This is a genomic window from Zobellia sp. OII3 (assembly GCF_002211465.1).
Taxonomy (GTDB): domain Bacteria; phylum Bacteroidota; class Bacteroidia; order Flavobacteriales; family Flavobacteriaceae; genus Zobellia; species Zobellia galactanivorans.
On sequence record NZ_MWRZ01000003.1, the window covers coordinates 345076 to 402746 of the forward strand.

General features: G+C 42.9%; 47 protein-coding genes, 2 tRNA genes and 1 pseudogene (2 of these 50 only partly in view). 31 read left to right on the forward strand and 19 right to left on the reverse strand.

The features are described from left to right. From B4Q04_RS12265 to B4Q04_RS12295, 7 genes are all read left to right on the forward strand, one after another. A protein-coding gene (locus B4Q04_RS12265) for a response regulator (protein WP_088696974.1) crosses the window boundary here: on the forward strand, window positions 1–84 show its final stretch. Its footprint begins 318 nt before the window's first position; the window shows 84 of its 402 coding nt (coding positions 319–402); its start codon lies beyond the left edge, outside the window; its stop codon occupies window positions 82–84. 76 nt (window positions 85–160) lie between these two features. Further along, window positions 161–703 (forward strand): heme NO-binding domain-containing protein, encoded by a 543-nt coding sequence (locus tag B4Q04_RS12270; RefSeq protein WP_046287938.1) that lies wholly within the window; start codon window positions 161–163, stop codon window positions 701–703. Continuing rightward, window positions 696–2687: a PAS domain-containing sensor histidine kinase gene (locus B4Q04_RS12275; protein ID WP_088696975.1), complete on the forward strand. Its 1992-nt coding sequence runs from the start codon at window positions 696–698 to the stop codon at window positions 2685–2687. The genes B4Q04_RS12270 and B4Q04_RS12275 overlap by 8 nt, the downstream gene beginning before the upstream one ends. Window position 2688: 1 nt before the next feature. Next, complete coding sequence (locus B4Q04_RS12280) at window positions 2689–3822, forward strand: FIST signal transduction protein (RefSeq protein ID WP_088696976.1); 1134 nt, start codon at window positions 2689–2691, stop codon at window positions 3820–3822. Continuing rightward, the gene (locus B4Q04_RS12285) at window positions 3822–4880 is read left to right on the forward strand and encodes a sensor histidine kinase (RefSeq protein ID WP_088696977.1); all 1059 of its coding nucleotides are present in this window, start codon (window positions 3822–3824) and stop codon (window positions 4878–4880) included. The genes B4Q04_RS12280 and B4Q04_RS12285 overlap by 1 nt, the downstream gene beginning before the upstream one ends. 4 nt (window positions 4881–4884) lie before the next feature. Next, the gene (locus tag B4Q04_RS12290; RefSeq protein ID WP_013994323.1) at window positions 4885–5202 is read left to right on the forward strand and encodes an Hpt domain-containing protein; all 318 of its coding nucleotides are present in this window, start codon (window positions 4885–4887) and stop codon (window positions 5200–5202) included. A 2-nt stretch (window positions 5203–5204) separates the two neighbouring features. Next, complete coding sequence (locus B4Q04_RS12295) at window positions 5205–5930, forward strand: LytR/AlgR family response regulator transcription factor (RefSeq protein ID WP_013994324.1); 726 nt, start codon at window positions 5205–5207, stop codon at window positions 5928–5930. Between the two features lie 392 nt (window positions 5931–6322). Here the strand turns inward: B4Q04_RS12295 and B4Q04_RS12300 are convergent, their stop codons facing one another. The 4 genes from B4Q04_RS12300 to B4Q04_RS12315 all read right to left on the reverse strand — a co-directional run bounded on the left by B4Q04_RS12300 (window position 6323) and on the right by B4Q04_RS12315 (window position 14474). Beyond that, complete coding sequence (locus B4Q04_RS12300; protein ID WP_088696978.1) at window positions 6323–8383, reverse strand: tetratricopeptide repeat protein; 2061 nt, start codon at window positions 8381–8383, stop codon at window positions 6323–6325. Window positions 8384–8635: 252 nt separating this feature from the next. Beyond that, window positions 8636–10165: a glycoside hydrolase family 2 TIM barrel-domain containing protein gene (locus B4Q04_RS12305; RefSeq protein ID WP_088696979.1), complete on the reverse strand. Its 1530-nt coding sequence runs from the start codon at window positions 10163–10165 to the stop codon at window positions 8636–8638. Next, window positions 10162–11391 (reverse strand): hypothetical protein, encoded by a 1230-nt coding sequence (locus tag B4Q04_RS12310; RefSeq protein WP_088696980.1) that lies wholly within the window; start codon window positions 11389–11391, stop codon window positions 10162–10164. Before B4Q04_RS12310 ends, B4Q04_RS12305 begins: the two co-directional genes overlap by 4 nt. Beyond that, a complete protein-coding gene (locus B4Q04_RS12315) occupies window positions 11388–14474 on the reverse strand; it encodes a membrane protein (RefSeq protein WP_013994328.1) in 3087 nt (1028 codons plus the stop codon). The genes B4Q04_RS12310 and B4Q04_RS12315 overlap by 4 nt, the downstream gene beginning before the upstream one ends. Window positions 14475–15035: 561 nt before the next feature. On the opposite strand from B4Q04_RS12315, the gene B4Q04_RS12320 reads away from it, so the two are divergent. The 7 genes and pseudogenes from B4Q04_RS12320 to B4Q04_RS12350 all read left to right on the forward strand — a co-directional run bounded on the left by B4Q04_RS12320 (window position 15036) and on the right by B4Q04_RS12350 (window position 21180). Further along, on the forward strand, window positions 15036–16304 hold the full coding sequence (locus tag B4Q04_RS12320) for an oligosaccharide flippase family protein (protein ID WP_088696981.1): 1269 nt from the start codon (window positions 15036–15038) through the stop codon (window positions 16302–16304). 67 nt (window positions 16305–16371) lie between these two features. After that, entirely contained in the window at window positions 16372–17610 is a 1239-nt protein-coding gene (locus tag B4Q04_RS12325) for a glycosyltransferase (RefSeq protein ID WP_088696982.1), read from the forward strand. A 38-nt stretch (window positions 17611–17648) separates the two neighbouring features. Beyond that, entirely contained in the window at window positions 17649–18788 is a 1140-nt protein-coding gene (locus tag B4Q04_RS12330) for a response regulator (protein ID WP_013994331.1), read from the forward strand. A gap of 131 nt (window positions 18789–18919) precedes the next feature. Then, window positions 18920–19504: a TetR/AcrR family transcriptional regulator gene (locus B4Q04_RS12335; RefSeq protein ID WP_316932898.1), complete on the forward strand. Its 585-nt coding sequence runs from the start codon at window positions 18920–18922 to the stop codon at window positions 19502–19504. 66 nt (window positions 19505–19570) lie between these two features. Then, complete coding sequence (locus B4Q04_RS12340; RefSeq protein WP_088696983.1) at window positions 19571–20134, forward strand: carboxymuconolactone decarboxylase family protein; 564 nt, start codon at window positions 19571–19573, stop codon at window positions 20132–20134. Window positions 20135–20300: 166 nt separating this feature from the next. Next, window positions 20301–20456, forward strand: a pseudogene (locus tag B4Q04_RS12345) (EthD family reductase); the annotation flags it as partial. Window positions 20457–20532: 76 nt separating this feature from the next. Then, window positions 20533–21180, forward strand: a complete 648-nt coding sequence (locus B4Q04_RS12350; RefSeq protein WP_088696985.1) for a DsbA family oxidoreductase — start codon at window positions 20533–20535, stop codon at window positions 21178–21180. Between the two features lie 263 nt (window positions 21181–21443). Here B4Q04_RS12350 and B4Q04_RS12355 read toward each other — a convergent pair whose 3' ends face one another. The 3 genes from B4Q04_RS12355 to B4Q04_RS12365 are packed head-to-tail and all read right to left on the reverse strand — an operon-like array spanning window position 21444 to window position 27778. Then, window positions 21444–23246 (reverse strand): RagB/SusD family nutrient uptake outer membrane protein, encoded by a 1803-nt coding sequence (locus tag B4Q04_RS12355; RefSeq protein ID WP_088696986.1) that lies wholly within the window; start codon window positions 23244–23246, stop codon window positions 21444–21446. 19 nt (window positions 23247–23265) lie between these two features. Beyond that, window positions 23266–26502, reverse strand: a complete 3237-nt coding sequence (locus B4Q04_RS12360) for a SusC/RagA family TonB-linked outer membrane protein (protein ID WP_088696987.1) — start codon at window positions 26500–26502, stop codon at window positions 23266–23268. A 22-nt stretch (window positions 26503–26524) separates the two neighbouring features. Then, complete coding sequence (locus B4Q04_RS12365) at window positions 26525–27778, reverse strand: alkaline phosphatase family protein (protein ID WP_088696988.1); 1254 nt, start codon at window positions 27776–27778, stop codon at window positions 26525–26527. Between the two features lie 166 nt (window positions 27779–27944). Between B4Q04_RS12365 and B4Q04_RS12370 the strand changes: the two genes are divergently transcribed. From B4Q04_RS12370 to B4Q04_RS12430, 12 genes are all read left to right on the forward strand, one after another. Further along, window positions 27945–28550 (forward strand): TetR family transcriptional regulator, encoded by a 606-nt coding sequence (locus tag B4Q04_RS12370; protein WP_088696989.1) that lies wholly within the window; start codon window positions 27945–27947, stop codon window positions 28548–28550. After that, window positions 28547–28780, forward strand: coding sequence for a CBU_0592 family membrane protein (locus B4Q04_RS23170; RefSeq protein ID WP_088696990.1), 234 nt, complete (start codon window positions 28547–28549; stop codon window positions 28778–28780). Before B4Q04_RS12370 ends, B4Q04_RS23170 begins: the two co-directional genes overlap by 4 nt. A gap of 742 nt (window positions 28781–29522) precedes the next feature. Continuing rightward, on the forward strand, window positions 29523–30158 hold the full coding sequence (locus tag B4Q04_RS12380) for a GntR family transcriptional regulator (RefSeq protein ID WP_088696991.1): 636 nt from the start codon (window positions 29523–29525) through the stop codon (window positions 30156–30158). Beyond that, complete coding sequence (locus B4Q04_RS12385) at window positions 30151–31410, forward strand: MFS transporter (RefSeq protein WP_088696992.1); 1260 nt, start codon at window positions 30151–30153, stop codon at window positions 31408–31410. The genes B4Q04_RS12380 and B4Q04_RS12385 overlap by 8 nt, the downstream gene beginning before the upstream one ends. A gap of 25 nt (window positions 31411–31435) precedes the next feature. Next, window positions 31436–31996, forward strand: a complete 561-nt coding sequence (locus tag B4Q04_RS12390; protein ID WP_088696993.1) for a D-lyxose/D-mannose family sugar isomerase — start codon at window positions 31436–31438, stop codon at window positions 31994–31996. Between the two features lie 26 nt (window positions 31997–32022). Further along, entirely contained in the window at window positions 32023–32982 is a 960-nt protein-coding gene (locus B4Q04_RS12395) for a sugar phosphate isomerase/epimerase family protein (RefSeq protein WP_088696994.1), read from the forward strand. Window positions 32983–32985: 3 nt separating this feature from the next. After that, window positions 32986–33411 carry a GlcG/HbpS family heme-binding protein gene (locus B4Q04_RS12400; protein ID WP_088696995.1) on the forward strand — a complete coding sequence of 142 codons (426 nt, stop codon included), beginning with the start codon at window positions 32986–32988 and terminating at the stop codon, window positions 33409–33411. Window positions 33412–33421: 10 nt separating this feature from the next. Continuing rightward, the gene (locus tag B4Q04_RS12405) at window positions 33422–34543 is read left to right on the forward strand and encodes a glycoside hydrolase family 5 protein (protein ID WP_236631015.1); all 1122 of its coding nucleotides are present in this window, start codon (window positions 33422–33424) and stop codon (window positions 34541–34543) included. Between the two features lie 10 nt (window positions 34544–34553). Continuing rightward, complete coding sequence (locus B4Q04_RS22460) at window positions 34554–37379, forward strand: DUF5060 domain-containing protein (protein ID WP_123772369.1); 2826 nt, start codon at window positions 34554–34556, stop codon at window positions 37377–37379. A gap of 126 nt (window positions 37380–37505) precedes the next feature. Then, window positions 37506–40733 (forward strand): SusC/RagA family TonB-linked outer membrane protein, encoded by a 3228-nt coding sequence (locus tag B4Q04_RS12420; protein ID WP_201723395.1) that lies wholly within the window; start codon window positions 37506–37508, stop codon window positions 40731–40733. Window positions 40734–40778: 45 nt separating this feature from the next. Continuing rightward, window positions 40779–42305 (forward strand): SusD/RagB family nutrient-binding outer membrane lipoprotein, encoded by a 1527-nt coding sequence (locus B4Q04_RS12425; RefSeq protein ID WP_088696996.1) that lies wholly within the window; start codon window positions 40779–40781, stop codon window positions 42303–42305. A gap of 192 nt (window positions 42306–42497) precedes the next feature. After that, window positions 42498–43841: a GntP family permease gene (locus B4Q04_RS12430; protein ID WP_088696997.1), complete on the forward strand. Its 1344-nt coding sequence runs from the start codon at window positions 42498–42500 to the stop codon at window positions 43839–43841. 67 nt (window positions 43842–43908) lie between these two features. Here B4Q04_RS12430 and B4Q04_RS12435 read toward each other — a convergent pair whose 3' ends face one another. The 5 genes from B4Q04_RS12435 to B4Q04_RS12460 all read right to left on the reverse strand — a co-directional run bounded on the left by B4Q04_RS12435 (window position 43909) and on the right by B4Q04_RS12460 (window position 50056). Next, window positions 43909–45174, reverse strand: a complete 1266-nt coding sequence (locus tag B4Q04_RS12435; protein ID WP_088696998.1) for a mechanosensitive ion channel family protein — start codon at window positions 45172–45174, stop codon at window positions 43909–43911. Between the two features lie 157 nt (window positions 45175–45331). Then, the gene (locus B4Q04_RS12440; RefSeq protein WP_088696999.1) at window positions 45332–46180 is read right to left on the reverse strand and encodes a universal stress protein; all 849 of its coding nucleotides are present in this window, start codon (window positions 46178–46180) and stop codon (window positions 45332–45334) included. Window positions 46181–46331: 151 nt separating this feature from the next. Then, window positions 46332–46724 (reverse strand): hypothetical protein, encoded by a 393-nt coding sequence (locus B4Q04_RS12445; protein ID WP_013994340.1) that lies wholly within the window; start codon window positions 46722–46724, stop codon window positions 46332–46334. 1173 nt (window positions 46725–47897) lie between these two features. Next, window positions 47898–49097 carry a glycine C-acetyltransferase gene (gene kbl / locus B4Q04_RS12455; protein WP_088697000.1) on the reverse strand — a complete coding sequence of 400 codons (1200 nt, stop codon included), beginning with the start codon at window positions 49095–49097 and terminating at the stop codon, window positions 47898–47900. Further along, window positions 49082–50056, reverse strand: coding sequence for an NAD-dependent epimerase/dehydratase family protein (locus B4Q04_RS12460; RefSeq protein WP_013994349.1), 975 nt, complete (start codon window positions 50054–50056; stop codon window positions 49082–49084). The genes kbl and B4Q04_RS12460 overlap by 16 nt, the downstream gene beginning before the upstream one ends. Window positions 50057–50221: 165 nt before the next feature. Here B4Q04_RS12460 and B4Q04_RS12465 point away from each other — a divergent pair, with 165 nt between their 5' ends. Both B4Q04_RS12465 and B4Q04_RS12470 read left to right on the forward strand, forming a co-directional pair. Next, complete coding sequence (locus B4Q04_RS12465; protein WP_013994350.1) at window positions 50222–50683, forward strand: Lrp/AsnC family transcriptional regulator; 462 nt, start codon at window positions 50222–50224, stop codon at window positions 50681–50683. Between the two features lie 75 nt (window positions 50684–50758). Beyond that, complete coding sequence (locus B4Q04_RS12470) at window positions 50759–50974, forward strand: transposase (RefSeq protein WP_262508236.1); 216 nt, start codon at window positions 50759–50761, stop codon at window positions 50972–50974. Between the two features lie 111 nt (window positions 50975–51085). Here B4Q04_RS12470 and B4Q04_RS12475 read toward each other — a convergent pair. Both B4Q04_RS12475 and B4Q04_RS12480 read right to left on the reverse strand, forming a co-directional pair. After that, window positions 51086–51161, reverse strand: a tRNA-Lys gene (locus B4Q04_RS12475). 96 nt (window positions 51162–51257) lie between these two features. After that, window positions 51258–51333, reverse strand: a tRNA-Lys gene (locus B4Q04_RS12480). A gap of 138 nt (window positions 51334–51471) precedes the next feature. Between B4Q04_RS12480 and B4Q04_RS12485 the strand changes: the two genes are divergently transcribed. After that, window positions 51472–51987, forward strand: coding sequence for a shikimate kinase (locus tag B4Q04_RS12485; RefSeq protein ID WP_046287947.1), 516 nt, complete (start codon window positions 51472–51474; stop codon window positions 51985–51987). On the opposite strand, the gene B4Q04_RS12490 is transcribed toward B4Q04_RS12485, so the two are convergent. Then, the gene (locus tag B4Q04_RS12490) at window positions 51979–52476 is read right to left on the reverse strand and encodes a phosphoribosyltransferase family protein (protein WP_013994352.1); all 498 of its coding nucleotides are present in this window, start codon (window positions 52474–52476) and stop codon (window positions 51979–51981) included. The two genes, B4Q04_RS12485 and B4Q04_RS12490, sit on opposite strands and share 9 nt — an antisense overlap. 53 nt (window positions 52477–52529) lie before the next feature. Next, window positions 52530–52931 (reverse strand): RNA-binding S4 domain-containing protein, encoded by a 402-nt coding sequence (locus tag B4Q04_RS12495; RefSeq protein ID WP_013994353.1) that lies wholly within the window; start codon window positions 52929–52931, stop codon window positions 52530–52532. 83 nt (window positions 52932–53014) lie between these two features. Here B4Q04_RS12495 and B4Q04_RS12500 point away from each other — a divergent pair, with 83 nt between their 5' ends. Beyond that, complete coding sequence (locus tag B4Q04_RS12500; protein ID WP_088697002.1) at window positions 53015–53926, forward strand: FKBP-type peptidyl-prolyl cis-trans isomerase; 912 nt, start codon at window positions 53015–53017, stop codon at window positions 53924–53926. Between the two features lie 91 nt (window positions 53927–54017). On the opposite strand, the gene B4Q04_RS12505 is transcribed toward B4Q04_RS12500, so the two are convergent. From B4Q04_RS12505 to B4Q04_RS12515, 3 genes are all read right to left on the reverse strand, one after another. Further along, entirely contained in the window at window positions 54018–54611 is a 594-nt protein-coding gene (locus tag B4Q04_RS12505) for a porin family protein (RefSeq protein ID WP_088697003.1), read from the reverse strand. A 47-nt stretch (window positions 54612–54658) separates the two neighbouring features. Next, entirely contained in the window at window positions 54659–55612 is a 954-nt protein-coding gene (locus B4Q04_RS12510) for a transketolase family protein (protein WP_013994356.1), read from the reverse strand. 61 nt (window positions 55613–55673) lie between these two features. After that, window positions 55674–56549 carry a transketolase gene (locus B4Q04_RS12515; RefSeq protein ID WP_262508235.1) on the reverse strand — a complete coding sequence of 292 codons (876 nt, stop codon included), beginning with the start codon at window positions 56547–56549 and terminating at the stop codon, window positions 55674–55676. Between the two features lie 261 nt (window positions 56550–56810). On the opposite strand from B4Q04_RS12515, the gene tgt reads away from it, so the two are divergent. Further along, window positions 56811–57671, forward strand: partial view of a tRNA guanosine(34) transglycosylase Tgt gene (tgt, locus tag B4Q04_RS12520; protein ID WP_046287948.1) — the 5' portion only. It continues 270 nt past the right edge of the window; 861 of the gene's 1131 nt are visible here — the first part of the coding sequence; its start codon is at window positions 56811–56813; its stop codon lies beyond the right edge, outside the window.

Consider the following 57671-nt stretch of genomic DNA (forward strand, 5'->3'; position numbering starts at 1 on the left):
AAACCCCTAAAATACGAGGAGTACCAATCGAAATTACATAAGGTGCTTGAATACTGGGACATCAACCAATTGGTCAAAGGGTAACAAATATTAGGATTTCACAACAAAAATTCTTTATCGTATACTACTTTTCCTACTTTTAATGAGTAAATTTAAAGGTATGAAAGGTATAGTCTTTACAGAGTTCTTGGAAATGGTCGAGTCTAAATTCGGCCTAGAGACTCTCGATAACATAATTGAAAATGGTCATTTGCCCTCAGAGGGTGTTTATACGTCTGTGGGGACTTATGATTTCAATGAGATGGTAACTCTTATTACCAACCTCAGCGAAGAGACGAAGATTCCCGTCGGTGATCTGATTTATGCCTTTGGACTTTACCTTTTTTCTGGGCTGGCCAATTCGCATCCTGAAGTAATCAAAAATTACAACACGCCCTTGGGGCTTCTTTATTGTATAGAAGACCATATACATGTGCATGTAAAAAAGCTCTACCCCGATGCCGAACTTCCTACCTTTAAAATCCTTGATAAAACCGACAATAAAATATCAATGGTATATTCTTCATCTAGGGGACTATACCGCTTGGCGCACGGTTTAATAGAAAAAGCTTTTGAACATTTTGGAAGTACGGCCACCATTACCTACGACCTGTTGAAGGAAGACGGAACCGAGGTCAAATTTGATATTGTTCAAAATGGATAGTAGTAAAGAAGTAGAACTTCTCAAAAGGGCCTTAGAACGGCAAAAGAAGGCCCGACAGCAGGCCGAAAAAATCCTTGAACAAAAATCAACCGACCTCTATGAAACCGCCCAACGGTTAAAGGAGGCCAATGGCAAGCTTGAAAATCTCCTAAGTGAAAAGGTATCTGAGTTAGACGGTGTCTTCGTGAATATCATAGATCCCTATGTGGTTATGGATCTCGAGGCCAACGTTATTAAGATGAACCCTTCCGCCAAAGAATTTTTAGGATACGACAATGCCAAGGAAGCAGTCAACCTGAACAGTCTTGTGCATAGGGATTATATACAATACACGGCCGAATCGTTTAAATATCTTTTAGAAGTAGGCACACTTAAAAACTATCGATCTAAAATTTACGTCAAGAACGGTGATGAAAAATGGATAGAGATTAACAGCAGCCTAATTTACAATACAAAGCAAGAACCTGTAGGGGCCCAAGGAATCATAAGGGATATTACCCAAGAAATGGAAATCAAGGAGCTACTAGGGCAACAAAGAAAGCAGCTTGATATCATTGTCGAGAACTCTCCTTTGGGCATAGCCTTGAGTGTTGAGGGAAAGATCATAAAATCGAACACTACTTTTACCGAGCTTTTGGGGTATACCGAAGGAGAGCTTAAAAACATGGAACTCCATACATTTTCTAAAGATGTCGAAGGGATGCATTCCAAGGAAATTGCCTCGCAAATGGAGGAAGGTAAAATCGACAAGGCCACCAGTATTAAACGATACATGAAAAAAGGTGGAGGCTGTATCTTAGGAAAGACCTCGGTCAGTGCGGTAAGGGATGCCAAAGGAAAGCTCAAGTACATTTTGGCCATGATCGAAGATATCACTAGGGAACGTGAAGCCGAAGAACGCTTGAACAGCGAACGAAAGAAGTATGCCAATATCATCGCCAATATGAACCTTGGCCTGGTCGAAGTAGACAATAATGACATCATACAATTGGTGAACCAAAGCTTCTGTACCATGAGCGGGTTTCACGAAAAAGAGCTTTTGGGTAAAAAGGGAAGTGACATACTGCGTGTGCAGAACAAAAGTGTCTTACAGGCGGAAAACGAAAAACGGATTGAGGGCGAATCCGATTCATATGAGCTAGAGGTCATTGATAAAAATGGCAAAAAGAAGCATTGGTTGGTCAGTGGGGCACCGCGCTATGATCACAACAATAAGATGATTGGTTCGGTAGGCGTACATTTAGATATAACCAAGCAAAAATTGTTAGAGCAACAGAAAGAACAACTGGTAAAGGAACTTGAGCAAAGCAATCTAGGTTTACAGGAATATGCGCATATTGTTTCCCATGATTTAAAATCGCCCTTACGGAGTATAAGTGCCTTGGCCACTTGGATCCAAGAGGATTATAGGGATGTTCTTGATGAGGCAGGACAACAAAACCTGACCCTAATGCAAGAGAAAGTAACATCAATGGATAAATTGATACACGGTATTCTCGAGTATTCTACGGCAAATAACTCTGCGCTCGACAACTCTAAGGTAGACCTGAACGAAGTTATCGAAAGCATAAAGGAAAGTATCTATATCCCCGAACATGTGGCCCTTGTTGTTCCTGAAGTACTACCTACCATTATTGCAGACCGTACCAAAATCCACCAATTGTTCCAAAATATACTCTCCAATGCCGTAGTGCATATTGAAAAGGAAAAAGGACTAGTGGAAGTGTTGTTCAATGAAAATAAAACCCACTGGCAGTTTTCCGTAAAAGATAACGGCGTGGGCATCCCTAAGGAATACCACAAGAAAATATTTGAGATTTTCCAATCTATAGGTGCCAATGAGCGATCAACGGGCATCGGGCTATCCATCGTGAAAAAAATTATCGATCGCTATGAAGGTGAAGTCTGGGTAGAAAGTGAAAAAGGTATGGGTACCGAATTTCACTTTACCATTAAAAAAGAATTAACCGACTTAAAAAGCTAACATGAAAATACAACAGGCCGTTAAACAGGCAAATCGCCCTTTTGAGTTTCAATTCGGGAAAGACCAGCAATTGAAAAAGCCTTTGGTATTGGTCTTCGGCAATCGCTTTGCCCTAGAAAACGAAGCTATGTTCGAGGAGGTGCGCACGCTTTTTCCGGAAGGACATCTTGTGTTTGGAAGTACGTCCGGTGAAATTGTAGGCGAATCGGTGTTGGAAGGTACGGTAACAGTGACGGCCATTGCGTTTGAAAAAAGTCATTTTTTGGTAAAATCGAAGAATGTAAAGGACATTACCGACGATTATACATTGGGAAAATCGCTGTTTGATGAATTTCCCAAGGAAGGATTAAAACATGTGTTCTTGGTTTCGGAAGGCAGTACGGTAAACGGTAGTGCCCTCATCAATGGTTTTCAAAGTGATGCCCTGAACAAAACCAGCCTCTCGGGAGGTTTATGTGGTGATGATGACCGCTTTGAAAGAACTTTGGCCTCTTACAACGAAAAACCGAAAGAGGGGGAAGTAGTAGCTATTGGTTTTTATGGGGAATCGCTTGAGATCTCTAGTGCCAATTATGGCGGATGGACTCCCTTTGGTCCAGAGCGTATTATTACCAAATCTAAAAACAACGTACTCTATGAGTTGGACGGTCAGCCAGCCCTAGACCTGTATAAAAGATATTTGGGTGAGAAGGCAAAAGAATTGCCGACCTCGGCGCTGCTCTTTCCTTTGAGTGTACGGGTCAACGAAAGTGATAACCCCATTGTACGTACCATATTGACCATAGACGAAGAAATGAATACCATGACATTGGCTGGCGATGTGCCCGAAGGATCAAGGGTCCAGTTGATGATGTCTACGGTCGACGATATAGCCGAAGCGGCTAATATAGCCGCTCAATATGCTATGAACGATAGAAAAACGGCTCCTGAACTGGCCATTCTTGTCAGCTGTGTCGGCAGGAAGTTGGTCATGGACCAAAGAACGGAAGAAGAAGTGGAAGAGGTGATTTCGGTCATTGGCGACAAAGCCGCTGTTACCGGATTCTACTCCTATGGTGAGATGGCTCCCTTTGCAGGGGAAGAGTCCTGTAAATTACATAATCAGACCATGACCTTAACCTTGTTCAGCGAATAATGCACTCACTCCTACAAAGACAACTAAGAAAAAAATTGCCCGAGCATCTTGCAAAAGACGCCCAGTTGCAAGATTTTCTGGCTGCCGTAGAAAGGTCATATGAAAATTATGACGAGAAGTTGAGTATGATACAAAGGGCGACCACCATCAGTTCGGAAGAATTGTTCGAAGCAAATAGGGAATTGACCAAAGAAGCGGCCAGACAACAAAAAATCTTGGAATCACTTGAAGATGCCATAGCGAGCCTTAATGTCCATTTTGGTGATGAAGAACAGACCTTAGGGTTGCGGAAAACGGAATTCGATGCCGAGAAACTGGCGAAACATATTAGCCATCTCGCGATAGAGATTGCCCAGATTACCGAAGAAAAAACCCTTTTGCTCAATGATGTAGAGGCCCAGAACGAATCGCTCAATAATTATGTTCAAATGGTTTCGCACGATCTTAAATCGCCCATACGTAACGTCAGTGCCCTATTGAGTTGGGTGCTTGATACCGATAAGGAAAACTTAAGCCAAGAAAGTATCGGTAATATAGAGCTTGCATCGAAGAATTTGATCAAAATGGATAATTTGATCAATGGTATTCTGACCCATGCCACCATCGGTAAAAATATGGAATCGAAGAGCAATGTAGATGTCAATGCGTTATTAAGGGAGGTTGAAAGTAATATATCTATACCAGAAAACGTTAGCCTTAGATATAAACGTAATTTTCCCACGATATATATAGAGAAAAACCTATTGGAGAAGGTGTTTACCTATCTGATAGAAAATGCAATTGCGGCCACGGAACATCGCGATCGAGGATTGGTGCAAATCGATTTTTTAGATAATGACGCATACTATGAATTTGCGATCGCCGATAACGGAATAGGAATTCCCGAGAAGCACCAGTCGTCTATATTCGAGATGTTTAAGAAGCTTGATAACAACGATAGTTCGGCAGGGGTCGGTCTGGCATTGGCACAAAAAATAGTAAGACTCTATGAAGGTGAGATTGCTGTGGAATCAAAAGAAGACAAAGGGACAACTTTTTCCTTTACCCTAAAAAAGTGATAGTATGGAACAGCCAAACCTAAAGTATATAAAAGAATTGTCGGGTGACGATGTCGAATTTGAAGAGAAATTTATATCCATCCTGAAAGATGAGTTTCCTGTGGAAATGGCCACCTATAGAGACCATATAGATAGCAATGAAACCCACAAGGCGGCCGATATCGTTCACAAGTTGAAACATAAGTTCAACATCCTTAGTATGGAGGAAGCCTATCGCTTTGCCGTCGTATTCGAAGAACAATTACGCACAGGAAAGACGGAAATGGATTCAGATTTTAATTGTACTTTAGTTAAAATAGAAGATTTTTTAAAAACGATTTAAGCATGAACTGCATTATCATAGACGATGAAGCAACGGCACGGGCAATAGTGGCGCGCCATTGCTCGTTGGTTTCTGACCTCAATGTCGTCGAAGAATTTGATAATGCCATAGATGCCATAAAATTCCTGAACCGTCAAGCCGTCGATGTTATTTTCTTGGATATACACATGCCCGGTTTCTCTGGGGTCGATTTTGTTCAAACTTTAAAGAATCCGCCTAAAATAGTCTTGATTACTTCAGATACCGAATTTGCTATCGAAGCCTATGAGTATGAGGCCATAGTCGATTATTTGGTAAAGCCCCTTACCCTTGAACGCTTCGTGAAATCTATGGGCAAGATTAAAAATGCCACCCGTAAAACGACAGATAGGCCAGATCAGGGTTCAGAGGAAAAAAAACATACGCATCTAGATAAGGCTGAAGACTTGTACGTCAATATCGATAAACGCTTGATAAAGCTTCACTTTAACGAGATATTGGTCATCCGGGCCAATGGTGACTATATCGATGTAACTACTGAAAACAAAGAATACCGCGTACATACTACCTTAAAAAAAATAAAGGAGAAACTCCCCGATCAGATCTTTCTTCAAATTCATAGATCTTATGTCATCAATATTTCGAAAATCATCGATATTGAAGACAATAGTGTGTTGATAAAGAAGATGGTAATTCCCATTAGTCGATCAAATCGTCCCGAACTTATGCGACGATTGAACCTGGTTTAAGTCCTTTCTACAATTTTGTACCGTTCATCTATAGGTTCTCGTCACTCATCGTAAGGGCTTTCTTATTTAGAAAGAACTGATGTAAATTTGTAGGGAACATTAAAGCCATCTACCTATGAAAGCAAATCTCTTATACATCTTAAGCAACAAAGGGGCCGCTATACGTCTGATAGGTGTGCTTGCGTCGGTTATCATCGGTATCGTTTTGGCCGTGATGAGTATCTGGAATTAGTAGGAATATAATGTGTAAGGCGTAATGGACTTATGTAAACCTTCCAAAAAAAGAACCATAGTCGGGGCGAAAGCCCTTTGAAGCCTTCCCATATGAATTTTGGGTTTATGGGAATGTGTTTTTTGTCTCAAGACAATCTTAGCGGATTGTCTTTTTTTTGTTATTGGACTATGCGTTTGTAAAACAGGGGCTTTTTGGTAATCAGCCATTTTAGCTTTAATCCGATTTCGGTAAACTCGAATCCTGCCGCGGTAGCCGATGCTATGTTACTGTACTTTCCGTATAAATTACCGCTAAAACGCTTCGAAAATTTATGTGTTATACCAGCTTCGGCCCGAAATATTACGGTATTGGGGTCATCTTCTACCTGCTGTAGGCCCGTTGCCGCACTCATCATATATTGTGTGTTCTTGGCTATATCGCCCCGCAGATCGGCAAATACCTCTACCGCTTGGTATTTTTCAGGACTAAAATAAATGGTAGGCAATTGTTCCGCAAAAGAGAGGTACTGGTAGTTCAGCCCGACCTTAAGGGCCGGTTTGCGCAACACGTTATAGTACAGGGAGGTGAACAAAAGGTTGCGGGTGTTATTGTCACTTTGTGTGGTATGTATAGCTTGGGTATACCAGCCCAGATTAAAGTTGGTACCCAGGTTGTAGTTTAGGCCCAGATGGTTCATGATGATTTCACGTTCGATCAGGTCGGCGTTAAAGTTCTGGATCTCGCGCTTATACCCCAGTTCAAGGTTTTGCAGCTTGAAAGGTTGCAATAAGAGCTTTACATCGATTACGGGTTGGGTGTAGTCCTCTGTGTCAAAGCTGGACTTGTTCAGGCCTGCTACGGCCTTAAAAGTGGTTTTTGGAAGGAATTTGTAATCGAAACCGGCGGAAAGTACATGTGAACTTGCCTTGTTGTCGGTTATTGTATTTTCCGTAGTCCTGTAATTATAGGATAGGTTGGTGCTAAACTTGGTTGATAAGGGAACGGTGGCCGTAGTATTGGTGGATATGGCAACGTTCTTACCGTTGTCAAAAGTGTAGGCCAAGTGTTCGTCTATCGTAGGGGTAAAGCTTATGTTTAACTTGTCGATAAAACCTATGGCATCTTTTTGGTCCTTGAAAATCTTTAGGGTTCCAAAGGCCGCTTGGTACGCGGGAACGATGCGGTCTGCTGCAAAAAGCGCATTGGCCTTTCCTAGATTGCCATCAAAGGAGGCACTGTCATTTTTTAAAATGGCATCGTAATTGGCGACACTCTTTTTCGGTGAGCCGGTATATAGGCCGTGCATGGCCTTGAGTGCATATAACCAGTTTTTATCGGCATACTTGGTTTCCAAGGTAGTGATTTCGGTTTTGGCCAGATTGTATTTTCGGTTCCATATCAGGGCTTGAACATAGCGGTCGTAGGTCTTTTCCATTAAGGCTTCATCGCCCAATGTCTTGGCTTTTTTCTTTGCCGTTGTGGCAACTACCAAGGCCTGTTTGTCGTTCTCGCCTATATGCTCGGCAAGGGCAATGCCGTTAAGCGCTGTAATCGAGTCTTTTGATGAGGTGGCAAGGCGTTGGTAGGTGGCTTTGGCCTGGTCCACTTCCTTGGTAATCAAATAGAGGTTGGCAAGATTGAGCAAAGCGTCTTTGTCTTCGGGAAAATCGATAAAAATTTCCTTTAATAGGCTTTCTCCCTTCTTGTAGTTTTGGGCATTGACATAGGCATTGGCATACCCCAAACGCATATATTTTCGCGAAGTTTTGGCACTGGGGTTGCCAGGCTGGATCACTAGGGCCTTTTCTACCCATTCCAAGGCTTCTTTATATTTCTTTAGGTTACTTAGCGTATTGGCATACCCTAGTACGGCGCCAAAATTCTCTGGGTAGGCTTCTACGAGTTCGGCATAAAGGGGTTCTGCCTTTTCGAATTTTTTATCCCAGAGAAAAGATTCGTTATAATTTATCTGTATTTCAAAATCACCAGGGTATTCTTTTAAGAGGTCGGCGAACAGTTCCGTGGCCTTTTCGGGCTCGCCACTTAGGCCTACGGCACGACCATAACAGATCAATGCGGTTTTGTTCTTTGGGTCATCGGAAAGATAACCTTCAAAGAAAGTCTCCGCTTGCTCAAAACTGCCGTTTTCCAACAAGGTGAAACCCGGTTGAAGCGGATTTTGGGCCATTCCGTAAAAAGAAAGGAACAGGAATAAACAGAGCGTATATAGTTTTAACATTAAAGTAAGTTTTTTACCACAAGGGTATAACGGTTATAAATTTTATTTATTGGTGCTTTTATCATAAATGTTGTGATAGTTGTTTTAAGCCGTTTGAAATGAGAAAAGTATCTCATTTATAGGTGTTTAGTCGGTGTTTTTAACGCCTTTTCTCTTTTGGGAAAACTTCATTTTATTAGGTGGGAACCCTTGCGAAATTCCTCGGATCACACAAGCATTTTACCCGAAAAGTAAAAGCGAAATAGCGCTTTGTTATTCTAGCCCCTTATTTATAAAGATGTCATACACCGGTTTTTTTCTTCCCTGTGAATCGAGTAGGCCAAAATGGCGTTGCTGTACTTTTCGCCAAGGCAGGCGGCCTACTACGGAAGTGGGAATGTTCTTGAAATCGTAGAGTGTCCATATCATATGCGATAGCTTCTCTTTTTCCACGACCTTTTGAATGGTTTCTATATAGGCTTTTTGCTTTTCATCGGAACCGGAAAACGCGTTCCAGATACCGTCGTAGGAAGAATATCCATATTCTTGTAACAACAGCGGTTTATCGGTGACCTTGTTTTTTAGAATAGTAAAGGCGGCTTCAAATTCCGAAGCACCACGGTAATAGTGAAACGAGACAAGCTCAAGTTGATCCTTAAGGTGAACGGCGGCTTCCGGACTTGCCCATCCTATGGTAATGGCCCGCTCAGGGTCTATTGAACGAATACGTTCTACGGTCTGTTCCAACCAGGCCAACACCCGTTCTTTGCCCCGTGATTCAAAATCAAGGTCGGGTTCGTTCTTGACGTCCCAAGCAATAATGGCCTTGTGGTCTTTTAGGGATTCTACCACTTGCTCCACATGGCGGTTGGTCATCGTCCAATCGTTGATGCTGTAATTCCCATAAAAATCAAAGAGGGTAGGCATGATGTCCAATCCGCTTTTTTCGGCCATATCAAGGGTCAGTTTTACTTTTTGTATTTTTTCTTGATCCACATGTTCTTTCCCGAAAGATTCGTACGGAATGAAAATACGTAGGCTATTGATGCCCATTTTGGCCATGAGCTTAAAGTCATGTTCAATTATTGAGATGTCGAATTTATCCCCGAACATATCCCAAGGGGTGTTTTGAGGGTAGTAGTTAATTCCCTTAAAATGAAAATTTTTAAGGTTTTGCACCTTCGGGATGGTCTGTTTTTCCGTTTTGGGCAAGGTGTTTTCTACCAAATGGCGCACCCTCCAAAAGCCATCTTCCAAGAGCAGCATTACCTTGTAATCGGACAATAGTTTTCGTTTGGCGACCAAGGTTTCGTTTTGGTAGACTTCTTCATAGGCCGAGACGTTCTTATCGGTGAAGACCACAAGCTTACCATCGGTACTGTAAAATTCCAATTTGGGGTGATGTTCAAGTGTGGTGGTCTGTAGGGTAACCTTATTTTTTAGGTTGAGCTCGGTAATCTTAAAAAGTTCGGTACGCATACTATCGGTATAGTAGTCGGCCACGCCATAGGGAAGGTTGTTGGCATAGGCGGCGTTACGCACCTGCCAGGCACTTAGGTAATCGCGTTCTATTTCGCCCAAGGTTTGTGTTTCCATAGGACGGCCTTCGTTTTGGGCAATTTCCCATTGCACTTTAGGCAGGTAGGAGGCGGATATTTCCTCGTGCAGGTGCAACATTGATGTACGATCCGCACCGGTGTTCAAATAGGTCAATGCGCTAGTGACCCCGAATAGGATGAGGGCGTTAAGGGCCAAAAACGTGACCAGTAGGAAAATACGATATAGGTTTCGGTTCATTTTCATTTTAGTGCTACTGATTTTGTCTTGGTTATACCCGCTGTTTTGATCAATAATAGATAGGTGTCGTTCGGGTAGAAATCCCGAGAGAGTTCAAATTGACCTTTGCCTTGCATCGATGAGGTTCTGAGTAGGTCTAAAATGTTGCCTTTATTGTCTTTGACGGTCAACGAAATGGGCATGCCGTCAGGTACCAATTGGTTCATAAAACTTTTTAGCGGCCCCACGGAGATGCTTCTATGGTCTTCGGAGAACCGTAGGTTGTAATCGGTTACCGAAGCCTTGAAGTCAACTTTTATAAGCTTGCTTTTGGCCGCACCCGTTACAAAGGCTTCTATAGACCATGAGGCTTGGTGTTCTGGGTGTAAAAGCCGTGCTTGGGCCATGCCGTTTAGAGTGGTACCCTGTGCTTTTAGTTTGGCCCCTTTCTCATCGGTAATGATAAAGGATACCAAGGTGCCATCACTTACTATATTTCCGTAAGTGTCCTTAAGAATGCTGCTTTTAAAGGTGATGACCTGGTTGCCATCGGCATATTCGTGGTTTCGCTCATAGGAAGTGGTGAAATCTATAGGGTTTGCAGGGTATACGATGGTGGTGAATTCCTTGGAGTCGGTTTCGTTACAAGCTGCGGAAATCAGCATACGTCCCGATTTTGTCGGAGGCCGTACCTTTGACCATGCCATGAGGTTCTTGGTAAATAATTCGCTTTCGGATTGACGGTCTTGGAATTGGATTTTGCTAAAAACCGATGTGCTGTCGTTTAGCGGATTGTCATAAATGTCGGTCGGCACCATAACGAACATGGCGTAATCCTCAGGGCCTGCAGTAAGGCTTCTTGGGCCTAAGTACGATTCTAGGAACGTGCCTTTCCTCGGGTTGATATGGATGTTGACCGTGCCGTTCATTTTCTCTTCGGAATCGGAGAACAACGACCAATAACAGGGGCCCGATTTTTCATGGAAGTTCTTGGGAATGGAAAATTGAAGGATGCCATCGCTAAACGAAGGGCTAAGGATGGTGGTACCTATGGCATTTCTGATCGCAAGGACGGCATTTGATTTTCCGGAAGTTTTAAAGTCTAGCGAGAAGGCTTCCCCCGCGGTAAAAATTTGTTTTTCGCTGAGCAGCTCAAAGGTGGCATTCGACTTTTCTGTTTTCTCGGGATGTTTGGAACATCCGAAGAAAAGCGTCGAAATAAGAACACAGATATGTAGAAGATGCCTTGTCATTTCGGATTGCCTATATAACTGTTCAACTCAAATTTTAAGAATTCAAAACCGTCTCCCGAATAGGGTTGTAGTTGGTCTTGACTATGGGATATGTTTCTGTCGGGAAACACCTTTTTTCCGATTTCGGAATTGGGACTGCCGTTTACAAAGCAGTTTGTAAGACTGCTGTTTATGATTTTAATATCCGATAAAGACGCTACTTTGTATTCAAAGAAGCGTTTCCTTTGAATGCGCACCCCATCGGTCAAGAATTTGTGTTCGACCCAAATGAGTTCTTGGTTTTTATCGTAATACGAAATTAAAAGCTGGGGAATGGTCACCTCTTGAATGCCCGAGTTAAAAAGGGTACCGCTTATTTTATCATCTTCAAAAACCAGCTCTTGCAGGCTTACTTGTTTATAGAGATCGGTGTTGGCCACATTTCCCGCACATTGCAGGTTGAACTTTGTGGGTTGTTCATCGAAGGTCATTGGGGTAAACTGGTCTGGGTCAAAGGTAGGGGGCAAGGTGTCTTTGGTAGATGACCAGGCAATACCTTCAAAGTCTATTCTAAAGGTAGTGGTCTCCTTGGGCATCAATTTATGCTTGGCTACATCTTTCGCGTTATAAGTGGCCAGTTCTTTGTTCTGGTCATTGTACAGCGTACCCTTTATAACCACATCCGCAGGAACATGGTCTACGTTCTGAAGCTCGCCGATAATGCTGTAGCTCCCTTGGTATTGTACAAGCCGGGCCTTTAGCACTTCAAGAACGGGTTGTTTTAGAACGTCTTCATGATGGGTCTGCTGGGTAGTGATCTTTCGTCGACCGTGGTTGAAAAAAGTGGTGTTGTTCGAAGTGAACAATTGGTCGGGCGGTAGGTCGTTGTCTAGGGATGAAGGCTCGATATACCATTTTCCTTTCTTTTTGATAAGGCTGTGGTAGTAGTCTTTGTGAATGCTCTCAAGGGGAGTGATCCATCTTGTGGCCGCCTTTACCCGGGCACTGGTGTCATTTTGCCGTAAAAATTCGATGCCTAAGGAATCGAGTTTGGCGTAGGAACTGAGAATGCCATCGGTGACGGAAACCTCAAGCATATACTGGGCAATGGTTTTATCGCTATCGGGATTCAAAAATGAATAGGCCTTGTTGAATTCCTTGAAGTCAAGAGCGTCATAGTAGGCTTCGACCACGTTTGAGGGGGCTACCTGATCTACGTTTTTGATGTAGAAAAGATAAGTGCCATAGCCCAATACGATCAGTAGTATGAAGGCCCAGATATGATTGATGACAATCAATCGTTTTGGGAAGTTGTTGTGGTCGATGGCGTATTTTACGAACTCGCCCTGTGGTAGGGGCTTTAGTTTTAATGCCCTGACCCATATCCATTGAATGTTGATGACAAAGGCCAGTAAGACCGTAAGAATGGGAATGATGCCCCACATGAGCTTTAGGGCCACATGTACGTCTTCTTTGGGCATAATGGTAGGGAATGGCGGTACGTTCAGTTTTTCCCAAACCATAATACCGTTTTCCAATTGTTGTAGGCGTTGCCATCCGCAGAAGTAGAGAATGGGGTCGTAGAATTTGTCGTTTGAGAAGATGTATTTCAGATTGTATTTTTCCGGTACGGTCAAGAATTGTTGTAAAGAGCCGATGCCCTCAACGCCTCTAAATTTTGAATTTTCAAGGCGTTCAATGGCCCTGGTCGTCAGTTCGGGCAGCCGCCGTGCGGAGTGGTAATTGCCGTCTACCGTCATGGCCTGGGTCTGGGCCGAAAGCCACGCCATTTGATCGCCGAAGCCCAAAGGTAGGTAGCGCCAGTGGTCGTGCGAATCTTGGCTTAAAAAATTGACAATGGGCTGCATCTTTATTTTCTGCGGCTGTGATGGCCTAAAATAGCCTAGGCTCATGGTAAAGATGACCATGAAAAGCATACCGCCCACAATAAGGCCTCCCAAAATACGATGGTATACACGGCCCCAATTTTCCTGAATACGGTCTTTTAGGTCGCCTTCTACCATCCGGTAGGCGAACTCGCCAAAAAGCGGTAGCGCCATAATGGTGGCCCAGAGCGTAAAGCGGTCTAGGGTCAATATATTAAAAGCCGTTTCGCCGAGCAGTTTCAGGGGAAGGGGGGTGGTTCCTCCGGTTCCCAAAAGGGTCAACATTGAAAACGATAATCCGAAAAAGATATAGCGTCGGCTATAATAACGGTAAAAAAGAAAGGGCAGGATAAATGTGAGAATCCCCCATGGAATAACGAAGAATACGAGTCCCGATGAGGTTACCTCAAGAAAATTGTCCCTTGAACCATGCGGAATGGGTACTTGGGTAATGGGGTTTTTCTTTGAATTGATCCAGTAGGGCAAAATACAGGTAACGATAAGGAACAAAGAGGAAAAACCGAAAATGACAATGCGCCAGAACAGCTTTTTAAATTGTTTAAAAAAGACCCCGAAACGTACTTCCCTAAAGCTGTTGACCTGGTCTCTGGCCGAGTCCATTACCGCCATTCCCAGTAAGGGAAAGATAAAGAAAATCATACCAAAAATGGGCGTCACATGATGAGAGGTTACCGTTACGGCAATCAAAGAAAGGCTGGTGGCCAGGTACCTCGATTTTCCGGTTTTTACCCAGAGGTATATTTCGGGCAAGGAATGTAAAAGGATAGATAGGCCTATGATACTGGGCAATTGCCCGAAAATATGAAGGGTTTCAACAAAAGTCGATGAAAAGACCGCCAACAAGGCGGTATACCCGGCTATTTTCCGGTCTCCGGTCATCAATAGACCAAAACGATAGGCCCCCGTTATAAACAGGACAATGCCGATAAGGGCTACGCTGAACATTCCAAATTTGAGTCCGCCTATATGGGAAAGAATACCAATGGATTGATGTACCAATGGGGGGTAGGCCTGCACGGTAAAACCAGTGTACCATCGATAGTCCCACGGCTCAAACCAACTATTGGCATAATGGTCCGCAAAAAACAGATGGATCAGGGCATCATAAGTTGTCTCAAGAGTGAAGAAAATGCTAGACCCGTGAAAGGCAATACCTATGACCAGTGCTAAGATCAATAATACATTGGTACGTTGCATTGAGGTTATTTGTCAGAAAATATAACAAAGTAAAGGTATTAATATTGTATTTCATCGATGGTATTGCTGGTCTAAGGCAATACGCCATTCGTCTACAGTTAAGTGTAAATCAGCAATTTCGAGTCTGAAAAGATGCCGATGGGAGGATAAATTTGTCAATGTGTACGAGTAAACGGCCTATCGGAATCCAACCATATTAAAGCAGGTGAATTTCGGGTGATGGTCTTGAAAAGCTTCTTCTGTAAAATTGGTGGAAGATGCTGTGTATACGCCCTAAGACAAGATAAAAGCATCGTGGATAGGGTAAATTAAGAATCGTTTTTATTGATTTTGTCTATGAAATGCAAAATAATTCTATGAAACGCTACATTTTATCGATTATAAGTTAAATCTTACAATATTTCTATAAAACGGCGTTTACGTACTATGCTAAGATTACCCTAAATGGGGTTAGCTAATTATTTGAAAAACAGAATGTTCATCTGACGTAAAAGAAATCAGTCATATGGAAAAGTAGAAATACAAGGGGTAAGACCTTGTATAAAATCTAATAATAGAACCATGACCGCCATCAAACTAATGTTGAAGAAAGTATCCCAAGAACAGTTGTTCATGGGGAGCGTTCTTTTGGTAAACGGCGGCAACTACCTATACAATTTGCTATTGGGGCGCCTATTGGGCCCTGCCGCTTTTTCGGAAGCTGCACTTTTGGTAACCTTATTATTGGTCTTGTCCTTTATGGGAATGACTTTTCAGTTGGCTACCGCAAAATTTGCGGTTATTTTTTCGGGCCGTGAATGGGATGTATTTAAAAACATCAGTTACCGTCAGGCCAGTATCGTAGGTCTGGTCATTGGGGTCCTCATTCTTGTTTTTTCAAAACAACTGCAATCGCTTTTTAATACCGATAGCCATTGGATGTTTGTCATCTTCGGCCTAGGTATACCTATTTATTTTTTTATGAGTGTCAATAGGGGGGCTTATCAAGGTAGACAAGAGTTTGCCAAATTGTCCATTACCTATCAGACCGAAATGTGGAGCCGATTGCTACTAACCATGATTTTGCTCTTTTTATTGGATATTGAGCCTGGAACATTGGTAGCCTTGGGTATCTTTTTGTCTTTTTTGTTCGGACTTTTTCCTTCCGACAGTACATCCATATCCTTTAAGGAATCTAGAAAGTTGAGTCCCGATAATGCAAAGCGGGTCTCACAGTTTATCTGGTTGACCGCTTGTTACGAGTTTACCCAGATTATCATAAACAATAGTGACGTATTGCTGGTAAAGCATTACTTCGAACCTATGGAGGCGGGGCTATATGCTTCATTGGCCCTAATAGGTAGGGTAGTGTATTTTGTGGCTTGGATGTTCGTGATGTTATTGTTGCCCGTAGTCGTGCAGAAACAGAAAGATGGAGAACCTACAGCGCCCATATTATTTAAATATGTATCGTATATAGGACTATTGTCGGCCGGTATCGTGGTGGTCTGTTACTTTTTTCCGGAATTGATCATTACCCTAATGTTCGGGGATTCCTATATCGCTATGTCTAGTTTGTTATGGCAGTACGCCCTGGCCACATCGCTGTTTGCCATATCGAATATTTTCGCCTATTACTTTTTGTCCCTAGACCACTATGTACCCGTAATCCTTTCTGGGATATTAGGGCTTTCGCAGATTTTATTGGTAGTGCTCTATCATGAGAGCCTTGATCGTGTGGTACATATGCAGCTTATTGCCATGTCGGTACTATTGCTGGTTCAGTTGCTGTATTTCGCCCATAAGGAATTGGGCCGGAACGGCACGCCCGAAAAAGCTAGGGAAGAATAAATTAAGAAACAAAAATGAGGGGATAAGCTCCCTTTATGAAATCGCCTTGAATTTTAAGTCATATACTATGAAATTAGCCATTGTAACCGCATATCCGCCCAGTAAAGTAACATTGACCGAATACGGATATTATCTTGTAAAACACTTTAGGTTGCAAGAAGAGGTCACCGAAATTATTTTAATGACCGATAGAACGGATGACCCAAAAGACCTTTCCTTTGAGGGCGAGGGTTGTAAGATTACCGTTGAAGCGTGTTGGGATTTTAATAGCTATACCAATTTATGGCGGGTCAACAAGGCGATTAAAACCCATAGTCCCGATGCCGTACTTTTTAACCTGCAATTTTTGAAGTTCGGGGACAAAAAGATACCGGCAGCCTTAGGGTTGATGTTGCCTTATATGAGCAAGTTAAAGGGTATACCCACTATTTCCTTACTGCATAATATTTTGGAACAAGTAGATTTGGACAGTGCGGGCTTTACCAAAAGCAAGTTGCTTCAGAAGATATACGGTTTTATCGGTACTACTTTGACGAAGTTCGTTCTGGCTTCCGATATATTGGCGGTGACTATCAGCAAATATGTAACTATTCTAGAGGAAAAATACAAGGCCAAGAACATTGCCTTGATTCCCCATGGATCTTTCGAAACCCCACCGGAACCTGATTTTAGCTTGCCCCCCGGGCCCAAGCAGGTAATGGCTTTTGGCAAGTTCGGTACCTATAAAAAGGTCGAGGTGCTGATTGAGGCCATAGAGGTCATTCGAAATAGAAGTAATGAAGACATTGAAATCGTAATCGCCGGAACGGATAGTCCGAATACGCCGGGATATCTCAAAAAAATGGAGGAAGTCTACAGTCATGTTCCCCAAATACGTTTTACGGGCTACGTTGCCGAAGAAGATGTGCCGGTTATTTTTGGCGAAAGCGCCGTTGTGGTCTTTCCTTATACCTCTACCACTGGTAGTTCGGGCGTATTGCACCAAGCCGGAAGTTATGGTAAAGCCGTGGCCTTACCTGATTTGGGCGACTTGAGCGTACTGGTCCAGGAAGAAGGGTATAGAGGGGAATTCTTTTTACCTGAAAACAAAATATCCCTAGCGGATGCAATAGAAAAAATACTTACCGATGAGGCCTATAGAACCGAACTGGCCCGGGCGAATTACGAAGCGGCATGCTCACTACCAATGAGTGCTATCGCCAAAATGTATTTAGATTATTTCAAGGCCATTCAAGTGCAAAAAACGAAAGGGCAGATAATAGACGTAAACGCCATCGGATTAACTCACGAAAAAACAAAAGCATAAACAAAAACAGGTCCCACACCTTTATAAAGTATACCATCATGAAAATATTAACCATTGACGACCAACAGCTGATTTTGCTTTCGGTTGAAAGGCGATTGTTAGAATTAGGATATGAAGTTAAAACGGCCAGTTCTGGCGCGCAGGGAATTGAAGTCTATAACGACTTTCACCCTGATCTGGTTTTAGTGGATATAAATATGCCGGGTATGTCCGGACTTAAAGTAGTTGAGCATATACGGGTAAACGAAAAATCAGATATCCCGATTTTGATTATGTCGGGCAATACTGATGAAAAAATCATTGTTGATGGTTTTGATTTAGGTATCAATGACTATATGAAAAAACCTGTGAGCTTAGATGAAATGGCTGCACGGATAAAGAGAATTATAGGTGCGCCCGACGTTCAAAAACAAGCTGTTAATAGTGATAATGCCCGAATGCTTCAAAAGAATTGTGTGGGTGTAGTTATTCCTTGTTACAATGAAGAAGACCGTTTGTCAGGGCCAGAATTCAAAGCTTTTGCGCAGGAGAATTTAGGATATCATTTATGTTTTGTAAATGACGGAAGTACGGATAAAACCCTAGAAGTGTTACATGAACTTCGTAAAGGGAACGAGTCCAATATAAGTATATATAATTGTGAGAAGAACGGAGGTAAGGCGGAAGCGGTGCGCCAGGGTATCTTACATATGATTAAAGATGAGCAATTAGATTATTTGGGATATTTAGATGCCGATCTTTCTACGGATTTTAGAGATTTTGACGATTTGGTTAAGACCATTGAAACTTCACAATTTAAGATCGTCAGCGGTTCCCGCATCAGTAGGATGGGGGCGAACATTACTAAGGAATCGGCCAGAAAGGTCATAAGTATGACCATTAACCTGATCATACAGACCATTTTGGGTATGCCGTTTAAGGATACCCAATGTGGGGCCAAGATTATGGACCGTGAGATAGCCTCTACTATGTTCAATAAAAAGTTCATTACCAAATGGCTTTTTGATGTGGAGATATTTATGCGCATGAGAAAGCACTACGGAAAGGAAGAGGCCAAACGTATCATTTGTGAACAGCCGCTCAAAAGGTGGATCCATGCCGATGGTTCTAAATTATCTATGAAAGACTCGGTTAAAATTGTTGGTCAATTGGCCAAGATCGCGGTTTCCTATCGATAGGCCCCTATTGCCTTGTTAAAGACAGCTCAAAAGTTGTATTCATACATATGAATCGGCCTTTGAGCTGTTTTTTGTACTTCAAAGCCAAAGTATTCTTAATTGTTTGGTCGAATCAAAGCAACTGCTTAGTTTTGTCGTCTAGTTTAGAACCATTGGCCAGAAAAAAGCAATATAACGAAGAAGAGGTGATAGAAAAGGCCACGGCCCTTTTCTGGAAGAATGGCTATGAGGCCACTACCGTACGTATGCTGGAAAAGGAAATGGGGATTAACCAGTTTTCCATTTATTCTAGTTTTGGCAATAAACAGGGCGTATTCTTAGAAAGTATTAACGCCTACAAAAAAAGAATACGCTGCATAACCGAAAAGCTGGCCCAGTCCAATAACGGTAAGGAAGGTATCAAGCAATACTTCTATGATTTTTTAGAGTTTGCAAAAGAAGACGGTAAAAACAAAGGCTGCCTTGTGACCAATACGGTCAATGAGATCAAGGCCGATGCAGACCCCTTAATAATGGAGCAGTTGATGGAATTTGCCAACAGTATCAAGCAGTTGTTTATTGATAACCTCTTACAAGAGGAAGGAAAAACCGGGGAAGAAGCAAAGAGGCAATCAAATTATTTGATGAATAGTTTGTTGGGTTTGTCAGTTTCGTCAAAAGTTTTCGACCAAAGCCAACTCAAGGACACCATTGAAATTACGTTTTTGAACCTATAAAATTTTTTACACCTAAACTAAGCGTTTGCTTAGAAATAAATTGGATAATAAATAAAAATTGAAACTATGAGCACATTAACAAATCACACCCTAGAAACAGCACCCGAAGAAAGCAAGCCATTATTGGAAAATTCCATTAAGGCGTTTGGTAATATTCCAAACCTTCATGCGGTATTGGCTGGGGCACCCGGTCTTTTAAAGGCTTACCAATCTTTACATGAGCTTTTTGTAAACTCATCTTTTGATAATGATGAGCTTACCGTGGTATGGCAAACGATTAATGTAGAGCATGCTTGTCACTATTGTGTGCCGGCGCATACCGCCATCGCAAAAATGATGAAGGTAGATGATGCCATTACCGAAGCCTTGAGAAATGGTACTGAATTACCATCTGAAAAACTACAGGTTCTTCACGAAACGACACTTAAGATTGTTCGTAACAGGGGACATATTGAAAATGAAGACGTACAGGCGTTTTACGCTGCCGGTTACGAAGAGCGACAATTGCTTGAGATCATCTTGGGCCTTTCCCAAAAAGTGATCAGTAACTATGTAAACCATATTGCAGAAACTCCGGTTGATACAGCTTTTCAAAAATTTGCTTGGAAAAAAGAAGAGAAGATTGCCTAATGTTGTTTGTTAACGAAGCTTGATGGCAATGTTTAAGCCTTTCACTTTATGTGGAAGGCTTATTCTTCCCTTTAAAAACATAAGCTTGAAAACGTTTAGGATAAAAATATAGGATTATGGGTATTTCAATCGAGAATAAAGTCGCTTTGGTAACAGCGGCACCTCGGGCGATAATGCGCCCTACAAGGCGATAGCCAATCTACTATATGATTCCTTGGTGTCATTTCAAGAATCGTTTGGGGCCAATGCGCAAAAGCTATTGGCAGATCTTCCTAATTTTACGAACGTGCATCCGCAAGTTCAAATTAGTAAGGTTTTATAGAGAGGATCGTCTTAGGTAGGGAATCTACCTTAATTTCAAGGGCGATTCCCTATTTTTTAATGATATAACATAGATTATGGCAGAAAAGATAAAGATAGATTTGGTTTCAGATGTAGTTTGTCCTTGGTGTGTAATAGGTTACAAACGCTTGGAAAGGGCCATTTCTGAAATGGGTATTGAAGACAAGATCGAGTTGGAATGGCAACCCTTCGAACTGAATCCGCATATGCCGCCTGAAGGGCAAAATGTACAAGAGCACCTTACCGAAAAGTACGGTTCCTCACTTGAAGATCAAAAATTGTCTCAAGAGCGAATGACGGAATTTGGCGAAGAGCTAGGCTTTACCTTCGACTATTTTGATGATATGAGAATGGCCAATACCCGTGATGCACACGTTTTACTCGAATATGCACATGAAAAGGGCAAGCAGACCGAATTGAAAATGCGATTGGTTACGGCATTTTTTAGTGAAAGAAAAGATGTGTCAAAGCGAGCGGTCTTGGCAGAAGAGCTAAAGGCCGTTGGTTTAAATGCAGAAGAGGCCATGGCCCGACTGGATGATGATAATGCACGTTATGAAGTCACTTCCAAAGAGCAATATTGGCAGGGACTGGGCGTATCTTCGGTACCTACTTTTGTGTTCGATAAAAAGAGCGCACTGACGGGGGCACAGCCGGTAGAGGTTTTTAAACAAGTTTTGACCGAGATGATACAAGAGGCCTAAACTTAAATAGTTGCGGATAGGGACGGGAGAGCGAGTGTCAAGGACGGTTTTGTTCAAGAGTTCGGATTGCAATAAAAGCTTTTTTGTATGCGTGTTCCTTTGATACCGTTTTGTGAAATGTCAAAAACGTACCCATGTCCTGTCTTGCAAATACGAGAAAAATGACATTAGTAAAAAGCCCCTGATTCAGGGGCTTCTAATGGCTAAAAAAACATGGTGTGTTTACCTCTTTCTAGAAAGGATATAATTAATTGAGAGCGGTATTACTTCCAATCAAACACCTGTTCTAGGTTTGGATTAAGGGCCATATCGGGCGCCGGAATAGGTCGATAATAATGTTTGGGCTCTTGAAAAATACCGCGCTCGGGTGTGGCTATTACGTGCCCACTTGTTCCGTTCGTCAAGTACACATCGGCACTTATACTCCCTATGTTTCCGGTGGTATAATAAATTAGGGTGGCCCCCAAGGAATTGGTTTCCTTGGGTTCGGGCGCCAATTCCGAATCACTTAATAGTACAATATCTTCTATTCCGTCTCCGGTAAGATCAAATTTGCCTAGAGAGGGGAAGTACATGCCTACAGGTTCTTCTTCCATAGCTTTACCGGCTGCCCAACGGTTTAGGTCATCCAGTCTTCTTCCTTCCAATGCCAATTCTACCCGACGTTCTCTTCTTATCTCTAAGAGTAAGGGGTTTGAAACCTGTGGGTACTTTTCCGCTTGGTAGGGGTCTAAACTGGCGGACATGGTTAAATGGGGCATTCCTGCACGATCGCGCAAAACGTTTATCGAGATGTCTAAATCCGATTGGGAAAGGGTGCCTAGTTCGGCCCTCGCTTCTGCATAGGTCAATAGAACTTCCGCATAGCGTAGTACGGGGATATCTACTCCAGATCGCACATCATTGGATGCGTTATTAAGGAAACCCTTGATCTGATGATAGCCTGTGAAATTCTTTTTTAACTCCTGTACATAGTTTGTGTTTCCTGGGCTGTAGGTAGATGTGTAAAACAACTCCCAGCCAGGGAATGCGAAGGTTTGTGAAAGTCTAGGGTCTCTTTTTTCAAATTCTTCAACAAACATCATGGTGTCGGTATTCGGCTGTTCGCTAAAATAGGCACCATCGTCCATCAAGTAGGATACGACCAGATCACGGGCAGGCCCTCCTTCGTAACTTCCGAACATATATTGGGGGTCACTGGCGTTCTTTAAGTCCCTTTCGAAATAATTGGCCAATATAATTTCAGGGTTTCCGGTCAAATCCTGACTTTCGAACAAGGTATGATAGTCGCTATTGGGATTTCCTGTATTATAGATGGAAAAACCACCATTATCCATAATTTCCTTGGAAACCTTATGGGCCAACTGTAGATAATCGTTTGCGGTAGCTTCCAATCCCAATTCGCCATGGTACTTTCTAAAGGTCCCTTCATATAATGCGCTGCGTCCGTAATAGCTGGCAATCACCCATTTGTTTACTGCCCCATTTGGGGTGTCTTCCATTACATTTTCCAAGGCAAAACGATAGTCTTCAAAAACATTTGCTATAACGGTCTCACGTTTGTCACTTGATTTGAACAAGGCATCATCATCGGAAGTCCCTAGCACAAAATCATACCAGGGCACATTTGAATAGCGCTTTACTTTTTCCATGTAAAACTGAGCCCTGAAAAAACGGGCTACACCTATGTAATGATTACGGATTTCATCGGTAACTTTAGCATTCCCAACATGCTCTAGAAAAAAATTCACATCCCTTAGTTGTCCCCAGTCCCAACCATTGGTTATGGAGGTCGAACTGGCGTCGGTAGTCATAATGGTCTTGATCTCACGGTTTCCGGTAGTCGCCATATTGTCGGTTGCCTCATCTTCGGAATACAGTTCTATCCCTGGGAAATTGTAAAGACTGTTGATATAAATAGCCAGGTCTTCTTCCGTGTTAAAAAACTTTTCTGCCCCAATTTCTGTCTCGGGCAACTGTTCCAAAAAATCGTCGTTACAGGCCATAAAGGCAGAAACGACTATTATCGATATGGCAGATTTTATAAATGTTCTAGTGTTTTTCATCTTTCAGTTTGATTTGGCGTTAAAAAGTAACGTTTAGGCCCAAGGCGTATTTGCGTTGGTAAGGGTATTGGTAACCACTGGTCTCCGTACGTCCTGGACTAAATGCAGGGTTCAGTCTGTTGTCTATGTCCGATATAGATTCTGGGTCAAAGAAATCCGCCACTTCAGACCACTCGAAAAGGTTGTCGCCACTAAAGTAAACCCTTAATGACGAGATACCCATTCTATTCGCGTACTCGGATGGGATGGTATATCCGAAAGTGATATTCTTGAAACGGATATAGGCCGCATTAAGCATATAATCGGTTTGAGGTATTGCCAAGCCCTTGGCTTCATCTATACGTTCGCCCAAATTGCGGTCGGCAAGCCACGATTGGGCTACAGGGTATTTTGAATCGGTATTTGCACTCGCTAATCCCGATGCGATATATGCGCTTGAATGTTGTGCCATGAGTTCGGCAGGATCATCGGAGGCGCGATAGTAGTCGTTTAAATGGTCGTAACCACCCGCATAAGGTTGTTGGTAAAAACCCCAATACAAATAATCTTTGGGATAATAGTCGCGTTTGCCCACCCCTTGTAGGAAAATGCCCAGGTCAAAGTTGTTCCAGTCCATGTTCAAATTGAAACCAAGCCTATAGCGGGGCATCATATTGCCTATTACGCTTACATCTTTCGGGTCATCGGCCGTGCTGCCTACCTCGATGGCACCGTTTCCATCTTGGTCTATATACTTGGGCCATCCTTCTACAATTTCCAAGGCGCCCCACGGAATCAAACTTGTTTCGTCAAGCGCATCGATTTCTTCTTGGGACCGAAACAATCCGTCCGAGGTAAGTCCCCAAATTTCGCCCAATTCCATTCCCTCCCGATATTGGATCAAACTGTTATTGGGGTTGTCGAAGCTCGTAATATACGAACGGCTGTCGCTTAATATAAAACGAGCATTAAGGCCAAAGGGCTTATCGATGCCAAAATTATTTTGATAGCCTATTGAAAGTTCCCAACCCTTGGTTTTTAGATCAGCGGCATTCTCCAAAGGTTCGAAGGCTCCTAAAACCGAGGGCAGATCTTTTCCAAGGGTGAGCATATCCTTTGTATCTCTCCTGTAGATATCAAAGGTGGCATTGACCTTGTTGTTAAAGAGGCCTAAGTCGATACCAAAGTTTTGCGTGGTTACGGTTTCCCAGCTATAGTTGTCCGAGACCAAAGCTGGCGAATCGACCTGTAGTGGTAAAGATCCACCAATGATATAATCGGCATTTCTTGCCGTCATTGTGGGTATATAACCGAAGGAGCCCACATCTTGGTTACCAAGGGTGCCATAGGAAGCCCGGAATTTTAGCAAGCTCACTATAGGGTCTAATGATTGCATAAACTTTTCCCTGGAAACATTCCATGCGGCGGATACTGAAGGGAAGAAGCCGAATCTTTTATCCTTGGGAAATCTTGAAGACCCATCGTATCGACCGTTTAGCTCTAGTATGTATTTGTCTTTAAAGGTGTAATTGGCCCGGTAAAAAGCACCGCGTAACGCCCAACTATAAATGTTCTGTGTGCCTTCTATATCTCCGGTGGCCAATTGAATGGTCGGCAGGGATGACGCAATGACGCCGGCCCGGTTTAACGAGCTGTACTCATCCCTATATTCTTCTTGGTTATAGCCTGCCAAAAGAGTCAAATTATGGTCGTCTCCGAAACTTTTGGAGAAGGTGGTGTAGATGTTTAGCACATTATATTTTTCTTCACCAAACCCCTTCCAAACTTTATTTTCCCCTTCTTCCCTTATGTCTTGAGGGGCAAATCCTATTCGTATTTTCGAATAGTTCGCATCGTAGTTTTGGTTTTCTTGTTCAAATGTGTATTCAGCATTGACTTTTAGAATATCTTTCAAAACCCACGCTTGGGCGGTAAAGTTGGTCCGGAAAGTGCTGGTTTGATAATTTTCGTTTCCTCCATCGGTCAACTGGGCGGCCATTCGTCCTACATTGGTGTTGGCCCAAGTACTGTCGGGATTTTTCGCATACTCGTAGGTGTTGAAGTTATATAGTGTGGTAATATCGAAGTAGGAAGGATTTTTTCTTGTTCCTATGATGTAGGAGGTATTGTTCCCTAGACTGAACCAATTGTTCAATTGAGTGTTCAACTTGGTGCGGATACCGGAACGGGTATAATAATCGTCGGCCAAGATTAAGGACCCATTATCTTTGTTGTAAGAACCGGAAACAAAGTAATTCAATTTATCCGTTCCGCCGTTTATACTCAAGTTGTGATTAGTAGAATAGGTTGTGCCCGATAAGAAATAATCGGTCCAATCTTGGTTTCCCATGTATTCCCACATCCCTGTGCTTTCGTTCACTCGGGCCCCAATGGTTCCGCTAGGATTATCGCTGCGTTCTTTGGCCCATTTCCACTGGTCGTCCGTAAAGAACTGGTTGTCCCAAGGGGTATTTCCCGAAAAAGTTTTTTGCAGGCGCATGTAAATATAGGGATCGGCAATTTTATTCGGGGTTACGGTAGGCTTGCCAACAGTTACGTTGGTGTTGTAACTGATGTTGGTTTTGCCTTCCTTACCGTTTTTGGTAGTTACCAAAACTACACCAAAAGCCGCCCTAGCACCATAAATGGCCGCAGAGGAAGCATCTTTTAGTACGGATATATTTTCTATATCCTCAGGGGCGATTTGATTGAGGTAGGAGACATCTGAAGGTATATTGTCGATCAATACTAGTGGATCTCCACCATTTATGGAGGTAAAGCCACGAATATTTATTTTCGGGGCCGCGCCCGGTGCCCCACTGGAAAAATCAACGTTCAACCCAGGAGACATACCTTGAAGTCCCTGGGTAACATTATTGATCGGGCGAGTACCCAATTGTGCAACGGAAACACTGTTTACCGCACCGGAAAGATTTACTTTTTTCTGAGATCCGAACCCAACCACCACCACTTCACTAAGTGCTTGAACATCTTCTTGAAGTACAACGTTAATGGTACGTGCTGATGCTATCCTTACGGTTCTATCAAGGTAGCCCATATAGGAGAACACTAGGTCTTGTCCTTCATTCGCGCCAATGCTATAATTTCCATCAAAATCGGTAGTACTACCTATGGTGGTACCGCTCACCAAGACGGTGACCCCGGCCATGGGAACCCCCTCCTCATCGAGTACGGTACCCTTTATCTTTTCTTGACAGAAGCCGCTGAAAGCCAGAGTCAAAAAAAGCAATACTAATAAATGGTTTTTCATTTTCATCTGATTCTTATTTGTAGTTGGTTTATTGTTTGTCCACTATCCAGGTGTTGAGCTGTGTGTTAGGGGTTTCTAATACTATTTTGCCAAAACCTTCGGTGTTTTTTCGAAATGGTATGATAATCTGGCCTTTTTCCATTGTCACGGTTTTTATGGGTTTGTAAGTGTCTTGGCCCCCGGTTTGTGCATGGTTGGTCATGCTCAAATAAATTGTTCCGTCTCCCTTGGATAAGGGAGTCCATGTCAGGCGCAGTTTTCTTCCCTGCTTTTCAGCCTTTAATCCGTAGGCGTCCACTGGTCGTATTAGTGAGACGCCATCCCATTCCCTTTTGGTTTCCACAGGTACTTCGATATCTAAAAAATCGGTCATGGTAGGAAGTATATCAACTATGGCAGGAGTATGTGCGTCGAAATAAGAATTGGTGTCCTTATAATTGGTCACTATCCAAGTACTACGTTCCCTGTCCGTCTGTCCTCCGTGATGTTTTCCGTCCTCGGCACTTCTACCGTGATCGGTAGTGACAACGAATAGCCATTCTTCCGCATATTCCTTTTCTCGATCTTTGACCGCTTTCCATATTCTTCCTATTAAACCATCTTCAAAGTGAACTGCCGCGTTGAACCTATCGCTATCCCCAAAGCCATGCCCCATATCATCGGAAAATTCTAAATATACCCATGAAACATCGGGAGCATGCTCCCGGATGGTCCTTGCTGCCTGGTCGGCTACGGTGTAGTCGATAAGCTTCATGAAATTTCGCTCTTTGTCATGGGGAAAGTTTATGGTATCGTATTCAAGACCATCAAAGGCATAATCTACTTTTAGGCTTCCTGTTTCCTTTAACCCTTCACCTACTAACTTGGTGCGGTTGTCGAGCCAAGAGGAAAAAATGCCAATAGTACCATGGGGCCTGGCATCTTTGTATAATTTAAAAATTGTCGGATAGCTATAATTGGGCGCTTTAATGCTATTGCCCCAAACATTGTGCTTGTTGGCCCAGGTTCCGGTCAGTAAACTGTTGTATCCTACGGCGGATATGGTCGGGGTTTCTGAATAGGTGTTCTTTCCTCCTCCAACAAATGCCTTGGAGAAGCTGCCTTCGGATGCAATTTGGTCTAAATAAGGAGTATTGGCCTTTTTTAATTGGTCTGCAGAAATGCCGTCTACAATAATAAAAACCACTTTCTTTTGAATACTATCGGTAATAATCGGCGAATGCGCACTACTCATTGTCCACTGAAGCATAAAGGTCAATAAAAGGAAATATCTATTTTTCATAGTTGAAGAATTAAGGATGGCCCAAAGAAAAATAAATTGAACGAGCGTTCAATTAAAAAATGATTAAGTAAAGGTTATCGAATCGCAAAATAAATTGAATGACCGTTCAGTTTATTTATTTTCGAAAATCGTTAATATTGTTAGTAAGAATAAAACAGACCAAAGCATGGGAAGAAAGAGTTTAGGATCTACTAGACGTTTGGAAATTATCAAGGCTTTTTATGAGGTAGCCAAACAGGGCGGGCTTGAGAATGCCTCTATTGCGAAAGTGGCCAAGACTATGGGGGTTAGCAATGGATTGGTAATGCATTATTTTAATACCAAGGATGAGCTATTGATCGGACTCAACGAATATATTCTTCAACAACATTTATATGTCATGTTTGAAGACCACAAGGGCCAAATTGAAACCCGTAAAGACTTGGAAGACTTAATCCACAATCTTTTTTCAAGAAAATGGGACCAATATTTTGATGATGGGGTATTTTATAGTTGCTATGCCCTTATTTATAGAAACCAAGCTTTCAACAGTAGTTTTAAGGAATACCTTCTAAAGCTGCACGAAGTACTTAGGGAAGAGTTGAAACAAGCTTATGGAAATGGAATCATTAGCAATACGAATATTGATGAACTTACCGAAATTATATTTGCTTTGGTAGATGGGTCCTACTATTATATGGGCATGTTCGACCCGAAGAACAGTGCCGACCTAAAGCAGCTAGACCTTTATATTTCCCACTGTCTTAGCCTTTTTGAATATAAAGAAGAATGAGTGTGTACTTTGAAATCTTAGGTTGGGTAGGAACTTTTTGCTTTCTTTTCTCTTATTATATGCTTATTCAGGGGAAGTGGTTATCCCATCAACCAATATACCATTGGTTTAACATAGCGGGTAGCGCGCTATTCATAGCCAATGGAGCTTTTTACTCGGCTTGGGCCGTGGTTTTTGTCAATCTTGCTTGGGGAGGTATCGCCTGTTATGGGCTTTATAAACGTTCGTAAGTTATTGCATTATTGTATGAAGTTGACCATTTTCTGGCTTCCATCACCCTGCAAGCTACCATAGCATCAGAGGGGTATATTTTACTTTGAAGTATGGCGTTTTTTGACCAAATATTATCATAGGGGCAGAGCTTGGTCAAGCTGTAACGAAGCAATGCTAGAATACATAAGTGTGTCTTTCTTTCTAAAAAAAAAATAACTCAAATGATCATGGTTTATCGGGGGGAGCTAGAGTTTCCTCGTTACACATACACAAAAAGTCGATATTTGGATTGCTTTTAAAGGGGCATTAATATTTTGAGCGCAATGGACGTGGGGCCCAACCGGTGCCTGAGGTCAATTATCATTTGAGCCCAAGATGTGAAAACCAAGCGGTTTCAGACTTAGAAAATCTCGATTTTAAAATTCTTTACCCTACATCGGTTGCATGCGATCTTGCTCTATGTTGACAAGGGCGATGAAAACTAAGAAACTTTATTTCTTTTATTTGAAGACAAGGAAAAGCCTTTTATATACCTAGGGGGCCACGAGAGGATGGGGACTGTGGTTTTTGTTGTACTTCCCATTAAGCTAGGGGGGGGAGGGTGATTAGGGTATCAATAATATATGGGCTTTGCGCTGGTTGATTTGCTAGATTTTGTCATTAAATTTTGAGGATATATTAAAAAAAGACCTTGTGTAAATGATTTTCTTTTCTATCTTCGCATACGGTATTTCGTATACGGTATACAAAAAATAGAAGATGAGAAAAATTGCGAACAACGAATTGAGCGATCAGGCCTACAAAATGGTTAGGGCTATGATCATGTCGAAGGAATTGAAGCCAGGGCAAAAAATAGTGCAGGATAAACTTGCGGAAGATTTAGGTATAAGCAGAACTCCCTTAAGGACGGCGCTCCAAATACTGGAAGGTGAAGGGCTCATAGCGTCCGTTCCCCGTAGGGGCGTGATTGTAAAGGAATTTACCGATCAAGAAATTGTAGAGATCTATGAATGTAGGGCGGCACTCGAAGGTGTGGCCATCAGACTTTTTACCGAGCGGGCCAGTGCCGAGGAAATCACAGCTCTCGAGCATATGTTCAAACCTTTTTTTAAGGGGGAAATTGATTTGGAGGATTATAAGAGGGTGGATGCCGAATTTCATGAAACTATTATAAAAGGGAGTCAGAATGAGTATTTACATAGGTTGTTCAGGCAGGGAAACCTTCTTGTGAGTATGGATGCTATTGGACTGTTGAGGTTTCCGGATGAAACGCTCGGAGAGCACATGGATATGATTGAGGCCATAGCTAAACGAGATGCCGATTTGGCTGAATCCTTGGCGAAGTTGCACTTGGATAGAACAAAACAATTGATCTTAAAAAGGATAAATGACTAAGAAGAGCTCATTTTTTCCTATAAGGTATCGTATGGTCTTCGGTACGTTCATTTTATCCATGATTGTATTGTTCGACAGGATATTGATTTCGGTAGCTAAAGACCCTGTAGCTAATGACCTTGGTCTTTCGGATAAGCAAATGGGTTGGGTGCTTTCAATCTTTGCATTAGGGTATGCCCTTTTTCAAACCCCATCGGGCTATCTGGCCGATAAATTTGGGGCTAGAAAAATATTGACCGCAGTGGTGGGCCTTTGGTCCGTTTTTACGGCCTTGACCGGTGCCGTTTTCGGTTTTGGGGCCTTATTGGTGGTGCGGTTTTTATTTGGAGTGGGTGAGGCAGGGGCTTTTCCATGCATGGCCCGCGCTATATTTAATTGGATTCCTGTCAAAGAACGGGGCTTGGTCCACGGAATCAATTTTTCGGGAGGAAGGTTGGGGGCTGCCATTGCACTGCCCATTGTTGCATGGTTGATTGCCTTGACCAGTTGGCGTATGAGCTTTGTCATTCTTGGGGCCATAGGAGTAATTTGGGCCTTGATGTGGTACTGGTGGTATAGGGACGTTCCTAGGGAGCATAAGTCCATGTCCGAAAATGAGCTGGCCCTCATAGAGGCGGATACCCAAAAGGCACCTAAGGAAAAAGTGCCCCTGTCATTTGCCAAAATGTTCGGTTCAAAGGCTATGTGGTTGTTAATGGGCCAGTATTTCAGCAGTAATTTCACGTTTTTCTTTTGCTTGACATGGTTGTTTCCGCATCTAAAGACCCAATATAATCTGGACATCGTCGAGGCTGGGTTCTATTCTTCGGCCCCATTTCTTTTCGGGGCATTGGGAAATTGGGTTTCGGGCTATATGGTAGATGCCATTTATAAAAAGGGGGGATGGAACTTGTCAAGGAAACTCCCTGCGATTATTGGCTTTTCCTTGGCGGCCATAGGTCTTGTCGGCAGCGTGTACATGAATGATGTGCTGGGAGCGGTAATTTTTATTTCCATGGCGGTTTTTGGAGCGGACATGACGCTGAGTCCCTCTTGGTCCGTATGCCTCGATGTAGGTAAGGAATACTCAGGGGCAGTTAGTGGCACCATGAATATGGCAGGCAACCTTGGTTCATTTTTTACGGCTTTGGCATTCCCGTATTTGGTGGCCTTTACAGGGTCTAATACACCGTTTTTCTTTTTAGCGGCCGCATTGAACATTTTGGCCATACCTATGTGGATGGCCATAAAGCCGCAGACCCCTCTTCATTAATTAAAAATAGAACAAAAAATTAATCATGATAAAATACGATGAGTTTAAAGAGGTCTGTCAAAGGTCGATTAAGATGATCGAAGCGGCAGGTCTACTGTTAACACCCGCCGATAAGCAAAAAATGACGGCGGCTGATTTTGGTCTTAACCGGATTAAGAAAGAGGGGGTGCAGATCTTGACCATGTTCCAGACCGGCCGTATTGCGGGAAAGATATTGGTGTTGTTGCCTTTTCAGACGGAGCCGGAACATTGGCATCCTACCGTTGGCGATGATCCAGGTAAGGAAGAGGTTATCAGGGCCATTTGTGGGGACCTCTATTTCTATATCCCTGGAGAAAACAATATGAAAAAAGGCTTTATAGTAGATGGGAAGGAAGACTGCTATACCATGCGGAATGAGATTGTTATGGCGCCGGGCGACCAATTGGAACTTCCGGCCGGAACAAAGCATTGGTTTCAAGCAGGGCCGAGAGGAGCGGTAATGTATTCTTTTTCTACTACGGTAACCGACCTCAACGACCAATTTACAGATCCGGATATCGTTCGTGATACGATTATAGAAAAAGAGCCTGATACGATAAAATAAATATTAAACACATATCTATTAACACTATGAAACAAAGCATAATTACCGCTTTTTTAAGTAAAACCCAAGATCGTTTTTCCGAGTACCAAAAACCGACGGGACTTCGTGAGCGTTTGGAGACCGTTAAAAAAATTGATGGGGTCACGGGGGTTGAAATCGTTTTTCCCTATGAAACCGAAGAAGCCGTGGCGACCAAGGCACTGATGCAAGAAATGGGATTGGAGTTTGCAGCGGTAAACGCCAATATTAAAAAGGAAGCCAAATGGGTGCCGGGTGCCCTGTCAAGACCGGATGCAGCGTTGCGAAAAAGTGCGGCCCAATTGATAAAAGATGCCAAAGATTATGCAATTGCCGTTGGCGCGCCCTTAGTCACCGTTTGTCCACTTTCGGATGGTTACGATAACCTGTTTCAAGTCGACTATAAGAAAGGCTGGTCGAACATGATCGATACTTTTGCCGAAGCTGCGGATTATAGGCCGGAAATGCCCTTGTTCGTTGAATATAAGATCAATGAGACCCGGGTGAACTGTTTCTTGGATAGCTGTGCAAAGACCATAGTTTTTTTAAAAGAGGTCCAAAATTCCGCCACGGGTATCACTATCGATTTTGGTCATTCGCTTTTGGCAAAGGAAAATCCTGCGGAAGTACTTGCCATGTGCGAGCGTTCCAATGTAGATTATTATCTGCATACTAATGATAACGATTGGCAGTTTGACTGGGATTTGATAGGAGGCTCGCGAAACTTTCTACATACCGTTGAATTTTTCTTCTATGCCAAGGAGTTTGGATATGACAAGTACTTCACGGCCGATGCTTCCCCCCGTATCTTCGATATGGTCGGCTTTTTTACCGAGCATGCCGAAATGAACAAGGCCATTTGGAATATAGTGGAGCACTTGGATCGAGATAAGTATAGGAGGCTGATGCGCGAAGAGAAGCACATGGACCTTATGAAATTAGTAAGACAAGAAATCTACAGATTATAAAAGATGCCGAAAAAAACTTATAAAATAACCCATCAAGAGGCGAAATCCTTAATGGTCGCCGCCATTGAATCCGCGGTCAAATACAATGTACCGGGAGCCATAGCCATTGTTGATAGTGGGGGAAATACCATAATGCTCGAAAGTCTAGATGACACCATGAGCAGTGCTTCGGGCATAGCAATAGGTAAAGCCGCTACATCGGCGGCATTTCGACGGCCAACCAAGGATTTGGAAGATGTTATTTTCGATGGGCGAACCCCTATGTTGGTATTGAACAGTGCCTCCAGCCAAGCTTACGTACCTCTTAAGGGCGGATATCCCATATATTTTGAAAACGAATTGGTCGGAGCCATCGCGGTGGCGGGCACAATGGATGCTAATATGGATGAGATAGTTGTATTGGAAGCATTACAAAAGAAAGGCTGGTAAAATGAAGACTATGGACTTATATATGAAAATAATGAAAAGCGGAGTGGGAGGTGTGTTTTTGCTGTTGGCCATAGCTTCTTATGGGCAGGTGCAGAAGCATGTCAATACCAATGGCTTTAAGGTAGAAAAAGGTACTAATGTGGCCCATTGGTTGTCGCAAAGTGATCGGAGGGGAGAGGAGCGTAAAAAGTTTTTTACGAAGTCGGATGTAAAGACCATTGCGGACTTGGGGTTTGATCATATCAGATTGCCGATCGATGAGGAACAAATGTGGGATGAGAATGTGCAAAGACATCAAGACGCCTTTCAACTGTTGGATGACTGTATTGAATGGTGCGTGGAATACAAGCTTAAGGTCATAGTAGACCTTCACATTCTGCGGTCACATCATTTTAATGCGAAAGAAAAGCCCTTGTGGACGGATAAAAAGGAACAAGAGAAATTCTTTGATCTATGGCGTGACTTATCGAAAGCCTTAAGCAAATACCCCAATTCACTTTTGGCCTATGAACTCATGAACGAGGCCGTAGCCGATGATGATGAATCGTGGAACGAACTCTTGGCAAACGCTTTTGACGCTATTCGTAAACTTGAGCCCCAAAGAACCATTGTAATAGGCTCCAATAGGTGGCAATCGGTAGATACGTTTGATCTACTCCGAGTTCCTGAAGGGGACAAGAACATTTTGTTGAGCTTTCACTTCTATATTCCTTTTTTGTTGAGTCATTATGGTGCAAGTTGGACGGATCTAAAAAATTATAAGGGTCCCGTCCATTACCCTGGTATCATTCTCACTGAAAAGGAATTTCAAACCCTTCCCGGGGCAGTGAAGCCTTCGGTTGAAAAATGGGTAGGCGTAAAATTTGATAAGGCCACCTTGTTAGATTTATGGAAAAAACCGATTGAAAAAGCAAAATTATTAGGGTTGCCACTGTACTGTGGTGAGTTCGGTATAATTGCCGGAGCTCCTAAACGAGATGCCCTTATGTGGTATGAAGACATGGTGTCCCTGTTTGGGGAAACCGGTATTGGCTATGCGAATTGGAACTATAAAAGTGGCAGTTTTGGACTGCTTTCCGATGACGGTATCCCCTACCAAGAGTTGATAGATATAATAACTGATAAAAAATAATTACGACAAAATGACAATTACCCAATTACATAGAAAAGGCTTCTTTTTAGCGATCAATCATATCGTTGTAGGGCTGTTCGGCTTTTTGGTCGTTACGAGTTGCGCCCCGACCAAACCGAACGTTTGGCAATGGGAAAAAGTGGAGGCAAAAGGTAAGCCAACGGCTCGGCACGAGGCGGGAATGGTGGCGTATAAGAACCAAATTCTCCTTATAGGAGGTAGACGTATCAACCCTACGGATGTCTTTGATACCGAAAATAATACTTGGTCGGCCAAATCTCCAACACCAATCGAAATACACCATTTTCAACCCGTGGTTTTGGGCGATGCGGTGTATATCATCGGGGCCATGACAGGCAAATGGCCCAATGAAACACCCTTGGATCGAGTCATTGTCTATTATCCGGAAAAAGATGAATATGTCTACGGTCATAAAATACCGGAACATCGTAGAAGAGGTGGAGCAGGTGTGGTTTCCTATAACGATAAGATATATGTGGTAGGAGGTATTACCAAAGGGCATATGAACGGTTACCAATCGTGGCTAGATGAATATGACCCAAAGACTGGCGAATGGCATGCACTATCAGATGCCCCTGATGCCCGTGATCACTTCCACGCCGTAGTGGCAAACAATAAATTGTATGCTTTTGCGGGTCGTAAAACATCTAAAAAAACGGGTGAGGATATGGCGCTCACCAACCCATATGGCAATGTATACGATTTTCAAAGGAAGCAATGGCAAAAGGTTACCGAGATTTTAGGTATACCCACCCAAAGAGCTGGTAATGCCGCGTTCGTATGGAATGACGAGGTGCTTATTGGTGGTGGGGAGAGTACGGCACATGAGGCGGCTCACAATGAGGTGGAAGCTTATAACATCAATACAAGATCATGGCGGAAATGGCCATCAATGATTCAAGGCCGTCACGGCACCGGATATGCCATTGTAGGCGATTATGTGTATATAGCCGCAGGTAGTGGTAACCGTGGCGGTGGACCGGAACTAACGACCATCGAAAGGTTGAGGTTACCCATGCAAACGAATGTAACGGAAGCCGTAATGGATTCTAATTTTACAGAAATCCGTAAACAATGGCACACGGTCGAAATCGATTTTGAAGGCCCCCAAACCTCCGAAAATGCGAGCGATAATCCATTTTTGAACTACAGACTAAATGTAGAATTCAAGCATGCGGATACCAATTATACCATTAGGGGCTTCTATGCCGCCGATGGGAATGCTTCGGAAAGCAGTTCCGACAAAGGAAATATCTGGAGAGTTCGGTTTACACCGGATCGATTGGGGAAGTGGACCTATTCCGCAGAGTTGTACCATAAAGATAGCATCGCTATAAAAGGCGATATTTCTGGGGCGGAAAAACTTTCTATTTCAAACGCCACGGGTGGTTTTAAAGTAATCCAATCTGATAAGGAAGGTGTTGATTTTAGGGCACATGGAAGGCTGGTAGCTTCCAAAGGCTATTACAAGTTTCAAGGAACGGATAAATACTGGATGAAAGTCGGTACCAACAGTCCTGAAAACCTATTGGGCTATGTTGATTTTGACGATACCTATCGGATAGAATCCTCGAGTGAGGATGGAGAAGCAAGTACTACTGATGAAATCCATTCGTACCCCTTACATCTGAACGATTGGAAATCGGGCGACCCCACTTGGAAGGACGGCAAAGGAAAAGCCTTGATCGGAGCTATAAACTACCTTGCCTCCACGGGAATGAATTCGGTTTATTTTTTGACCATGAATCTTTTAGGTGACGGTAAGGATGTGTGGCCTTATACAAAACCCGATGAGTTAGATCGTTTTGACGTAAGTAAACTTGAACAATGGGAAATCGTTTTTCGCCATATGCAGTCAAGAGGAATGATGTTGCACGTGGTACTACAAGAAACGGAGAACGAGACCCTATTGGACGGAGGCGATACCGGGCCTTTAAGAAGGCTCTATCTCAATGAGTTGATGGCCCGCTTTGGCCACCATTTAGGCCTTACATGGAATTTAGGCGAGGAAAATGGGCCTGCCGATTGGTCTCCCCTAGGTCAGAACGACGCCCAAAGAAGGGCTATGGCGAAATTTATCAAGGAGTCGGATCCGTACCAACATCCCGTACTGCTACATACGCATTCGCATGACCCATTGCGCAGCGATATTTTAGACTCGATTGTGGGGTATACATATGTAGACGGACTTTCATTGCAGCAAGACGAAAGAAAACAAACCGCTGAGGTCATCGAAAGATGGAAAAACAAATCAAGGGAAGCGGGACACGAATGGCTCATTACCATGGATGAAATTGGGAAATGGTTTCAAGGGGCCGTGCTCGATAGTGAAGACCCTACCCATGAAAGCTTAAGAAAATATGTGCTTTGGGGTACCTTACTTTCCGGCGGGGCGGGAGTAGAGTGGTATTTCGGGGCCAAGCATCCACACAATGATTTAAATTCTGAAGACTGGCGGCAGCGCAATCGACTATGGCAAATATCAAACCATGCCCGTGTATTTTTTGAGGAGAACCTTCCGTATTGGAACATGCGGCCCGAACACGGCTTGGTCAATATAGAAGAAGCTTATTGTTTTGGGGAAAAGGGTAAGGTATATGCGCTGTTCCTACCTGATACAAAAGGGGCTACAATAGATCTTACGGAAGCAGCCGGAGAATTTGAGGTGCTTTGGTTCGACCCTTTAAATGGAGGTGAACTTCAAGAAGGTACTGTTGAAAATATTACGGGAGGCTCCGTGAAACCTTTAGGTATGCCACCGGTTGCCAAAGGTATGGCACATACAGACTGGGTCTGTTTATTAAGAAAGATATAACTAACCGAAACGAATACTAATACAATAAGCGAATGAAATAGACAAAAAAAAACGAGATGTGTGCCAGCACATCTCGCTGAAAATTAACTAACAAAAAATTAGTCGAATAATTAACATTTCAAAGATATGAAAAACTATAAGCAGTTTAAGCTCGTGAGTGTCAAATCATCTGAGCTAAAATTGACGATGAAACTATTATTGACCTTGATTACGGTTTCATTGTTTTCTACACGAGCTAATGCATTTTCAAGTGATAGATTGCCTAGCAAGGGCAGTTCCTTGATTTTGCAACAAACCGTTTCAGGTAGTATAACCGACGCTGATGGACAACCTATTCCCGGTGTTTCGGTAGTGGAAAAAGGGACTTCAAATGGGGTGGCCTCGGATTTTGATGGAAACTATTCCATAGAGGTTTCTAGTGGTGCAATATTAGTGTTTAGTTCCATAGGTTTTGCTGCTAAGGAAGTACCTATAGGCCAAAATACGAACATCGATGTTCAATTAAGTGAAAATTCGGAGGTATTGAGCGAGGTGGTGGTAACGGCTTTAGGAATTAAAAAAGATGCCAAGAAATTAGGGTATGCCGTTTCATCGGTAGATCCCGAAGAAGTAAATGTAAATAGAAGTTCAAATTTTATGAACTCCTTACAGGGAAAGGTGGCAGGTGTAAGCATATCGGCATTGAGCACCGGGCCTGGAGGGTCGTCAAAAGTTCGTATTAGGGGGCAGTCTTCCATTTCGGGTGCTAACAATCCTTTAATCGTAGTTAATGGTGTGCCGATAGATAATACGTCTTTTGGCGCCAATCCAGAAGATGGGGGAAGAAGAAGTGGCGTTTTTTCCGATGGAGGGGATGGTTTTTCCAGTATTAACCCCGATGATATTGAAAGTATGACGGTTTTGAAAGGGGCTTCGGCAGGGGCACTTTACGGCTCACGTGCCAAAGACGGTGTTATTTTGATTACTACAAAAACAAGGGGAAGTGGCAGTGGTATAGGGGTTACCTATACTATGAATGTGATGAACAATACTCCTTTGGATTTTACCGACTACCAGTATGAATACGGGCAAGGGGAAAACGGGATTCGGCCCACTTCCGAAAACCCTACCTCGGGGCAATGGTCTTTTGGGGAAAAATTTGAACCAGGTCTAACACAAGTTTTGTTCGATGGAATTGAATTGCCTTATGAGCCGGTGTACAATAGGATACGTAAGTTTTATCGAGATGGGTTAGATGTAACGAATTCACTTGGTCTATCGGGCTCAAGTGAAAAAGGAGGTTTTAACCTTTCCGTTTCTAACCTTAAGAGCAAAGGCGTTGTTCCCAATAATGAATTTCAAAGAAGAACCATCAATCTGGGGGTAAGTCACGATTTTTCTGACCGATTTAGCTTTACTACGAATATTAATTATTCTAACGAGCAAAATACCAACCCACCAAACATCGGGCAACAAGATAATACGGTCACTACCTCCATTGCCAATTTGGCCAATTCCATGCCTTTGGATGTTTTGAAGGCGAATAGGTATGATGCAGATGGCAATGAATATGTCTATTCTCGTTTTCGAAATAGAACGAATCCGTATTTTACATTGTCAGAGCAATTCAACCATATAGAACGCGATAGGGTTTTTGGGAATATTGCATTGAACTACAAATTTTCCCCATGGCTATCCCTTCAAGGCCGGGTGGGCCAAGATTATTGGTCAAGATTCCAAGATTATAACGGCTATCCCACAGGACAGGCGTCTATAAGACCCGCTCCCGATGGTTTTGTAAATGGAGAATACACACAGGAAACATTAAAGTTCAGGGAAACCAATATTGATGTGTTGTTGAGAATCAACAAAGAATTTGGAGACTTTGGAATAGATGTAAACTTGGGAGGTAATAAAATGAACCGTAGGACGGATCTGACAAGTGTATTTGTAGAGGATTTTGTTGTTCGTGGTTTGTACACAGTTGAGAATGGAAGGGTGAAAACACCCACTTATAACTTGTTGGAACGTGCTATCAACTCCTTGTACGGTTCGGCCGATTTCTCATTTAAAGACACTTACTTTATAAGTGTAACAGCTCGAAATGATTGGTTTTCTACCCTCTCAGAAGACAATAGAAGTATTTTATATCCTTCTCTATCCGGCAGTTATGTGTTCTCGAACCATATAAAAACAGATTGGTTGACCTTTGGTAAACTTAGGGCGTCCTATGCCGAAGTAGGAAGTGATACCGATGTACAACCCTATGCCGACCAATTGTCATATGCAATCAATTCTAATTTGTTTTCTACGCCGAACGGCAGTCAAAGCCCTGTAGCCGGTGCAAATACGACCGTTCTTCCAAACGGCAATTTAAGGCCGATGCGCGTCAAGGAATTTGAAGTGGGTATCGATTTACGGATGTTCAACAATCGTTTAGGGTTGGATTTGGCCGTCTATAACAAAACAACATTAGATCAAATCTTGAACAGTCAAATTTCAAATTCGTCGGGTTACGACCAAACCTTGGTGAACAGTGGGGAAAGCAATACTCGCGGTGTTGAGTTGTTGTTTAGGGGAACTCCGATCAAGACCGAAAATTTTCAATGGGATGCTTCGGTAAACCTAACGCAGAATAAGACCAAGGTGGTCAAACTACTGACCGATGAACCTGGCGAACAGATTTTAGTGGGGAGGCATGTATACAATGGCTTCTTGTACCAAGTTGTAGGGGAAGAAATAGGGCAGTTGGCAGGTTATGGTTTTAAACGGGATGCGGAAGGAAGACAAATTTTCGCAGACGACGGTAGAGCGGAAAGGACCGATGATATTGTATTCTTCGGAAGTGCTTTGCCTAGGCATGTGGGAGGTATTACCAATAACTTTCGTTACAAGGATTTTAATATATCGTTCTTAATAGATTTTAAATTGGGCGGAAAAATGATTTCGGGTACGAATTTTAACGCCACTAGACATGGTTTGCACAAACAAACCTTGCCGGGAAGAGATACGGGGGTCATTGGGGAAGGTGTCAATGCCGCAGGTGAAACCAATACGGTGGCGACACCCTCGCAGAACTATTGGGAAGTTATTAGGTCGAAACAGATAATTGAACCAATAATTTATAATTCAGGCTTCTGGAAACTTAGGCAAATCACTTTCGGATATGATTTCAGAAAGTTCATACCTGAAAGTTCTCCTCTTAAGACCGTAAAATTGAGCCTTGTGGCCAATAATGTTCTAATACTGAAAAAATGGGTTCCGAATATAGATCCGGACTCTTTCGGTAACAGTTCGGATAACCTTTCAGGTTTGGAAAGTACCGGTGTTCCTACTACACGCGGTTTGGGCTTTAATCTTAACGTTAAATTTTAAACGGAGGTTGATTTTGAGTTTACTGAACAATAAAAACAAAATAAAATGAAACATATACATATACGGCTTACTGTTATCGCATTGCTTTTTTTCTTCGCCTCTTGTGATGACGGCTTTGATGAATTAAATACGAACACGATCGACCCAAGTAGTGACGAAATAGAGCAGGTATTTCTTTTGAACAATGCTATTATTGGCAGTTCTTATACGGAGGGACAACTTATTTACGATTTGGGAATAGTGCAGCAAATTGTAACTCCCAATTCAGGAATATTGTCCGGAGCGAATTTTAATGAAGACAATCGCGGGGCGACCAATAAACATTGGAACGATTACTACCAAAATGTTATTAAACACACTGGCGACATAGTGACGCAGTTAAAGAATCAACCTGAAAAGAGCAACTTGCTGAATATGACATTGATTATTCAGGCCCATGCTTTTATGTCTTTAACGGATAGTTATGGCGATGTTCCCTATTTTGAAGCGGGAAAGGGAATTTCCGAAGGGATTTCCTTTCCAAAATATGACGCTCAAGAAGAAATATATAAGGATTTGATTAAAGTGATTGCCAATGCTACTGCCGCATTGAGCGATTCGGCGGATATTTATGAAGGAGAGGTGCTTTATGGAGGTAATATCGACCAATGGAAAAAGCTGGGAAATTCCCTAATGTTCAGGTTGGGGATGCGACTTTCAAAAGTTGATCCAACTTTGGCACAGACTACCGTTTCCGCAGCCTTTTCGGGAGGACTTCTAGAATCAAATGATGATAATTTTGTGATTCGGCATGATTCTAATTATCAAAATGCCACGGGCAATTTTTTAAATGGGGCGGAGGCAAATAACTTTTATTTGGTGGATGTCTTTGTAGATTATCTTTCGGGTATGAACGATCCTAGATTGGGCGCTATCTCCGTTAGGTATGTAGGGGCTGCTTCGGGCCCAGATCAAACGGGGGATGTCGCTACGAATGATCCGGCACTTCAAGTAGGGATGCCTATGGGGAATACCGATGCTTCCATAGGGGAAGTTGCCAATGATATGGGCTTGGTTGGTTTATATGATTTTAGCCAAGCGGATCGATCTCGAATCGCTAAATCTGATGGTGCCCAATTTATCCTTACCTATGCCCAAACTCAGTTGTTGCTGGCCGAGGCCGCCACTAGGGGATGGGTGACGGGAGAGGCTGCAAGTTATTATGAAAGGGGCGTGCGCGCCCATATGGAGCAGATGGCCTTACACGATCCCAGCATGGAAATAGATCCTGCCGATATAGATGCTTATATTTTGAACCACCCATTTGACGAGGCGAACGCCTTAGAACAGATCAATACCCAATATTGGGTGGCATCCTTTATGAACGGGCCGGAAGCCTTTGCCAATTTTCGAAGGTCGGGTTTTCCAAAACTCACGGCGAATTCCGTTGCTGGACAGGATATATCCGGTGATTTCATCAATAGGTTAACATATCCTACCGAAGAGGTTGCGGTCAATAAGACGAACTTGGATGAAGCCGTCAATAGAATGGGCCCAGACAATCTAGATACCAAGGTCTGGTGGGATCAATAGAAACAGGAGACTATTAGTTTAGTTGAGTTTTTGCTTTAAAAGGTACGGATCATACGTTTCGTACCTTTTATTTTAGCAAGGTTTTCTCGTAGCCCGGTATTCTTAAGTTCTATATGGGCAATCTCCTAAATGCAGGCCCAGGGTGGGGACCCGGTTATTTACATATGTTTTTAATATAGATTGGTTTTTATTATGATTGATGTTTCTCTTTTGCTTTCGGTTGTCATTGGTATATGTGTCTTACTTGTACTCATACTTCGTTTTAAAATACAAGCTTTTATTTCACTTCTGATTGCTAGTATTACTGTCGGTGTTTTGTCAGGTATGAAACCCTTACTTATAATAGATACCATACAAATCGGAATGGGAGGTACCCTTGGTTTCGTCGCCGTAGTGGTAGGTTTGGGGGCTATGTTCGGAGCTATTTTGGAACATTCGGGAGGTGCGGAGGCCTTGGCAAGGTTTCTTTTGCTTCGATTTGGCGAAAAAAGGTCTTCTTGGGCCTTAATGTTAACTGGTTTTATTGTAGCAATTCCCGTGTTTTTTGATGTAGCATTTATTATTCTCGTGCCCATGGTATATGCGCTTCAACGCAAAACAGGTAAGTCGTTGTTGCTCTATGGTATCCCCTTGCTGGCGGGTTTGGCCATAACGCACTCATTTATTCCGCCAACACCGGGGCCGGTTGCGGTTGCCGATATTGTAAAGGCCGATTTAGGATGGGTTATTTTTTTCGGTTTTTTAACGGGCATTCCGGTCGCGATCATATGCGGCCCATTATTTGCGAAGTATGTTGCGAAGAAAATTCATGTGAATGCCCCCACTCTGGAAATGGGGGATAGGGTAACGCATAGTTTTCCCTCCGTACGTCTGATAATAGGAATAATAGCTATTCCTATTGTATTGATTGTTTTAAATACCCTATTAAATAGCCCCCTTTTTAATCAACGGTTTGTATCGAAAAATATGTTGGAATGGTTGGCGATGATCGGACATCCATTTTCTGCCTTAATAATAGCGAACCTCATTGCGTGGTATGCCTTAGGTAGAAGGAGAGGTTTTACAAGGGGGAAGTTATTGGACATCACGACCCGGTCCATGGGCCCCGCGGGAATTATTATATTGCTAACGGGCGCAGGTGGGGTTTTTAAGCAAATGCTCGTGAATACAGGAACAGGTGAAATGTTAGCTCAATATTTTGCGGAGCAGGGAGTGGGTATTATGTTGTTTGCTTTTATCGCCGCTGCACTGATCCGTGTTTTACAGGGGTCTTCCACAGTGGCTATGATTACGGCTGCGGGCCTTACTTCACCACTTTTGGCAGATACCATTTCAGAACCTCAAAAGGCCCTTATCGTAATTGCAATTGCTTCTGGAGCCACAATGATGTCCCATGTAAATGATAGTGGATTTTGGTTAGTGAGTAAATATTTAGGACTGACGGAAAAGCAGACGTTTGGAAGTTGGACAGTGATGACATCCTTATTGGCCATAACCGGTTTTGTAACGGTATCCTTGCTGTCCCTGTTGGTTTGAGACTGATAAAATAATAGGTTGTCGTAGGTGTTGGATATGGTTTGTTAAAATGTACCGGTTCATGGGATTAGGAAAAAGACACATTCGGCTCCTTTCCTTGTAAAGAAGTAGGCAGTTCAAAAACTTCTAAATCAAAATAAGGCAATGCGGCAAAGAGGTGGTCGAAAATGTCGGCCATGATATATTCGTAGTTTTCCCAACGTTTGTCAGAACTAAAGGCATAGATTTCCAATGGAATCCCTTGCGTGGTGGGGGCTAGCTGTCGTACCATCAAGGTCATTCCCTTGTTTACGGCAGGGTGGTTCTGTAAATAATTGATCACATACTTTCTAAAAACGCCGATATTGGTGAGATTTTTTCCATTGATGGCTAGTTCCTTATTTACCCCGTTGGCCGTATTGTACGAAGTAATCTGCTCGTCTCGCGTACTCAGGTAGTCTCGTATAAGCTCGATGTTTTTAAAGGATTCAATGTCTTCTGGATGTAAAAAGCGAATACTTCTTTGGCTGATGACCAAGGCGCGCTTCATTCGTCTACCACCGCTATTCTCCATGCCCCTCCAGTTTTTGAATGAATCGGAGATCAAGGCATAGGTGGGAATGGTAGTGATGGTCTTATCAAAGTTCTGCACTTTTACCGTGGCGAGCGTGATTTCACTGACATTACCATCGGCACCGTATTTTTCAAAAGTAATCCAATCGCCAATACGCACCATATCGTTAATGCTGACCTGTATACTCGCAACCAGACCCAAGATAGAATCTTTGAATATGAGCAAGATTACGGCGGAGCCGGCACCAAGGGCGGTGAAAAACTTCCAGATCAAAACATCGGTAATGATGGCAAAAATGGTCAAGATGCCCACAAACCATGCAAAGATCATAAAGACCTGGATGTAGCTATCCATAGGTTTATCGCGAAACCGTGGCTTGGTCTTTAGATAGTCGTTCGTGCTCCTAAAGAGACTCTTGACTATAAACAGGGTCAATATAACAAAGGTAATCTGTAATATTTTGAGTGCGACAATACCGCCATATTCAAAATGAAAAAAGGCAAAGGGGAAGAATTTGAACAAGATGGTCAAAGGAACGATATGGGCCACATAACGGGGCACCTTGTTCATCACCAAGAAATTGTCGAAATTGGTCTTCGACTTTCGGGCGAACCGTAAGGATAGGTTACGCAAAACGCGCCAGATTATCAAATCTAGAAACCAGGCTAAAATTAATGAGCTTACCAATACGATCAACAAGTTCAGGTACGATGCGACGCCTTCGCTCATTCCCGTTTTTAACAAATAATCATATAGAATTGTATGCAAACCTTCTTCCATATATTTCTTTATAGAAATTCCGTTTGCAAAATTAAGCCATAGAAAGAACTAAGAAAGCGAATACGTGAAATAAATGACAGGTATTTGAAATACTATAACCAATTGCTAAGGACATGCTTGATGGTGGATGTATCAGTGAGGTTGGGGCCTTGGTTTTCTATTTGTCGTTTAGGGCCAGAACCGGGACATTTTCAAAATATACCAACTTGCCCAGTGCGGGTTGGCCCAGGCCCATCTTTTGTAAAAAAGTGCGCTTCTTGTTGATGTAGCTTACCATATGGCTGCGTCTGATCTCCACAAAGCAGTTTATGGCCGTGGGCATCTCTACGTTGCGTACGGTATTGAATGTATGGTCGATATCTTCAAAATAGGTGCTCAACAGCTTTTTATTTGCCTTTTGCCTATCGTTTAACGAATCGGGATCTTCTAAGCTTAGTACTTGAATGCTAGATTTGCTGAGTTTTGCAATTTCGGCCAAGTGTCGTATTTCGCTAGGGTTAAAATCGGTTTTAAAATTGGTCGCCAATACGATTTCCTTGGGTTCGTTGAAAACGGCATTTTTTGGAACGATCAAAACAGGGCAGTTTCTGATTTGTTCTATCACCGAAAGTGCGGTTTTGCCATACTTGCCCATCCGTCTATTGGTCATGCCCTTGGCCCCTATGACCAGCATATCGATTTGCATTGATTTAACCACGTCTTTTACGGCATCTAAGAAGGGATAAGGGCGCGACATAACGTGGAAGCGATGTTTCGGGTTGTCGTTTTCAAAGGTCAAATGGGTCAATATATCTCCAAGACCTTGTTTTGACCTATTTTCCGATAGCTTATTGAAGGCTTCGTCGGGATCTAAGAGCGCAACACTATCTAGGCTATGGGAATCTTTGGCGTACGTATTGAGAATGTAAAAATCGCAGTCCTCATTTTTGTAGAGTTGAATGGCGTATTCCATAGCGTTCAACGAGTTTTTTGAAAAATCGGTTGGTAATAGTAGCTTTTTTCCCATGATTGTTGTTTTAATTGTTTTGTTTTTAAATGGACGTGCTCGGCGATCGGGCAGCTTTCGGGCCCCGATATGTCTTTGGGGCCTTTGATCCTCCCGATGTTTTATCGGGAGGGGCAATCTTAGTTTTAAGACCTTTGATCATTTTGAATATCTAGGTTTTTGCGTGTAAAAGAATTTGTGATAATACCTGTGTTTTAATGCTTCTGTATTTTTTGACATGTTCAAGGTATAATTTGCGACTCGCTTCGTGCTTATGCAGATAAAAGGCGTCGCACTCGGCCGTATCACATTCGATTATATTGCCAATGTTCATTTTGTATTTGTAGAGCTTTCCGATGTGTGATCGGTTTTCTCTTTGCAATTCTTGCAGTTGTTGGTACAACTGTGAATTGTTGAGCATGCGGTCTTCAATGTCCATTAGGTAGTCTAACTCTTCATTTATGAACTCAAGGTGTTCCGTCCAACCGGAAATTTCTACCTTATCTTTTTCCATCATGATACGACTATCGGGTTCGTGCGCATAAAAAGGTTGTGATACATTCATAATTTTATATTTTTATTATTACTGTGGCGTTTCGGCCCTTTGTTTCAAAGTTCACTTGCAAGTCATTCAATGGGAATGGTATGAATGACGATCTAGTTGGTCAGTGGGACGAGAATCGATATTCTTTTTATAGGTACGACCGTGAATTCCACTGTTTGAAATAGGAGCAAACTACGTATGGAATGGAATAACGATTTCAAGGGTCGCCTTACAATGGGGTATTGTTTGTTCTTCATTTCCATCTTCATCTTGGCATTCCGTCTGTCAAGGGTGTTTCCTAAAAAAAAACTAGGTGCTAAGGGCGCTATTCCGCTTTCTTTACGGATGAATTAGTACTAACGTCAAAGAGTATGCCTATAAAAGAAATGCTTTTGCCGATGAGTGTAATTGCTTAATTGTCAATGGTTAAGGAGGTGTGTTGAAAACAGGGGCAATTTAAATGCGGGGCGAATTTCCCCAGGTGATGAATTTTGGACCGATACGGGGTAAATTTTAAATAGAGAAAGTGAGCGGTGAAATCGTTAATATATTGAAAATCAGAAGAAATGATTTATGGGTTTGTGATGGGATTTGTTGAAAGTTTTTCAAGGAGGAATAAAGAGGAATAAATAGGGTATAAAAAAATAGCCAAGGCATGCCTTGGCTATTTTTAATGGTTTTGATACGTCCATTGAAGAGAAAAGTGAGCATGGGGCAAGGGTGGAGGAGGGTAAGGGGTAAGACCTCTTGGCCGTGTCGTCTTAGCTGCTTTTCCTTGATTATTTTAGTATCCCGGATTTTGAATAAGTGCGGGGTCTGCAGCTATCTGACTGGCGGGAAGCGGCAACAACAATTTGCTGTCGTCGGTAATGCCTAGAACGCTTTTGGCCCTTCCTTGACGTAAGAGATCGAACCAACGATGGCCTTCCCGGTCCTATTCCAATCTTGCAGTCGATTCCCCCAAAATTCCGATCCTATCCAATTTCTGTTGGGCCAGTTTTGCCAGTCACTTGCAAAGCTAAGACCTTGGGGAAACGACCGATATTCGAGCGAGGTTTTAGCAAATATCGAAGGGGTGATACAGGGGGGGGCGTATAAAATGGGCTTTAGGTAGTATTTTCTTTTCATCTTCTAAATTTACGCGGAATTTATTGAAACACCCCCCCCCCGTGTTGTCAACTAGGGCATGGTATTTTACACAAGCGTATTCAATACGCCGAGTTCGGTGCCCACTTTGGTAAATGCGGCTATGGCCTTAGCGATTTGCTCTTGCGTGTGCGATGCGGAAAGTTGCACTCGTATACGGGCTTTTTCCTTGGGTACCACGGGATAAAAGAAGGCTATCACGTAAATTCCTTCCTCTAGAAGTTTTGAGGCAAACTGCTGCGCCAACTTCGCGTCGTAAAGCATTACGGGAACAATGGGATGTGTGCCCGGTATGATGTCAAAGCCGGCCTGGGTCATTCCAGCTCGGAATTGCTCCGTATTCTGTCGGAGTTTTTCAATAAGCTCATTGGAGTTTTCCAAATGTTCCAAAACTCTTAAAGAAGCCCCTGCAATGGCCGGGGCAAGGGTGTTGGAGAACAAGTAAGGTCTCGACTTTTGTCGCAATAGGGCTACGATTTCCTTTCTGGCGGCCGTAAAACCTCCCGAGGCCCCTCCCAAGGCTTTTCCATAGGTGCCGGTAATGATGTCTACCCGGCCCATTACACCTTTGTACTCATGGGTTCCTCTTCCGGTTTCCCCAATAAATCCGGTGGCATGGCATTCGTCTACCATTACCATGGCCCCGTATTTCTCGGCCAAGTCACAGATTTTATCTAGTTGGGCAATAGTTCCGTCCATAGAGAAGACCCCGTCGGTGACGATAAGTTTTCGTCTTGCGCCAGAGGCTTTTTTTAGTTCCTCCTCAAGGGCCTGCATGTCGTTGTGCTTATAGCGGTGCCTTTGGGCCTTGCATAAGCGTATGCCGTCTATAATGCTGGCGTGGTTCAATTCGTCAGAGATGATGGCATCTTCTTTTGACAGTAGCGGTTCGAATACGCCTCCGTTGGCGTCGAATGCGGCAGCATAAAGGATGCAATCTTCCATACCTAAAAATTCCGCCGTCTTTTGTTCCAGTTCTTTGTGTATGTTCTGGGTCCCGCAGATAAAGCGTACCGATGAAAGTCCGAAACCATAGGTCATCATTGCATCTATACCGGCTTCAATGACATCTGGGTCGGCAGAAAGCCCTAAATAGTTGTTCGCACAAAAGTTGAGGGTATTTGTGTGGTCTTTTGTGTCGATGCAGGCCCCTTGCGGGGTAGTGATGATACGTTCTTTTTTAAATAGTCCGGACGCTTCAAGGGAGTCCAGTTCTTCTTGAAACTGTTGTTTTATATTGTCGTACATGTCTTATAACCTTGTTTAGTGTATTGTTTACTTAATTCCGAAATCATTTCTGCCACAATATCCTTCAATTGAAATTGTGGGCGCCATTTCCAATCTTCGCGGGCTTTACTGTCATCTAATGAATAAGGCCAACTAGCGGCGATGTCTTGTCGGAAATCGGGCTTATAGTCGATTTGAAAATCGGGATAGAACTTTCTGATGGCCTTTGCGACATCCTTTGGTCTAAAACTGGCAGCTTGTAAATTGTAGGAAGTTCGAATGCTGATACAGTTCTTAGGGGCTTCCATAAGTTCAATGGTGGCCCTAATGGCATCGTCCATATAAATCATGGGCAGTGTGGCATCTTCGTGCAGGTAACAATCGAATTTTTGGCCTTGAACGGCCTTGTGGAAAATATCGACGGCATAGTCGGTGGTGCCTCCACCGGGAAGGGATTCATGCCCGATAATGCCAGGGTATCTTAAGGAACGCACGTCCAATCCGTATTTGGTAAAGTAGTAATTGGCCCAGTTTTCGCCCGCAGCCTTGCTTATCCCGTAAACGGTAGAAGGATTCAATGGGGCGTCTTGGGGCGTATCCCATTTTCTGATGTCACCACCGTAAACGGCAATTGAGCTAGGGAAAAATACTTTGTTCAACATATGTTCGGCCGCGACACTTAGAACCGAAAGCAGACTTTTAAGGTTGATTTCCCAAGTGCGAATGGGATCTTCTTCACCCTTGGCCGAAAGAACCGCCGCTAAATGATAGATTTCCGTAATACCGTGGGTAGTGATAATACGCTTGAGACCGGCAGTGTCGGTAGCATCTAAAATTTCATGAACGTTTGGGGAATTAGCTTTATCCCTAAGGTCTGAAGTGATGACCGAATCATTGCCATATCGTTCAATTAGGGCCTTGCTAAGCACGGTCCCTAACTGACCGTTAGCCCCGGTAACCAAAATTTTTTGCTTGCTCATATCTTTATATTAATAAGTATAAAGTTATGTAAACAAGTATTTTTGCCACAATAAAACCTTTAAATACTAATAAAATAAGTAGTTTTAGCTTTATATTGATAAATATGAAATATATTTTCCTTTATAGAGGTGAATGTATTGAGCTCACCAGTAATTTTAACTGCTATGGAAACGATCGATGAGATAGATTTAAAAATTTTACGGATTTTGCAGGTCGATGCGAAACGGACGGCCAAGGAAATAGCCGAATCGCTCCATATGACGGCTTCTCCGGTCTATGAACGAATAAAGCGCTTGGAGAAAAGGGGCTTTATAAAAAAGTATGTGGCCCTTTTAAACAAAAAACAATTGGGGAAACACGTAAGTGCCATCTGCATGGTTTCATTGCGGTATCACAATGAGGGGTTTATCGATACGTTTGAAAAGCAGATAAAGGAATTAAAGGAGGTGCAAGAGTGTTACCACATGGCAGGCAAGGTAGATTTCTTCCTGAAAATTCATTTGAAAAGCCTTGAGGGCTATCATGAGTTCGTCAGGACCAAACTGTCTAAGATCGATAATATAGGCGTGTTGGAGAGTTATTTTGTGCTGAAGGAGATATCCAATGGAACCGAGTTCGATATCTAAGGTAGGCTCCACAGCGTAAGTAGCGCGGGAGGGAGCCTAGTCGATGGGCGATCGGATTTATTCCACAACAATTTTATAAATTCCGAAACACAATTGGTCATGATCCCCTTCAATACCATTGCCAATACGATATCACTCAATTATAGGTCGATCCTAAACTATTTTATAAATAGAAGTACGAATGCTTCTGCGGAATCCTTCAACGCAAAAATTAAAGCGTTCAGGCCACAGTTCAGAGGGGTGAAAAATGTAGAATTCTTCCTTTACAGATTGACGACAATTTTTGCATAAACACAACAATTGGTCATGATCCACTAAGATTCAGTTTAGGTAAAAACCAAGTCAAAAAAACCTCGAAAATCATGTGATTTACGAGGTTTTGCTCACGGAGGATATCCGGTGTGGTGACCTGGCTGGGGCTCGAACCCAGGACCCTCTCCTTAAAAGGGAGATGCTCTACCAACTGAGCTACCAGGTCAAAAAAAGTAAAGAACGAAAGCGTATTCTGTTAAAAAAATAAGCTCAGGTGTTTAAATAAAAAAGCCTCTTTATTTTGAAGAGGCTACTATTTATTTGGTGACCTGGCTGGGGCTCGAACCCAGGACCCTCTCCTTAAAAGGGAGATGCTCTACCAACTGAGCTACCAGGTCAAACATATACAGGATTGATTCCCTTAATGCGGGTGCAAATATAAGTCGATTACTTTATTTTCCAAGCCCTTTTTTATATAAATTTAATTTTTTTTGAAATCCCCTGAAAATAAGCCACTTTTGCGCCAAAATAAAATTGTGAAAATAGTATTGTTAGGGTATATGGGTAGTGGTAAGAGTACCATTGGTAAAATATTGGCCCATAAAGGAAACTTGGAATTCATAGATCTTGACCATTATATTGAGCAGGCCGAAAATATGTCGGTTTCAGATATCTTTAGAATAAGGGGAGAGCTCTACTTCAGAAAAAAGGAACATCAATACCTGAACGAGGTGCTTGATCAAAAGGAGGGTTTTGTGCTGTCCCTCGGTGGCGGAACCCCCTGTTATGGCGATAATATGAAATCGATTATCGAAAAGACAGAGAATACCTTTTACTTAAAAGTTTCGATTTCTGAATTGACCAAGCGCCTCCTAAAAGAGAAAGACGAACGCCCATTGGTCAAGAATATAGCCGAAGACGAGCTGCCCGAGTTTATCGGTAAGCACCTGTTCGAACGAAACCAATTTTACAGCCAGGCCCACAAGGTCATTACCTGCGATACCAAAGACGTAAAAGATATTGTGGAAGAAATAAAGGTAGCCTTAGTCTAGGTAGACCATGTCGTTCTTGGACTGAAATTTCACGTGTACATGTTCTTGTAAGGAGGTTGATAGGGAAATGCCCTTATAATCGGCTTTTACAGGATATTTTTTATGGTTTCTGTTGACCAGTACCGCCGTCTTGAGCTGCTTGACAGGGGTTTTTAGAAAATGGTGTACGCCGTAAATGAGCGTGGTACCCGAGTTTAGTACATCGTCGACCAGAACAATGGATTTGTCTTGGTATTCCGATTCCGGGATCGAGGTTTTTACGCCACTTCGCAAGGGGTTCTTTTTGTCCATCATAACCTTACAGAGTGTGATTTCGGCATCGGTGACTTTCTTTAGCACCTTCTGCAGTTTTTTTGCAAAATTGAGTCCCCCGCCATCAATGCCGGCTATGATAATTTCCTTTTCTTCAACATTGGCCTCGTAAATCTGATAGGCAATACGTTCTATTTTATATTGGATCTGCTGGTGCGTAAGTATTTTGTTTTCCATAAACGGGTATTTTCATTTCAAAGATAGCCAACCAAGGGCAAACCTGCCTGTTTTTATTCTTTTTGGACAAAATCGTCGGGAGCGGCTTCCGGGTCGTCTAAGTACTCTTCAATATCGCGACGGTCTTTTTTGGTGGGCCTTCCCGTTCCTTTCTTTCGGTAGTGTTCCTTGGCCTGTTTTAAAAGTTCGTTATGTTCGAAAGCCTCTTTTGGGGTGGTGTCCTTTCTATAAATATCGACCAATTTGGCACCGACCCGGCTTTTCGGGGTGTCCAAAACCGTAAGTTGAAGGTTGATCTGGTCTTTTCGTACTATTATTTTGTCCATAGGGTAGACCTCGCGGGAAGGTTTGACCACTTGGTCGTTAACTTTTACCTGACCTTTTTTACAGGCCGTAGAAGCAATGTTCCGGGTCTTAAAATAACGGGTACTCCACAAGTACTTGTCAATTCGCATAACTATTAAAAATCTTTGTTAAGGCTCTCTACAAAAATAAGGGAAAATTGTATCTTGCCGGCTGTAAAAATGAATTGATGATAATGAATCGAATAGTTGCCTTGTCGGCGTTGGTAGTTGTACTATGGTCTTGTAATAACGATGATGGCGGTGTCACGATAGAACCCCCAAGACCTCTGACCGAGGTTTTGGGTGAAGATGAAGTTAAGATTCAGGAATATCTTAAAACGCATTATTACAATTATGCCGAATTTGAAAATCCATCCGAAGATTTTGATTATAAGATCAAAGTGATGGAAATAGAGGAGGGCGATACCGATGTGATTCCCTTGATCGATCAAGTAAAATCAAAATCGGTAAAAGTGTCGGCCACTACCGAAGAAGGGGAAGAAGAGTTGTCCCACACCTATTACTATTTGGTAGCAAAGGAAGGGGTCGGGGAATCTCCTACAGTAGCGGATTCTACTTTTGTGAAATATGAGGGGACATTATTGGATGGAACACGCTTTGATGGAACGGATAGTTATTCGTGGCAATATCTTCCTCAATTTTTAAGGGGATATGCAGAAGGGGTCTCCCATTTGAATTCTGGTGGAGCGGTTGTGGAGAACGAGGACGGTACCTTTACGATAAGTGATCCGGGAGTGGGAATGGTAATCATGCCTTCGGGTCTGGCTTATTATAATAGTACGCCTAGTGTCTTGATTCCGACTTATTCGCCTTTGGTTTTTACTTTGGAGTTGGGTGTTTTTGTAAAGGATACCGATTATGATGGGGATGGCGTGCCGTCTATCATGGAGGACCTGAACAATGATGGGAACTTAAACAACGATGATACCGATGGTGATGGATTGCCTGATCACCAAGACAGTGATGATGACAATGACGGAACGTTGACAAGTGATGAAATTGAAGTGGACGGAGAGGGTAATGTTACTTTTCCTGATGCCGATGGCGATACTGTACCGGATTATCTGGATTCCGATACAAAATAATAAGAAAAGCGATAATTTATTTATCGTCAGTATAAAAGAAAGCCCGAAACATGCGTTTCGGGCTTTCTTTTTATGATATCTGTTCCTTTCCTTATAAAGTCAAAGACAAACTAACGATCAGCTGGTCAGGCCTCGCATCTACGCGACTTGGACCTAGCTCGGTTATGTTGGTGTTGATAAAGGTAGCTTCGTTGCTGTTAAAGCCTCTCTCGTACCGGATATCGATACCCAACTTGCCTAAGTCTACACCGGCTCCGATATTGGCGCCTACACTAAAGTCGTTTTCAATATCGTCTATACTGATACCGTCAAATTCGGTATCTAGGATATATTGGAACGAAGGTCCGGCAAATACGTGTAAGGGACCGATAACCTTGATACCTACCAACAAAGGCATGTCTAACTTACTGATGTCGAACTTGTCTCCGTTGTAATCGGACTTTGTTTTGGTGTACATCAATTCGGGTCTGAAGTAAATACGGCTTATACCGATTTTTCCAAATAATCCCAAATGGTATCCCATGTTTCGGTCAGGGTCTCTGGCCGCATCCCCAATGGATTCAAAATAGTCTCCATTGGCACTGTAGTTCAGGCCGGCTTTTACACCGATTTCAACCAAATCTTTTTGCGAAAATGCAGCGATGCTTACCAAAGCAAAAACCGCTGTAAGGAGTGTTCTTCTCATATGTTCTCGTTTTTAATACCACAACAGTATCAAAAACGATACCATTGTTATTTCCTTTTCAATACCTTTAAAACGGCCTTTTCAATAGCTTTATTGTTTAGTCCGTACTTCTCCATAAGTTGTTCTGGGGTACCGCTTTCGCCAAAAGTATCTTGCGTTGCAACGAACTCTTGAGGTGCAGGATGCTGTACTGTAAGGGTTCTGGCCACTGTCTCTCCGAGTCCGCCCAAGTAATTGTGCTCTTCGGCAGTTACGATGCAACCTGTTTTTTTAACTGATTTTAACACCGCTTCCTCATCAAAGGGTTTGATGGTGTGGATATTGATAACCTCTGCTGAAATTCCTTGTTCTTCCAGTTTTTCTGCAGCGATCAAAGCTTCCCATACCAAGTGACCTGTGGCAACTATGGTTACATCGGTACCTTCGCTTAGCATTACGGCCTTGCCGATTTCGAATTTTTGGTCGACGGGGGTAAAGTTGGCTACTTTTGGTCGGCCAAAGCGCAAGTATACAGGTCCATCATATTCGGCGATGGCCAAAGTAGCGGCCTTCGTTTGGTTGTAGTCACATGGGTTGATGACCGTCATGCCCGGAAGCATTTTCATCATACCGATGTCCTCTAAAATCTGGTGGGTGGCACCGTCTTCACCAAGGGTTACACCAGCGTGCGAAGCACATATTTTTACATTCTTTCCGGAGTAGGCGATAGACTGACGGATCTGGTCGTAAACCCTACCTGTTGCAAAGTTGGCGAATGTACTGGCAAAGGGAATCTTTCCTCCAATGGTGAGTCCGGCTGCGATACCCATCATGTTGGCTTCGGCTATACCTATTTGAAAGAATCTCTCGGGATTCTCGTCAATAAAAGGCTGTATTTTTAAAGAACCTACCAAATCGGCACAAAGGGCTACTACATTAGGGTTGGTTCTTCCCAACTCGGTCATGGCGTCTCCGTAGCCACTTCTAGTATCGTTTTTTCCTTGATCTATATATTTTGTCATTTTATTCAGTTTTTGTCGTTTCCGAGGCGGAAAGCTAAAATTTTAAGATAGTTTCGGAATTTTAATAATCACCTAAGGTTTCTGGGTTTTGGCTTAAAGCGTTCGCTAATTGCTCGTCGCTAGGTGCTTTACCGTGCCATGCATGGGTGTGCATCATAAAATCTACACCGTTGCCCATCATGGTATCTAGTATGATACATACTGGTTTTCCTTTTCCTGTTCTGCTCTTGGCCTCGTTCAGCCCATTGATTATGGCTTCAAGGTTGTTGCCTTCGGCTACTTCAAGAACATCCCATCCGAAAACTTCGAACTTCTCTTTTAGGTTTCCTAAAGGAAGCACTTCTTCGGTAGGGCCGTCGATCTGCTGTCCGTTCCTATCTATGGTAGAGATCAGGTTGTCAACTTTATTTCCGGCAGCATACATAATGGCTTCCCAGTTTTGGCCTTCCTGTAATTCGCCATCACCGTGAAGACTATAGACCAAATGGCTATCTCCGTTCAATTTCTTGGCTAATGCCGCACCGATTGCTACGGACATTCCTTGACCTAAAGATCCCGATGCTACACGAACCCCTGGTAGGCCTTCGTGGGTAGTCGGGTGTCCTTGAAGACGGGAGTTCAATAAACGGAAGGTATTTAATTCTTCCACGGGAAAGTATCCCTTTCTTGCCAAAACACTGTAAAAAACAGGTGAGATGTGGCCGTTTGAAAGAAAGAAAAGGTCTTCGTCCTTACCGTCCATATCAAAACCTTCTTTAAGGTCCATTACTTCATTGTAAAGCGCGACCAAAAATTCGGTACAGCCCAAAGAACCCCCTGGGTGACCTGAATTTACCTTGTGTACCATGCGTAGAATATCCCTTCGGGTCTGTACTACGATATCTTGTAGTTCGTCTAATTTTGCCATTTGTAAATGTTCGTTTTTAGTAGTTTTCAAATGTAATCGCAATCTTTTGGGAATACAAATCGCACCTTGTTTATTTTTGCCCTCAAATCAAAAAAAGAGTGATAAAAGCAACAGTTGGCAACCTTTTGCGCTAGAGCCGTTTATTTGGACGGAATTTATTGAAAGAGAGAGGCGATGGCGGTGAAAAAGTTAGTTTCGGTAGTCGGAAACCCAGGTTTTGGACAAACTTTATTTTTTCCTTAGGGCTTTTATGCTAGGCAGTTGTTTATCTTTGCGCCCATAAATAATATTTTGAAATTTACCTTACACCATACAGACCCTAAGAGTAAAGCCCGTGCCGGAACCATGGTTACCGATCACGGCGTAATAGAAACCCCCATATTCATGCCGGTAGGTACCGTTGCTTCGGTAAAAAGTGTGCACCAGCGTGAATTGAAGGAAGATATCAATCCCGATATTATTTTGGGAAATACCTATCACCTTTTCCTTCGGCCAAAGACGGAAATTCTAAAGAAGGCCGGGGGACTCCATAAGTTTATGGGGTGGGATAGGAATATCCTTACCGACAGTGGGGGGTATCAAGTGTATTCCCTCTCGGGAAACCGTAAGATAAAGGAAGAAGGGGTGAAGTTCAAGTCGCATATCGACGGTACGACCCATCTTTTTACACCGGAAAACGTGATGGAAATACAGCGTGTTATAGGGGCCGATATTATCATGGCCTTTGACGAATGTACGCCTTATCCATGCGATTATCGCTATGCAGAACGGTCTATGCATATGACCCACAGGTGGCTGGAGCGCTGTATAACGCACTTAAAAAAGACCCCCTTCGAATATGATTATTCACAGGCATTCTTTCCGATAGTACAAGGTTCTACCTATACCGATCTAAGAAAACGCTCGGCCGAGTATATTGCCGGGGTAGGGGCCGAAGGTAATGCTATCGGTGGCCTGTCCGTTGGCGAGCCCGCCGAGGAAATGTATGCCATGACCGAGGTGGTCTGCGAAATATTGCCCGAAGACAAACCAAGATATCTGATGGGGGTAGGTACGCCTATCAATATTTTGGAGAACATTGCCTTGGGGATCGATATGTTCGATTGTGTAATGCCTACGCGAAATGCGCGAAACGGAATGTTGTTTACGGCC

Excerpts from the sequence above, each read along its gene's own strand:
- B4Q04_RS12270 (WP_046287938.1), top strand. The coding sequence starts at position 161 with ATGAAAGGTATAGTCTTTACAGAGTTCTTGGAAATGGTCGAGTCTAAA.
- B4Q04_RS12275 (WP_088696975.1), top strand. The coding sequence starts at position 696 with ATGGATAGTAGTAAAGAAGTAGAACTTCTCAAAAGGGCCTTAGAACGG.
- B4Q04_RS12280 (WP_088696976.1), top strand. The coding sequence starts at position 2,689 with ATGAAAATACAACAGGCCGTTAAACAGGCAAATCGCCCTTTTGAGTTT.
- B4Q04_RS12285 (WP_088696977.1), top strand. The coding sequence starts at position 3,822 with ATGCACTCACTCCTACAAAGACAACTAAGAAAAAAATTGCCCGAGCAT.
- B4Q04_RS12290 (WP_013994323.1), top strand. The coding sequence starts at position 4,885 with ATGGAACAGCCAAACCTAAAGTATATAAAAGAATTGTCGGGTGACGAT.
- B4Q04_RS12295 (WP_013994324.1), top strand. The coding sequence starts at position 5,205 with ATGAACTGCATTATCATAGACGATGAAGCAACGGCACGGGCAATAGTG.
- B4Q04_RS12300 (WP_088696978.1), bottom strand. The coding sequence starts at position 8,383 with ATGTTAAAACTATATACGCTCTGTTTATTCCTGTTCCTTTCTTTTTAC.
- B4Q04_RS12305 (WP_088696979.1), bottom strand. The coding sequence starts at position 10,165 with ATGAAAATGAACCGAAACCTATATCGTATTTTCCTACTGGTCACGTTT.
- B4Q04_RS12310 (WP_088696980.1), bottom strand. The coding sequence starts at position 11,391 with ATGACAAGGCATCTTCTACATATCTGTGTTCTTATTTCGACGCTTTTC.
- B4Q04_RS12315 (WP_013994328.1), bottom strand. The coding sequence starts at position 14,474 with ATGCAACGTACCAATGTATTATTGATCTTAGCACTGGTCATAGGTATT.
- B4Q04_RS12320 (WP_088696981.1), top strand. The coding sequence starts at position 15,036 with ATGACCGCCATCAAACTAATGTTGAAGAAAGTATCCCAAGAACAGTTG.
- B4Q04_RS12325 (WP_088696982.1), top strand. The coding sequence starts at position 16,372 with ATGAAATTAGCCATTGTAACCGCATATCCGCCCAGTAAAGTAACATTG.
- B4Q04_RS12330 (WP_013994331.1), top strand. The coding sequence starts at position 17,649 with ATGAAAATATTAACCATTGACGACCAACAGCTGATTTTGCTTTCGGTT.
- B4Q04_RS12340 (WP_088696983.1), top strand. The coding sequence starts at position 19,571 with ATGAGCACATTAACAAATCACACCCTAGAAACAGCACCCGAAGAAAGC.
- B4Q04_RS12350 (WP_088696985.1), top strand. The coding sequence starts at position 20,533 with ATGGCAGAAAAGATAAAGATAGATTTGGTTTCAGATGTAGTTTGTCCT.
- B4Q04_RS12355 (WP_088696986.1), bottom strand. The coding sequence starts at position 23,246 with ATGAAAAACACTAGAACATTTATAAAATCTGCCATATCGATAATAGTC.
- B4Q04_RS12360 (WP_088696987.1), bottom strand. The coding sequence starts at position 26,502 with ATGAAAATGAAAAACCATTTATTAGTATTGCTTTTTTTGACTCTGGCT.
- B4Q04_RS12365 (WP_088696988.1), bottom strand. The coding sequence starts at position 27,778 with ATGAAAAATAGATATTTCCTTTTATTGACCTTTATGCTTCAGTGGACA.
- B4Q04_RS12370 (WP_088696989.1), top strand. The coding sequence starts at position 27,945 with ATGGGAAGAAAGAGTTTAGGATCTACTAGACGTTTGGAAATTATCAAG.
- B4Q04_RS23170 (WP_088696990.1), top strand. The coding sequence starts at position 28,547 with ATGAGTGTGTACTTTGAAATCTTAGGTTGGGTAGGAACTTTTTGCTTT.
- B4Q04_RS12380 (WP_088696991.1), top strand. The coding sequence starts at position 29,523 with ATGAGAAAAATTGCGAACAACGAATTGAGCGATCAGGCCTACAAAATG.
- B4Q04_RS12385 (WP_088696992.1), top strand. The coding sequence starts at position 30,151 with ATGACTAAGAAGAGCTCATTTTTTCCTATAAGGTATCGTATGGTCTTC.
- B4Q04_RS12390 (WP_088696993.1), top strand. The coding sequence starts at position 31,436 with ATGATAAAATACGATGAGTTTAAAGAGGTCTGTCAAAGGTCGATTAAG.
- B4Q04_RS12395 (WP_088696994.1), top strand. The coding sequence starts at position 32,023 with ATGAAACAAAGCATAATTACCGCTTTTTTAAGTAAAACCCAAGATCGT.
- B4Q04_RS12400 (WP_088696995.1), top strand. The coding sequence starts at position 32,986 with ATGCCGAAAAAAACTTATAAAATAACCCATCAAGAGGCGAAATCCTTA.
- B4Q04_RS12405 (WP_236631015.1), top strand. The coding sequence starts at position 33,422 with ATGGACTTATATATGAAAATAATGAAAAGCGGAGTGGGAGGTGTGTTT.
- B4Q04_RS22460 (WP_123772369.1), top strand. The coding sequence starts at position 34,554 with ATGACAATTACCCAATTACATAGAAAAGGCTTCTTTTTAGCGATCAAT.
- B4Q04_RS12420 (WP_201723395.1), top strand. The coding sequence starts at position 37,506 with ATGAAAAACTATAAGCAGTTTAAGCTCGTGAGTGTCAAATCATCTGAG.
- B4Q04_RS12425 (WP_088696996.1), top strand. The coding sequence starts at position 40,779 with ATGAAACATATACATATACGGCTTACTGTTATCGCATTGCTTTTTTTC.
- B4Q04_RS12430 (WP_088696997.1), top strand. The coding sequence starts at position 42,498 with ATGATTGATGTTTCTCTTTTGCTTTCGGTTGTCATTGGTATATGTGTC.
- B4Q04_RS12435 (WP_088696998.1), bottom strand. The coding sequence starts at position 45,174 with ATGGAAGAAGGTTTGCATACAATTCTATATGATTATTTGTTAAAAACG.
- B4Q04_RS12440 (WP_088696999.1), bottom strand. The coding sequence starts at position 46,180 with ATGGGAAAAAAGCTACTATTACCAACCGATTTTTCAAAAAACTCGTTG.
- B4Q04_RS12445 (WP_013994340.1), bottom strand. The coding sequence starts at position 46,724 with ATGAATGTATCACAACCTTTTTATGCGCACGAACCCGATAGTCGTATC.
- kbl (WP_088697000.1), bottom strand. The coding sequence starts at position 49,097 with ATGTACGACAATATAAAACAACAGTTTCAAGAAGAACTGGACTCCCTT.
- B4Q04_RS12460 (WP_013994349.1), bottom strand. The coding sequence starts at position 50,056 with ATGAGCAAGCAAAAAATTTTGGTTACCGGGGCTAACGGTCAGTTAGGG.
- B4Q04_RS12465 (WP_013994350.1), top strand. The coding sequence starts at position 50,222 with ATGGAAACGATCGATGAGATAGATTTAAAAATTTTACGGATTTTGCAG.
- B4Q04_RS12490 (WP_013994352.1), bottom strand. The coding sequence starts at position 52,476 with ATGGAAAACAAAATACTTACGCACCAGCAGATCCAATATAAAATAGAA.
- B4Q04_RS12495 (WP_013994353.1), bottom strand. The coding sequence starts at position 52,931 with ATGCGAATTGACAAGTACTTGTGGAGTACCCGTTATTTTAAGACCCGG.
- B4Q04_RS12500 (WP_088697002.1), top strand. The coding sequence starts at position 53,015 with ATGAATCGAATAGTTGCCTTGTCGGCGTTGGTAGTTGTACTATGGTCT.
- B4Q04_RS12505 (WP_088697003.1), bottom strand. The coding sequence starts at position 54,611 with ATGAGAAGAACACTCCTTACAGCGGTTTTTGCTTTGGTAAGCATCGCT.
- B4Q04_RS12510 (WP_013994356.1), bottom strand. The coding sequence starts at position 55,612 with ATGACAAAATATATAGATCAAGGAAAAAACGATACTAGAAGTGGCTAC.